The organism is Hymenobacter caeli (assembly GCF_013294115.1).
GTDB lineage: Bacteria > Bacteroidota > Bacteroidia > Cytophagales > Hymenobacteraceae > Hymenobacter > Hymenobacter caeli.
In genome coordinates this window covers 1-53,691 of the sequence record NZ_JABSNP010000005.1, presented here as the reverse complement: position 1 = coordinate 53,691, position 53,691 = coordinate 1, and the positions used below count along the sequence as shown (strand labels likewise).

General features: G+C 66.6%; 58 protein-coding genes and 1 tRNA gene (1 of these 59 only partly in view). 30 read left to right on the top strand and 29 right to left on the bottom strand.

Features of this window, described 5'->3' with window-relative positions; translation table 11 throughout:
- From ftsY to HNP98_RS06930, 9 genes are all read left to right on the top strand, one after another.
- Positions 1-55, top strand: partial view of a signal recognition particle-docking protein FtsY gene (gene ftsY / locus HNP98_RS06970; RefSeq protein ID WP_173809339.1) — the end only. The gene continues 923 nt to the left of window position 1, outside the view; 55 of the gene's 978 nt are visible here — the last part of the coding sequence; the start codon falls outside the window, past its left edge; its stop codon occupies positions 53-55.
- A 53-nt stretch (positions 56-108) separates the two neighbouring features.
- Positions 109-567 (top strand): Rieske (2Fe-2S) protein, encoded by a 459-nt coding sequence (locus HNP98_RS06965; protein WP_246275018.1) that lies wholly within the window; start codon positions 109-111, stop codon positions 565-567.
- Between the two features lie 101 nt (positions 568-668).
- A tRNA-Asn gene (locus HNP98_RS06960) sits at positions 669-745 on the top strand.
- A 300-nt stretch (positions 746-1,045) separates the two neighbouring features.
- Positions 1,046-1,696 carry a hypothetical protein gene (locus tag HNP98_RS06955; RefSeq protein ID WP_173809338.1) on the top strand — a complete coding sequence of 217 codons (651 nt, stop codon included), beginning with the start codon at positions 1,046-1,048 and terminating at the stop codon, positions 1,694-1,696.
- Positions 1,697-1,706: 10 nt separating this feature from the next.
- Positions 1,707-2,207 carry a hypothetical protein gene (locus tag HNP98_RS06950; RefSeq protein ID WP_173809337.1) on the top strand — a complete coding sequence of 167 codons (501 nt, stop codon included), beginning with the start codon at positions 1,707-1,709 and terminating at the stop codon, positions 2,205-2,207.
- Positions 2,207-3,466 (top strand): arsenic transporter, encoded by a 1,260-nt coding sequence (locus HNP98_RS06945; RefSeq protein WP_173809336.1) that lies wholly within the window; start codon positions 2,207-2,209, stop codon positions 3,464-3,466. Before HNP98_RS06950 ends, HNP98_RS06945 begins: the two co-directional genes overlap by 1 nt.
- A 320-nt stretch (positions 3,467-3,786) precedes the next feature.
- Positions 3,787-4,641, top strand: a complete 855-nt coding sequence (locus tag HNP98_RS06940; RefSeq protein WP_173809335.1) for an OB-fold nucleic acid binding domain-containing protein — start codon at positions 3,787-3,789, stop codon at positions 4,639-4,641.
- A gap of 130 nt (positions 4,642-4,771) precedes the next feature.
- Complete coding sequence (locus HNP98_RS06935) at positions 4,772-5,464, top strand: response regulator transcription factor (protein ID WP_173809334.1); 693 nt, start codon at positions 4,772-4,774, stop codon at positions 5,462-5,464.
- Positions 5,461-6,795 (top strand): sensor histidine kinase, encoded by a 1,335-nt coding sequence (locus HNP98_RS06930; protein ID WP_173809333.1) that lies wholly within the window; start codon positions 5,461-5,463, stop codon positions 6,793-6,795. Before HNP98_RS06935 ends, HNP98_RS06930 begins: the two co-directional genes overlap by 4 nt.
- A gap of 243 nt (positions 6,796-7,038) precedes the next feature.
- Here the strand turns inward: HNP98_RS06930 and HNP98_RS22200 are convergent, their stop codons facing one another.
- Together HNP98_RS22200 and HNP98_RS22195 are read right to left on the bottom strand one after the other, a co-directional pair.
- Positions 7,039-8,283 carry an alpha-amylase family glycosyl hydrolase gene (locus HNP98_RS22200; RefSeq protein WP_217425682.1) on the bottom strand — a complete coding sequence of 415 codons (1,245 nt, stop codon included), beginning with the start codon at positions 8,281-8,283 and terminating at the stop codon, positions 7,039-7,041.
- Complete coding sequence (locus HNP98_RS22195) at positions 8,280-8,798, bottom strand: alpha-amylase family glycosyl hydrolase (RefSeq protein WP_217425681.1); 519 nt, start codon at positions 8,796-8,798, stop codon at positions 8,280-8,282. Before HNP98_RS22195 ends, HNP98_RS22200 begins: the two co-directional genes overlap by 4 nt.
- A 575-nt stretch (positions 8,799-9,373) precedes the next feature.
- On the opposite strand from HNP98_RS22195, the gene HNP98_RS06920 reads away from it, so the two are divergent.
- Both HNP98_RS06920 and HNP98_RS06915 read left to right on the top strand, forming a co-directional pair.
- Complete coding sequence (locus HNP98_RS06920) at positions 9,374-9,721, top strand: hypothetical protein (RefSeq protein WP_173809332.1); 348 nt, start codon at positions 9,374-9,376, stop codon at positions 9,719-9,721.
- Between the two features lie 71 nt (positions 9,722-9,792).
- Positions 9,793-10,242: a GNAT family N-acetyltransferase gene (locus HNP98_RS06915; RefSeq protein ID WP_173809331.1), complete on the top strand. Its 450-nt coding sequence runs from the start codon at positions 9,793-9,795 to the stop codon at positions 10,240-10,242.
- Between the two features lie 73 nt (positions 10,243-10,315).
- On the opposite strand, the gene HNP98_RS06910 is transcribed toward HNP98_RS06915, so the two are convergent.
- The 3 genes from HNP98_RS06910 to HNP98_RS06900 form a co-directional block, all read right to left on the bottom strand.
- Positions 10,316-10,684: a hypothetical protein gene (locus HNP98_RS06910; RefSeq protein WP_173809330.1), complete on the bottom strand. Its 369-nt coding sequence runs from the start codon at positions 10,682-10,684 to the stop codon at positions 10,316-10,318.
- Positions 10,685-10,774: 90 nt separating this feature from the next.
- Positions 10,775-11,245 carry a hypothetical protein gene (locus HNP98_RS06905; RefSeq protein WP_173809329.1) on the bottom strand — a complete coding sequence of 157 codons (471 nt, stop codon included), beginning with the start codon at positions 11,243-11,245 and terminating at the stop codon, positions 10,775-10,777.
- Positions 11,246-11,409: 164 nt separating this feature from the next.
- Positions 11,410-13,215 (bottom strand): M61 family metallopeptidase, encoded by a 1,806-nt coding sequence (locus tag HNP98_RS06900; RefSeq protein WP_246275017.1) that lies wholly within the window; start codon positions 13,213-13,215, stop codon positions 11,410-11,412.
- Positions 13,216-13,510: 295 nt separating this feature from the next.
- Between HNP98_RS06900 and HNP98_RS06895 the strand changes: the two genes are divergently transcribed.
- Positions 13,511-14,491 carry a glycoside hydrolase family 43 protein gene (locus tag HNP98_RS06895; protein WP_173809328.1) on the top strand — a complete coding sequence of 327 codons (981 nt, stop codon included), beginning with the start codon at positions 13,511-13,513 and terminating at the stop codon, positions 14,489-14,491.
- 163 nt (positions 14,492-14,654) lie between these two features.
- On the top strand, positions 14,655-16,784 hold the full coding sequence (locus tag HNP98_RS06890) for a matrixin family metalloprotease (RefSeq protein ID WP_173809327.1): 2,130 nt from the start codon (positions 14,655-14,657) through the stop codon (positions 16,782-16,784).
- A gap of 274 nt (positions 16,785-17,058) precedes the next feature.
- Here HNP98_RS06890 and HNP98_RS06885 read toward each other — a convergent pair whose 3' ends face one another.
- The 5 genes from HNP98_RS06885 to HNP98_RS06865 all read right to left on the bottom strand — a co-directional run bounded on the left by HNP98_RS06885 (position 17,059) and on the right by HNP98_RS06865 (position 22,203).
- On the bottom strand, positions 17,059-17,613 hold the full coding sequence (locus HNP98_RS06885) for a GNAT family N-acetyltransferase (RefSeq protein WP_173809326.1): 555 nt from the start codon (positions 17,611-17,613) through the stop codon (positions 17,059-17,061).
- 120 nt (positions 17,614-17,733) lie between these two features.
- Positions 17,734-17,961, bottom strand: a complete 228-nt coding sequence (locus HNP98_RS06880; protein WP_173809325.1) for a hypothetical protein — start codon at positions 17,959-17,961, stop codon at positions 17,734-17,736.
- 178 nt (positions 17,962-18,139) lie between these two features.
- On the bottom strand, positions 18,140-18,766 hold the full coding sequence (locus tag HNP98_RS06875) for a hypothetical protein (protein ID WP_173809324.1): 627 nt from the start codon (positions 18,764-18,766) through the stop codon (positions 18,140-18,142).
- 22 nt (positions 18,767-18,788) lie between these two features.
- Complete coding sequence (locus tag HNP98_RS06870; RefSeq protein WP_246275016.1) at positions 18,789-21,032, bottom strand: prolyl oligopeptidase family serine peptidase; 2,244 nt, start codon at positions 21,030-21,032, stop codon at positions 18,789-18,791.
- 139 nt (positions 21,033-21,171) lie between these two features.
- Entirely contained in the window at positions 21,172-22,203 is a 1,032-nt protein-coding gene (locus tag HNP98_RS06865; RefSeq protein WP_173809323.1) for a flagellar biosynthesis protein FlhF, read from the bottom strand.
- A gap of 216 nt (positions 22,204-22,419) precedes the next feature.
- Between HNP98_RS06865 and HNP98_RS06860 the strand changes: the two genes are divergently transcribed.
- Positions 22,420-22,920, top strand: a complete 501-nt coding sequence (locus HNP98_RS06860; RefSeq protein ID WP_173809322.1) for a gluconokinase — start codon at positions 22,420-22,422, stop codon at positions 22,918-22,920.
- 204 nt (positions 22,921-23,124) lie between these two features.
- Here the strand turns inward: HNP98_RS06860 and HNP98_RS06855 are convergent, their stop codons facing one another.
- The gene (locus tag HNP98_RS06855; RefSeq protein WP_173809321.1) at positions 23,125-24,126 is read right to left on the bottom strand and encodes a sugar phosphate nucleotidyltransferase; all 1,002 of its coding nucleotides are present in this window, start codon (positions 24,124-24,126) and stop codon (positions 23,125-23,127) included.
- Positions 24,127-24,321: 195 nt separating this feature from the next.
- On the opposite strand from HNP98_RS06855, the gene HNP98_RS06850 reads away from it, so the two are divergent.
- From HNP98_RS06850 to HNP98_RS06835, 4 genes are all read left to right on the top strand, one after another.
- Complete coding sequence (locus HNP98_RS06850; RefSeq protein ID WP_173809320.1) at positions 24,322-24,927, top strand: LemA family protein; 606 nt, start codon at positions 24,322-24,324, stop codon at positions 24,925-24,927.
- 122 nt (positions 24,928-25,049) lie between these two features.
- Positions 25,050-25,508 carry a TPM domain-containing protein gene (locus HNP98_RS06845; RefSeq protein ID WP_173809319.1) on the top strand — a complete coding sequence of 153 codons (459 nt, stop codon included), beginning with the start codon at positions 25,050-25,052 and terminating at the stop codon, positions 25,506-25,508.
- Positions 25,505-26,311 carry a TPM domain-containing protein gene (locus HNP98_RS06840; protein WP_173809317.1) on the top strand — a complete coding sequence of 269 codons (807 nt, stop codon included), beginning with the start codon at positions 25,505-25,507 and terminating at the stop codon, positions 26,309-26,311. Before HNP98_RS06845 ends, HNP98_RS06840 begins: the two co-directional genes overlap by 4 nt.
- A gap of 88 nt (positions 26,312-26,399) precedes the next feature.
- On the top strand, positions 26,400-26,591 hold the full coding sequence (locus tag HNP98_RS06835) for a hypothetical protein (protein WP_173809316.1): 192 nt from the start codon (positions 26,400-26,402) through the stop codon (positions 26,589-26,591).
- Positions 26,592-26,717: 126 nt separating this feature from the next.
- Here HNP98_RS06835 and HNP98_RS06830 read toward each other — a convergent pair whose 3' ends face one another.
- From HNP98_RS06830 to HNP98_RS06810, 5 genes are read right to left on the bottom strand one after another with little or no spacing between them, the layout of a single operon-like run.
- Positions 26,718-27,365 carry a sterol desaturase family protein gene (locus HNP98_RS06830; RefSeq protein ID WP_173809314.1) on the bottom strand — a complete coding sequence of 216 codons (648 nt, stop codon included), beginning with the start codon at positions 27,363-27,365 and terminating at the stop codon, positions 26,718-26,720.
- A 53-nt stretch (positions 27,366-27,418) separates the two neighbouring features.
- Positions 27,419-27,949 carry a shikimate kinase gene (locus HNP98_RS06825; protein WP_173809312.1) on the bottom strand — a complete coding sequence of 177 codons (531 nt, stop codon included), beginning with the start codon at positions 27,947-27,949 and terminating at the stop codon, positions 27,419-27,421.
- A gap of 7 nt (positions 27,950-27,956) precedes the next feature.
- A complete protein-coding gene (locus tag HNP98_RS06820) occupies positions 27,957-29,015 on the bottom strand; it encodes an ABC transporter permease (RefSeq protein ID WP_173809310.1) in 1,059 nt (352 codons plus the stop codon).
- Between the two features lie 6 nt (positions 29,016-29,021).
- Positions 29,022-30,194, bottom strand: a complete 1,173-nt coding sequence (locus tag HNP98_RS06815; protein WP_246275015.1) for a BT_3928 family protein — start codon at positions 30,192-30,194, stop codon at positions 29,022-29,024.
- A 48-nt stretch (positions 30,195-30,242) separates the two neighbouring features.
- Positions 30,243-30,779 carry a DUF1599 domain-containing protein gene (locus HNP98_RS06810; protein ID WP_246275014.1) on the bottom strand — a complete coding sequence of 179 codons (537 nt, stop codon included), beginning with the start codon at positions 30,777-30,779 and terminating at the stop codon, positions 30,243-30,245.
- A gap of 129 nt (positions 30,780-30,908) precedes the next feature.
- Here HNP98_RS06810 and folP point away from each other — a divergent pair, with 129 nt between their 5' ends.
- Both folP and cdaA read left to right on the top strand, forming a co-directional pair.
- Positions 30,909-31,802, top strand: coding sequence for a dihydropteroate synthase (gene folP, locus HNP98_RS06805; RefSeq protein WP_173809309.1), 894 nt, complete (start codon positions 30,909-30,911; stop codon positions 31,800-31,802).
- A gap of 244 nt (positions 31,803-32,046) precedes the next feature.
- A complete protein-coding gene (gene cdaA / locus HNP98_RS06800) occupies positions 32,047-32,874 on the top strand; it encodes a diadenylate cyclase CdaA (RefSeq protein ID WP_173809308.1) in 828 nt (275 codons plus the stop codon).
- Between the two features lie 169 nt (positions 32,875-33,043).
- Here the strand turns inward: cdaA and HNP98_RS06795 are convergent, their stop codons facing one another.
- The 3 genes from HNP98_RS06795 to HNP98_RS06785 all read right to left on the bottom strand — a co-directional run bounded on the left by HNP98_RS06795 (position 33,044) and on the right by HNP98_RS06785 (position 34,672).
- The gene (locus tag HNP98_RS06795) at positions 33,044-33,385 is read right to left on the bottom strand and encodes an STAS domain-containing protein (protein ID WP_173809306.1); all 342 of its coding nucleotides are present in this window, start codon (positions 33,383-33,385) and stop codon (positions 33,044-33,046) included.
- A gap of 11 nt (positions 33,386-33,396) precedes the next feature.
- Complete coding sequence (locus HNP98_RS06790) at positions 33,397-33,792, bottom strand: STAS domain-containing protein (RefSeq protein WP_173809305.1); 396 nt, start codon at positions 33,790-33,792, stop codon at positions 33,397-33,399.
- A gap of 232 nt (positions 33,793-34,024) precedes the next feature.
- A complete protein-coding gene (locus HNP98_RS06785; RefSeq protein WP_173809304.1) occupies positions 34,025-34,672 on the bottom strand; it encodes a response regulator in 648 nt (215 codons plus the stop codon).
- Positions 34,673-34,975: 303 nt separating this feature from the next.
- Between HNP98_RS06785 and HNP98_RS06780 the strand changes: the two genes are divergently transcribed.
- Positions 34,976-35,335, top strand: a complete 360-nt coding sequence (locus tag HNP98_RS06780; protein ID WP_173809303.1) for a hypothetical protein — start codon at positions 34,976-34,978, stop codon at positions 35,333-35,335.
- A 408-nt stretch (positions 35,336-35,743) separates the two neighbouring features.
- Here HNP98_RS06780 and kbl read toward each other — a convergent pair whose 3' ends face one another.
- Positions 35,744-36,997: a glycine C-acetyltransferase gene (gene kbl, locus HNP98_RS06775; RefSeq protein WP_173809302.1), complete on the bottom strand. Its 1,254-nt coding sequence runs from the start codon at positions 36,995-36,997 to the stop codon at positions 35,744-35,746.
- Positions 36,998-37,079: 82 nt separating this feature from the next.
- The gene (locus HNP98_RS06770) at positions 37,080-38,168 is read right to left on the bottom strand and encodes a patatin-like phospholipase family protein (protein ID WP_173809300.1); all 1,089 of its coding nucleotides are present in this window, start codon (positions 38,166-38,168) and stop codon (positions 37,080-37,082) included.
- 85 nt (positions 38,169-38,253) lie between these two features.
- Here HNP98_RS06770 and HNP98_RS06765 point away from each other — a divergent pair, with 85 nt between their 5' ends.
- Both HNP98_RS06765 and HNP98_RS06760 read left to right on the top strand, forming a co-directional pair.
- Positions 38,254-39,858, top strand: coding sequence for a S53 family peptidase (locus HNP98_RS06765; protein ID WP_173809299.1), 1,605 nt, complete (start codon positions 38,254-38,256; stop codon positions 39,856-39,858).
- Between the two features lie 63 nt (positions 39,859-39,921).
- The gene (locus HNP98_RS06760) at positions 39,922-40,908 is read left to right on the top strand and encodes an NAD-dependent epimerase/dehydratase family protein (RefSeq protein ID WP_173809298.1); all 987 of its coding nucleotides are present in this window, start codon (positions 39,922-39,924) and stop codon (positions 40,906-40,908) included.
- Positions 40,909-41,079: 171 nt separating this feature from the next.
- On the opposite strand, the gene HNP98_RS06755 is transcribed toward HNP98_RS06760, so the two are convergent.
- Both HNP98_RS06755 and HNP98_RS06750 read right to left on the bottom strand, forming a co-directional pair.
- The gene (locus tag HNP98_RS06755) at positions 41,080-41,616 is read right to left on the bottom strand and encodes a YceI family protein (RefSeq protein ID WP_173809297.1); all 537 of its coding nucleotides are present in this window, start codon (positions 41,614-41,616) and stop codon (positions 41,080-41,082) included.
- Between the two features lie 119 nt (positions 41,617-41,735).
- On the bottom strand, positions 41,736-42,980 hold the full coding sequence (locus HNP98_RS06750) for an MFS transporter (protein ID WP_173809295.1): 1,245 nt from the start codon (positions 42,978-42,980) through the stop codon (positions 41,736-41,738).
- Positions 42,981-43,089: 109 nt separating this feature from the next.
- Here HNP98_RS06750 and HNP98_RS06745 point away from each other — a divergent pair, with 109 nt between their 5' ends.
- The 3 genes from HNP98_RS06745 (at position 43,090) to HNP98_RS06735 (ending at position 45,688) form a co-directional block, all read left to right on the top strand.
- The gene (locus HNP98_RS06745; protein ID WP_173809294.1) at positions 43,090-43,845 is read left to right on the top strand and encodes a DUF3891 family protein; all 756 of its coding nucleotides are present in this window, start codon (positions 43,090-43,092) and stop codon (positions 43,843-43,845) included.
- A 90-nt stretch (positions 43,846-43,935) separates the two neighbouring features.
- Complete coding sequence (locus HNP98_RS06740; protein WP_173809293.1) at positions 43,936-44,904, top strand: YihY/virulence factor BrkB family protein; 969 nt, start codon at positions 43,936-43,938, stop codon at positions 44,902-44,904.
- A 40-nt stretch (positions 44,905-44,944) separates the two neighbouring features.
- On the top strand, positions 44,945-45,688 hold the full coding sequence (locus HNP98_RS06735) for a hypothetical protein (protein ID WP_173809291.1): 744 nt from the start codon (positions 44,945-44,947) through the stop codon (positions 45,686-45,688).
- Positions 45,689-45,760: 72 nt separating this feature from the next.
- Here the strand turns inward: HNP98_RS06735 and rlmN are convergent, their stop codons facing one another.
- The 3 genes from rlmN to HNP98_RS06720 all read right to left on the bottom strand — a co-directional run bounded on the left by rlmN (position 45,761) and on the right by HNP98_RS06720 (position 48,265).
- Positions 45,761-46,840, bottom strand: a complete 1,080-nt coding sequence (rlmN, locus tag HNP98_RS06730) for a 23S rRNA (adenine(2503)-C(2))-methyltransferase RlmN (RefSeq protein WP_173809290.1) — start codon at positions 46,838-46,840, stop codon at positions 45,761-45,763.
- An 88-nt stretch (positions 46,841-46,928) separates the two neighbouring features.
- Positions 46,929-47,828, bottom strand: coding sequence for an energy transducer TonB (locus HNP98_RS06725; RefSeq protein WP_217425679.1), 900 nt, complete (start codon positions 47,826-47,828; stop codon positions 46,929-46,931).
- Positions 47,829-47,836: 8 nt separating this feature from the next.
- The gene (locus tag HNP98_RS06720; RefSeq protein WP_173809287.1) at positions 47,837-48,265 is read right to left on the bottom strand and encodes a thioesterase family protein; all 429 of its coding nucleotides are present in this window, start codon (positions 48,263-48,265) and stop codon (positions 47,837-47,839) included.
- Positions 48,266-48,301: 36 nt separating this feature from the next.
- Between HNP98_RS06720 and mnmD the strand changes: the two genes are divergently transcribed.
- From mnmD to HNP98_RS06700, 4 genes are all read left to right on the top strand, one after another.
- Complete coding sequence (mnmD, locus tag HNP98_RS06715; protein WP_173809286.1) at positions 48,302-49,021, top strand: tRNA (5-methylaminomethyl-2-thiouridine)(34)-methyltransferase MnmD; 720 nt, start codon at positions 48,302-48,304, stop codon at positions 49,019-49,021.
- Between the two features lie 71 nt (positions 49,022-49,092).
- Entirely contained in the window at positions 49,093-49,335 is a 243-nt protein-coding gene (locus HNP98_RS06710) for a hypothetical protein (RefSeq protein ID WP_173809284.1), read from the top strand.
- Positions 49,336-49,354: 19 nt separating this feature from the next.
- Positions 49,355-50,590: a DUF2157 domain-containing protein gene (locus tag HNP98_RS06705; protein ID WP_173809282.1), complete on the top strand. Its 1,236-nt coding sequence runs from the start codon at positions 49,355-49,357 to the stop codon at positions 50,588-50,590.
- A 48-nt stretch (positions 50,591-50,638) separates the two neighbouring features.
- The gene (locus HNP98_RS06700) at positions 50,639-51,196 is read left to right on the top strand and encodes a GDYXXLXY domain-containing protein (protein ID WP_173809281.1); all 558 of its coding nucleotides are present in this window, start codon (positions 50,639-50,641) and stop codon (positions 51,194-51,196) included.
- A 72-nt stretch (positions 51,197-51,268) separates the two neighbouring features.
- Here the strand turns inward: HNP98_RS06700 and HNP98_RS06695 are convergent, their stop codons facing one another.
- The 3 genes from HNP98_RS06695 to HNP98_RS06685 form a co-directional block, all read right to left on the bottom strand.
- On the bottom strand, positions 51,269-52,096 hold the full coding sequence (locus HNP98_RS06695) for an energy transducer TonB (protein WP_173809280.1): 828 nt from the start codon (positions 52,094-52,096) through the stop codon (positions 51,269-51,271).
- On the bottom strand, positions 52,093-52,620 hold the full coding sequence (locus HNP98_RS06690) for an ExbD/TolR family protein (protein WP_173809279.1): 528 nt from the start codon (positions 52,618-52,620) through the stop codon (positions 52,093-52,095). Before HNP98_RS06690 ends, HNP98_RS06695 begins: the two co-directional genes overlap by 4 nt.
- A 108-nt stretch (positions 52,621-52,728) precedes the next feature.
- The gene (locus tag HNP98_RS06685) at positions 52,729-53,316 is read right to left on the bottom strand and encodes a 5-formyltetrahydrofolate cyclo-ligase (RefSeq protein ID WP_173809278.1); all 588 of its coding nucleotides are present in this window, start codon (positions 53,314-53,316) and stop codon (positions 52,729-52,731) included.
- Between the last annotated feature and the right edge of the window lie 375 nt (positions 53,317-53,691).

Here is a 53,691-nt window from a genome sequence, read left to right as displayed (position 1 = left end):
CGATTTGCAGCTCTTCGACAAGCACACCTACGTCAATTCGCTGTTCAGCAAGTAGCCGCGGGCACTAAGCCGCCCCGGCCGGGCGTTACGGCCGAAATGCTTTTCCCGATGCGCCATTCCCTTGCTTCGCTCGTTGCCCCAGCCCTGTTTGTGGGGGGCCTGGCTTCGTGCAGCAGCTCGTCCACCGACGGCGAGCCGCAAATTCCTTACGCCCCGGTGAATCTGGCCCTCGACCTCACCAACCAGCAGTACCGGGCCCTGCGCTTGGACAACGGCGTGGTGACGCTGCCCGTGCAGGGCCCCGCCGGCACCGGCGGCGCGAAGGGCGTGCTTATCGTGCGCCAAAACGCTAGCACCTACCTGGCCTTCGAACGCAACTGCCCTTACCACCCCTACGACGCCTGCTCGCTGGTGAGCCTCGACCGCTCGTCGCGCTTATTCCTGCGCGACTCGTGCTGCGATTCGCGCTTCAGCTTTGCGGGCCAGGTCATTGGAGGGCCGGCGGTGCGGCCGCTGCGCCAGTACGCTACCAGCTTGCAAGGCACGCAGTTAACAGTCGTGAATTAGCCAAAGGACGTAGGTTTTTGATTTTTTTCAGCTTCCATCTTGCTCTAGTCGATGCAACGCCGTAAGTTTGCAGTCCGAAAACGCCGGTTTCGGAATAAATTGCTTCCTTAGCTCAGCCGGTTAGAGCATCTGACTGTTAATCAGAGGGTCCCTGGTTCGAGCCCAGGAGGGAGCGCCACTACCGAGAATGCCCGCCCTAACCGGCGGGCATTCTTCGTTTCCAGGCAGTTTTCAATTCAACACTTCAGGCTGGCCGAGCTATTGCGCAACCCCTGGGGCCGCTTGCACGGCCTGCGGTTGGTTACTGCTGCCCCGGTGCTGCGGTCCGCAGCTTTAGCTTACCGTTTACCTCATTGCGTCGAAACTGACTGTACCTGTCTCGGTCCAGCGCCCACGCCAGCCAGCCCGTATCAATGGGCACGTTGCAAACTACCCGTCCTGCCCTGGCAGGCTTGCGGGCAACCAACTTTACCTGAGTATGGCCGAAACACTAACCTTGAGTACCGGTAAACTTCTGGTTTACAAGCGCATCGACGACCTGTACATCGCCGATACCAAAGCCCGCTACTGCCTGAATTTTTTATCCATGCTGGTGCAGCTGGAAGTGGAACACGGCGGCCAACTCGATTTCATCTGCCTGCCGGGGAGCATGGCCGACAACGGAGGGGCGGAGCAGTACCGCGGTTGGGGGCCGCCGCGCTGCGCATCGCCCGCATCCCTGGCCGCGCGATTTCGGGCGACCACAACATGGAGCCGGGTAGCCCGGTCCACTTCTACGCGGGGCTGGGAGCGGGCCCGCTCCCGGTGGCCCTGGAGGCACGGGGGGCGGTGCCTTTTTCTCAGCGTATGCGGCCCCGGCCGGGGCGGGCCCGACTTCCGGCTGGGAGTTGCCCCGCTCACCTGGCTGCGCGAGCAGCTGGGCCAGGTGCCCGCCGGCACGGAGGTAGCGTTGTTTATGCACACTTACCCCGCCGACCTGCGGGCCGAAGCAGCGCGGCGGCAGGTAACCGCCCTGCTGGCGCAACACCGCGTGGCTTTGGTTGATAGGGGGCACACCTACCACAACGAACTGGCCAACGACGGCGCGACCATTTATGTTAGTCACTACCCGTTCCACCGGCTAAATTGAAGAAGGGTCGGTGGGCTACTCCCTCTTCAGCCTCGACCCGGGCACCGTAAGCTGGCGGTTCAAGGCGCTCGACAGCGGGTTCCCCTTCGTGTTGATTACCGCGCCCGCCGATTACCGCCCGCTCCGCCACGAGCGGCAAGCCGCGCAGCCCGGCTTTACCGTTCGCGCGTTGGTATTCGGGGCACAGGCCATCGAGGAGGTGCGCTACTGCCTGGGCGAAGGCCTGGGGCTCCCGATGCGGCTGGATGAGCAGGGCGTGTGGCAGGCCGAAGCTACCGGGGCCGCCGGGGTCGCCGCCTCCCTCACGTTAACCGTCGAGGCCCGCGACGCTACCGGCCGCCTCGGTCGGCACCGGCTCCTGCCGGCCCGGGCCCCCTACCAGCCACCGTGCCAGCCAGGCGCGGCCCGCATCGGCGCGTGGGAGGAAAACGGGGGTTTTGGGCACGCAGCCGGGCCCCAACCGCAACGCAAAACAAAACAATTCAACCAACGTTCCGTACCCACGTCGTAATGCCAACAAGCACGGTTCTGATCTGGATTATTTCGGCTATATCTATTGCACTGGTCATCAGCCGGCCGTTCAGGGTGCCCGAATTCGTGTGGGCGGCGGGCGGGGCGGTTGTGCTCCTCGTTTTTCGGCTGCTGACCCCGTCGGAGGGCCTCGCGGGGGTGGCGAAGGGCCTCGACGTCTACCTGTTTCTGACGGGGATGATGATGCTGGCCGAAACCGCCCGCGCGGAAAAGCTCTTCGACTGGCTGGCCGCCCACGCCACCCGGCTCTCGAAGGGCTCGGCCCAGCGGCTGTTCCTGCTCATCTACCTGGTGGGGGTGGGGGTGACCACCTTCCTTTCCAACGATGCGACGGCGGTCGTGCTCACGCCGGCCGTGGCCAGCGCCGTGCGGGCCGCCAAGGTAAAAAACCCCTTGCCCTACCTGTTCATCTGCGCCTTTATCGCCAACGCGGCCTCCTTCGTGCTGCCCATCTCCAATCCCGCCAACCTGGTAATTTACGGGGCCCACCTGCCGCCCCTGCTGGCCTGGCTGCCGCGCTACCTGCTCCCGTCGGCCGTGGCCATCGGGGCCACCTACTTCCTGCTGCGCTACACGCAGCAGGCCGAATTGGGCCGCGCCATCGCGGCTGACGTGGAACTGCCGGCCCTCGGGCGCGGGGGCCGGGTAGCCCTGGCGGGCATCGGGGCGACGGCGGTGGCGCTGCTGGTGGCCTCGGCCCGGGGCCTGGCGCTGGGGCTGCCCACCGCCCTCACGGGCACCCTCACGGCCGCCATCGTCCTGGCCAGCGCCCGCAAAGGTCCCCTTGGCCTTGCCAAGGGCATTTCCTGGTCGGTACTGCCACTGGTGGCCGGCTTGTTTGTGCTGGTGGAGGCGCTCACCAAAACGGGCGTTACCCGCTGGCTCGCCGCGGTGCTCACGGCCGAGGCCGAGCACGCGGCCGCCAAAACCACCTGGGCCAGTGGCGTGGGCGTCGCGCTGCTGTGCAACGGGATGAATAACCTGCCGGCGGGCCTGATTGCCGGCGATGTGCTGCAAACCGCCCGCGTGTCGGAAACGCTGAAAAGTGCGGTGCTGATTGGGGTAGACCTGGGCCCCAACCTGTCCGTGACGGGTTCGCTGGCCACGATTTTGTGGCTGGTGGCGCTCCGGCGCGAAAACATTGCGGTGAGCGCCTGGCAGTTCCTCAAGCTCGGGGCGCTGGTGATGACCGTGCCCCTGCTGCTGGCCATCGGCTCGCTGTTTGTGCTGCCCCGCTAGCCGGGGCCGCACTTGTACGTAGCCCTGGCTATAAAACTTTTCGCCTCACGCGCTCCGCCCTGGCCGGGTGGCTGGTCGCGCCCTGCTGGTTGTCGGCATCGTCCTTGTGTCTAAATTGTTAGCTATAATGCACAAATAATCAAACTATTACTTGGAAGGGCACGCGCGCAGCCAGGCGCGGCGCGGCGCAATTGACGGGCGCTTGGCCGGGGCTGAAGAAAAATTAATCCTGGCCTCAGCCGCCCCTCAGCCGGGGGTAGCAATTTTGAACCAGGCAAGCGGAACAAACCGCTGCTTTCACCCTCCTCCGTTTTTTACCCATGTCGCACTCGCCCTTGAAAACGGCCCTGCCCGCGCTGGCCGTCCTGCTGCTGGCCGGCCCCCTGGCCCAGGCCCAGCAAACCCCCCTGGCCCCGGCCGGCACGAGCCGCGCCGCCCGCCGCGCCGCCAAAACTGCTGCGCCCGCCGCCATCGCTACCGCCGCGCCGCAGCCCGCCCCGCCCGCCGACGGCCCGCGCCCCCCGCGCCCCCCGCGCCCCCCGCGCCCCGGCCGCCCCGGCGACGGCCCCGGGCCCCGCCACGGCCAAGGCCCCGGCCCGCACCACGCATCCGTGCAGGCCCTGGCCGACTTCAGCGGCACGCTCACCGGCTACCTGGCCAGCGGCGACGACCAGCTCTACGACAGCTTCGGCTTCAAAACCGCCACCGGCACCGAAACCGTGCGCTTCCCGCGCCACCTGGCCCAGGCGCTGATGGCCGCCGCCCAGGCCGGTAGCCCGGTCACCGTCACGGGCTTCCGCGACGCGGACAAGGACGGCCGCGCCGCCCTGCACCTGGTGAGCCTGGCGGCCGGCGGCCAGACCGTGCGCGACACGCCGCCCGCCCGCCCCGCCACCCCGCCCGCCGAGGAAGCCGCCGCCGTGCGCGGCACCGTGCAGCGCCTGGCCCAGGACCCCCGCGGCCGCACCAACGCCGTGGTTGTGAGCGACGGCACCGTGCTGCGCCTGCCGCCCGGGGCCGCCGAGCAGCTGGCCGATAAGCTCAAGGTGGGCGCGGCCGTGGCGGCCACCGGCAGCCTGCACGCCCTGCGCCCCGGCGAAGTAGCCGCCAAGCCCGTGCGGGTGGTCCGCGCCCAGACCATCACCCTCGACGGGGTGCAGTTTCTGGTGCAGTAGCCGTTTTTTTTAAGCTGTTAGCCGTTAGCTATTAGCTGTTAGCTATTAGCTGTTGGCTTTCCGTTCAATGGAGGGCTAACGGCTAATAGCTAACGGCTAACAGCTAATAGCTTAAAACACACCTTTGCTCATGCGCCTTTTAGTGATTGAAGACGAGCCGCGCCTGGCCGAGTTTGTGCGCCAGGGCCTGGCCCAGGCGGGGCACGTGGCCGACGGGGCCGACAACGGGGCCACCGGCCTGGAAATGGCCGCCGCCACGCCCTACGACGCCATCCTGCTCGACCTGATGCTGCCCGGCCAGAACGGGCTGGAGGTGCTGCGCAACCTGCGCGAGTTCGGGCTGGCCACGCCCGTCATCATCGTGAGCGCGCTCAGCGGCACCGAGCACGTCATCCGGGGCCTCGACGCGGGGGCCGTGGACTACCTGCGCAAGCCCTTTGCCTTCGACGAGCTGCTGGCCCGCCTGCGGGCCGTGCAGCGCAAGGCCACGGCCGCCGCCGACGCCCCCGTGCTGCGGCTGGCCGACCTGGAGCTGGACCTCGTGCACCGGCGCGTGGCCCGCGCCGGGCAGGTGCTGGCCCTCACCAACCGCGAGTTTGCCCTGCTGGAGCTGCTGCTGCGCTCTCCCAACCGGGTCGTTACTAAAACCCGCATCGCCGAAAAGGTGTGGGAGGTGGACTTCGACATGGGCTCGAACGTGATTGAGGTGCACCTCTCGCAGCTGCGCCGCAAGCTCGACCGCGCCTTTCCCAGCCTGCCGCCGCTGCTCGAAACCGTGGTGGGCCACGGCTACCGGCTGCACGACCCGGCCGCCGCCCGGTGAGGGCGCTGCGGGGCCTGCGGGCCAAGCTGGTGCTGGCCTTCGCCACGGTGTTTGGCGGCGTGGTGCTGCTGGCCGGCACCTACCAGTACCGGCAGGTGGGCCGGGTGCTGCACCGCGGCGACGACCAGCGCCTGCAGGCCCGCGCCCAAGCCCTGCTCGACCGGGTAGACCTGAGCGGGCCGCTGCCGGTGGTGCCGCTGCCCGGTCTCGGCGAGCGGGCGCGGGTGGTGATCGAAACCGCCGGCCAGCCCGCCCGCGAGCTGTTTCACTCGCCGGGCTTCGCCGCTGCTGCCGTCGATGGCCGCGGCTGGCGGGTGGTGGAAGTGGCGCAGCTGCGCCCCACCGAGGCCGGCGCGGCGCAGCGGGTGCGGCTGTGGCTGGCGCACTCGGGCGCGCCCCTGGCCCGCGACCTGCGCCAGGTGCAGGGCGGGCTGCTGCTGGCGCTGGGCGGCAGCGTGGGCCTGGCGGCCCTGCTGGCCACCTGGCTGGGGGGCTGGGCCCTGCGCCCGCTGCGGCGCATCAGCCGGCAGGCGCGGCGCATCGGGGCCGCGCCCGGCCCCGAGCGCCTGGCCGAGCCGGCCACCGGCGACGAGGTGCAGGAGCTGGCCCGCGCCCTGAACCAGATGCTGGACCGCCTGCAAGCCGGGGCCGAATTACAGGACAACTTCCTGGCCGCCGCCGCCCACGAGTTGCGCACGCCCCTGGCCGTGCTGCAAACCGGCTTGGCCGTGACGCGCCAGGCCCCCGAGCTGCCCGCCAGCCTCCGCGCCCCGCTCGACGCCCAGGCCCAGGAGCTGCACCGGCTGGGCCGGCTGGTCGAAGACTTTTTGCTGGTGAGCCGCCTGCGCTCCGACGCGCTGCCCCTCACGCGCCGCCCGGTGGCCCTGAACGAGCTGGTGCTCGCCGCGGCCGACCAGTTGCTGCCGCGCTTCCGGGCGGCGGGCCGGGCGCTGCACCTGGCGGTGGCCGAAGAAGTGGCCGACTACACCGTGGCCGCCGACGCCGACAAGCTCACCACGGTGCTGCTCAACCTGCTCGACAACGCCCTGCGCCACGCCCCGCCGGGGGCCGGGGTGCGCGTAGAAGTTGGCCGGGAAGCGGCTACCGGCTGCTTCTACGCCGAGGTCAGCAACCCCCTGGCGGCCCCGCTGGGCGACCTCGCCCGCCTCACCACCGCCCGCTACCAGGCCGACGTGCTCAGCGGCGGGGCCGGCCTGGGCCTGTGGCTGAGCAACCGCATCGCCGAGCTGCACGGGGCCCCGCTGCGGCTGCGCGAAGCCCACGGCGAGCTGCGCGTGCGCCTGGTGCTGCCACCCTTCGCCGCGGGCTGACGGGCCCGGCGCGGGCCGCTGGGCCGGTGCGCCGGGCCGGGTCAGCGCAGTTCAGGGGGGCCGTGGATAGTAGCGCGAACTTTGTAGTTCGCGGCGCTGAACGGTTAACACGCGACGGCCATCGCAAAAACGAAGCAAACAACGCGAACTACAGAGTTCGCGCTACTATCCACGGACCCCGAAACCGCGCTATTCAGCCGGTTGCGCGGCTTTGTGGTGGGCTGCGCCGGGGCCCGGGCCGGCTTACCGCAGGGGCACCACCACGGCCTGCCAGGGCTCCAGGGCCAGGGTGGGCCCGGGGGTGAAGGCGGCGTAGTTGTTGAGCCAGGGCGTGCCGCCGGGCTTCAGGCCCGCCGGCACGGCCCACGTCTGCTTGTCGGAGGTGAAGTTGAGCACGACCAGCACCCGCTCTTTGCCCTGGGTGCGGGTGTAGACGTAGATGTGGGGGTTGTCGGCGTCGAGCAGCTGGTACCGGCCGTACACCAGCACCGGGTGCTGGCGGCGCATGGCCGTGGCCCGGCGGAAGTAGTTGAGGATGGAGTTGGGGTCTTTTTCCTGGGCCGCCGCGTTCACCTGCGCGTAGTTGGGGTTGAGCTTCAGCCAGGGCGTGCCGGTGGTGAAGCCCGCGTGGGCCGAGGCGTCCCACTGAAACGGCGTGCGGCCGTTGTCGCGGCCCGAGATTTTCTGGGCTTCCACGAACTGCGCCAGGTCGCCGCCCTCCGCTTTCAGCTGCGCGTACATGTTGCGCACTTCGATGTTTTGGTAGTCTTCGATTTTATCGAACTTGATGTTGGTCATGCCCAGCTCGTCGCCGCCGAAGTAGTAGGGCGTGCCGCGCATGGTGAGCAAAAAGGTGGTCAGCAGCTTCGAGGAGGCCGCCCGGAACGCGGGCCGGTCGTCGCCCCAGCGCGTCACCATCCGGGGCTGGTCGTGGTTGCCCAGGTAGATGGTGCCCCAGCCTTTCTCCGCGAATATCTTGTCCCACTTCGTGTACACCTGCTTGAATTCCAGCAGGCTGTAGCCCTCGGGCTTGCGCATGCGGTACTTGAGGCCGGGCGCGTTGCCCACGCCCATGCCCTCGAAGTGGTAGAGCATATTCAGCTCCTGGCGGGCGGAGTCCACGAATTCCAGGGCCTGGTCGCTGGTCACGCCCGCGCCTTCGGCCACGCTCAGCACGTCGTACTTGCCCAGCACTTCGCGGCGCATCTCCTTCAGGTAGTCGTGCAGGTGCGGGCCGTTGGCGTAGTAGCGGCCGAAGTCGCCGTGGTACTCGGCTGGGATGGGCGGAAACGCGGTGTCCTTGGCGATGAAGGGAATCACGTCCATCCGGAAGCCGTCGATGCCCTTGTCGAACCAGAAGCGCATCATGCTGTAAATCTCCTGGCGCAGCTTGGGGTTTTCCCAGTTCAGGTCGGGCTGCTTGCGCGAGAAGTAGTGCAGGCAGTAGGCCTTGGTGGCCGCGTCGTAGGCCCAGGCGTCGCCCTTCACGTCGAAAAGCTCTGGCGTTTGTTGGGCACGCCCTTCTCGGCGGGCCACCAATGGTAATAGTCGCGGTAGGGGTTGTCGCGCGCGCTTCTCGACTGCTTGAACCACGCGTGCTCGTCGGAGCTGTGGTTCACCACCAGGTCCAGCACCACCTTCAGCCCGCGCTGGTGCATACCCTGGAGCAGCGCATCGAAGTCGGCCATCGTGCCAAAGTCCTTCATGATGGCGCGGTAGTCGCTGATATCGTAGCCGTTATCATCGTTGGGCGAGCCGTAAATCGGGTTCAGCCATATCACGTTCACCCCCAGGCTCTTGATGTAGTCGAGCTTGGAAATGAGGCCGCGCAGGTCGCCCACCCCGTCGCCGTTGCTGTCTTTGTAGCTGCGCGGGTACACCTGGTACACTACGGCTTCTTTCCACCACGTGCGGTTGGGGTCCGCAGCGGTTGGTTGGGGCGCGGTTGGCCGGCCGGCCGCGGCGCGTTGGGCCCAGCCGGCGCTGGGGCCGGCCAGGAGCAAGGCTGCGAATAAGGGGGGGCGAGGTATTTCATAAGAACGGAGAACGGGTGGGTGCCGCGCCAAGGTAAGCCGCCGGTGCCCCGCCGCGGGCCGGACCAATGCGTCCCGGGGGGGGCACCCCGGCCCCAAAGGAACGCGGGGCCGGGTGCGGGCGGCGGGTGGCCCCGCGGGGGCGGGCAAGCTGCACGGCGCGGTCCACCCGGAGGCAATCCCAAGAGCCCGAATCTGCGCGGATGAGCCTTTGGGGCTGGCCCCAGCGAAACGGGCTCCTTGCCCGCAAGCAGCCAAATGAATACGCCAGGTTCATGAATTGCATCTTTGCTGCTCGCAGTGCAATACTGCTCGTTCAAATACAATATTTAGCCGTTCAACCGGTAAAAACTGTCGATGGTCTTAAATCCGAAACCAATTCGCCGACGTAAATCGAGCGTTGACCGCCTATTTCACTGCGTCCGCCTAATTGGGCGTAGCGAAGGCGGCGGGTACCGTCAACTTTGTTGGGCCAACTTGCTGCTGATGGGTAGGGAGCGGGCCTTGCGGTTTAGTACTGAAAGACCTCTTCAATCCCTTGCTTTATGAAAACCCTTACGCTGCTCGCCTGCTTTCTGGCCACTACTTCGGGCGTTTTTGCTGCGGGCCCGGCGGGCCACCTGGGGTGCGTGCGGCTCGCCGGCCCCGCGCCCCGGCACGAGGCGGCCCGCCCGCTGCTGCGCTACCTCATCGCCACGCTGCACCTGCCCGACGGCCAGGCGCTGGAGGTGCAGCGGGTGCTCAAGGCCCACGTGCTGGTGCGGCCGTCGGCCGGCGAGCTGGCCAACCTGCTGTTTCCGGTGCTCACCGAGGCCCAGTTCGCCCGGTTCCAGGACCTGGCCGACAACGAGGTGCTGGGCCCCAACCTGAACTACCTGGCCTCGCTGCACTAAGGCCGGCGCGGCGGCCGGGTTGCCGGCGCGGGCGCGGCGGGGCATCTTTGCCTGCGCCTTCGCTCCGCCCCATGCCCCTCACCTGGACTACCCACGCCTACGCCGCCCTCACCGTGCCCGAGCTGTACGCGCTGCTCCAGCTGCGCAGCGCCGTGTTCGTGGTGGAGCAAACCTGCGCTTTCCAAGACCTTGACGGCCACGACGCCGCCGCCCACCACCTGCTGGGCCGCACGGCCACCGGCGAGCTGGCCGCCTACGCCCGGCTGTTTCCGGCGGGCCGCAGCTACCCCGAAGCCAGCATTGGGCGGGTGGCCGTGGCCCCCGCGTTTCGCCGCCACGGCCTGGGGCGGCAGTTGATGCAGCAGGCCCTGGCCGAATGCGCGGCCCTGTGGGGCCCCCAACCCATCCAAATCGGGGCCCAGCTGTACCTGCGCGAGTTCTACCGCGGCTTCGGGTTCGAGCAGGTGGGAGAAGGGTATTTGGAGGACGGGATTGCGCACATCCATATGCTGCGGCTGTAGCTGGCGGAGAGCAAGTTGCGTGAGCAGTACATCGGTGTCGGATTTATTTAGCGAAATAACCGAGTGTGAGTTGTCACCGGGTGGGGACGATTTTTAATACCTCGCCAGTAAATGGATTAACGCGCAACATTCGTTCGCACCAATTATACAATAGCAATTGGTCTGAGCGGCCGACTTGTGTGGATACTTTGGCGTCAACAAATTGGCATTCTGGCAGAGTATCAGAAATAAAATTTGCGGCTTCAATGCGCCACAAAAAATCACCCTGCTGGGTGAATGCAAACACGTTGTTGCCGTCTAGTTGTGGCGGCTGTCTCAGTGGGATGATAACAATTACCTGCTCCAGTTGCAGGATTTTTAAAATGCGGCTCTGAAAATCAATTGTATTCCCGCTGGAAAAAATAACCTGGGTGCCATCAACGAACGTGGAGGGAAGGTCCATACAACTTTCAAAAATGGCTGCCCCACGCGAAATGCCCCGGTCGTGCTCGGCATAAGGGACCGCCGTAAAGGCCCGAAATTTTAAACAGCCTCACTGGTCCTTAAGCGAGGGCCGGCGGAAATACACGATCCTTATTCCTGATAGCTCGTGGGCTACTGCCTGTAGCTCATCCCAGCCCCACGCATAGCAATCAAAATTGGCAAAGGGGACGCGGCTCGTGGTTGAATACCACAAGGGACGGGGACTGTTGTGCGTCAAAATGCACCATGAGTTGCCCGAAAGCAACACGGTGTGCCCCATCACTGTCGCCTGAATCGAAGTGAAGCATCCTTCGGGAATTTTATGAGGCGTGGTTTCCATCCACAACGCCGCAGGGTCCCGGGGCTGTGGGTGATAGCCACGTGCCTCAAGTATTCGCGCAGTCCGGGCCAAAGCCACGGTTCCGCTGTCGGCCAGCAGTACTGCCACCACGTCTGCGCCTTCTATGGGGTTCATACTCTTTTGCTGCTGCGCTTGCGCAGGTAAAGCAGCCAAAAGCAGACCGACGGCGAGTAGTTTCACCTGTGCAAGATACGGGCTGGGTACGGTCAGTGACACAGCGATTTAATTGGACACCATTTAGTATAAAAGGTTCGAATGAGTGCTGCCACTATGCCCCATCCCGAAACGCGAGAAGCCCCGGCCGCACCAGCAGCCGGGGCTTCTCGCGTTTCGGGGTAGGTTCCTTACAGGTTCTTCAGCCACGCGGCGCGGGCGGCCAGCTGGTCGGGGGTGGCGGCGGGGTCGGGGGCGAAGTGGTAGCGCTGAATTTCTTCGCTAGCGGTCAGTTTTACGCGCACTTCCTGGGCGGGGGCCCCGGCGTGGCGGATGCTGAGGGCGAGGTCGGCACCGGCGGGGCGGGCGGCGATTTTGTCGAGGGCGGCGGCGTAGTTGCGGCGGTCCACGAAGGTGCCGTCCACGGCGGTGAGCTGGTCGCCCACGGCCACGCCGGCGGCTTGCAGGGCCGGGCTCACCTGCTTGAAGTACACCTCGTCGCCGCGCACCTGGTAGGCCACGGGGCCCAGGGTGGCCACCTGGCGGCCGGTGTGCAGCGTGGCGTCGTAGCGGATGCCGATGCGCCCGAAGTACGCGTGCAGCGGCAGCGGCTCGGCCCCCTGCACGTAGCGCCGGAAGAAGTCGCCGATTTCGGGGTAGGTGAGGGCGGTGAAGTCCTGGAAGAAGTTCTTCTCGCTGATGGGGCGATCGGGGCCGTACTTCTTGGCCAGCTCCAGCAGCACGTCGCGCAGGCCGCGGGTGCCGTGGCTCAGCTCGAGCAGGCGCAGGTCGAGGGCGCTGGCGGTGAGGGCCCCGCGCTGGTAGATGTTGCCGTACTGGCGCTGCCCTTCATCGGAGAACGAGTTGAGGCCCAGCTTGCCGAGGGCGTAGGTGGTGTCGGAGCGGGTGCGGTCGTACTGCTCCTCGTTGTGCAGCGTGGCCAGGTACTCGTCGAGGGGCACGAGGCCGCCGCGCAGCTGCATCATGTGCGAGGCCCACTCCGTCACGCCCTCGTAGAGCCACAGGTGCTCGGAGCCGGTGGGGTGCACGAAGTTGAAGTGCTCGATGATTTCGGAGTGGATGTTGAGCGGCGTCACGATGTGGAAAAACTCGTGCGCGGCGATGTCCACCACGCCCTGGGCGAAGGCCGGCGTGAGGGGCGCTTCCCGCAGGATGTACTCCGAGCTGTAGGAATGCTCCCAGGCCCCGGCCGACTTGTCGCCGAACAGGTACAAAAAGGCGTAGCGCTTCACCGGCAGGTCGCCGCCCAGAAAGGCCTGCGCGGCCCCCAGCATCTTCTGCATGTCGGCCAGCAGGGGCGAGGCCTCGATTTGGCCGGTGGCCGAGTAGCAGTACAGGGCCACGTCGGCGTTGCCCACCTTGGTAGCGGCGTTGGTGAGGCGGCCGAGCAGGATGGGCGAGTCCACGGCCTGGTCGTAGCTTTTAGCGTGGAAGTAGCCGTCGCCGTCGGGCACGAGCACGGTGCCCACGGTCCAGGTGGTGGGGTATTTCAGCTTGAGGCGCAGGGGCTTGGCCTGCCAGCCCTGCGGGTAGCCGAGCACCGTCTGGCCGTTGAGCAGGGCGTGGTCGGCCTCCAGCGACGAGCCGCACATGCGGTACACGTTGTGCTCGGCCACGGGCGTGGCCCAGGTTTCGGCGATGGTGTAGCGGATTTCGCGGGTTTTGGTGGGCTGGGCCAACTCCCACTGGTTGGGGCCGATTTGCTTGCTGGCCAGCGGCCGGCCCTGGGCGTCGAAGGCCGCGAACTGGCGCACGTATCGGCCCATGTCCATCACCTGGTAGGTGCCGGGCGCGGTGGCGGCAAACTGGTACACGGCCTGCTCCTTGCCCAGTTTGGGCAGTTCGAGCCGCACCTGGAACTGGTGGGCGGCGGCCGTGGGGTCCATGCTCACGGTGTAGGTCAGCTCGGGCGGGGCGGGGGCGGCGTGGGCGGCGGCGGCGGCCAGCAGCGCGGCCAGGCTCAGGAGGGTTTTCAAAGAAAAAACGGGAATGAATGGGAAAATGCAGGCGCAAAGAACGGCAGCGGTGGCGCAGCCCCGCGCGGCGTGCGTAAGGCAGGGCGGAGCTCCCGGCCCCGGGCTGCCGGCTTTTCGCCGGCTGCCCGGTAATCGTTGCTGCTCTCCTGCGTAATTGCCGGGCGATGCACGCCACGGCTTGGCTACGGTTTAACGATTCAACGATTACCGGGCAGCCGGCGAAAAGCCGGCAGCCCGGCCCCGCTCCTCATTTCCCACCCCTCGCCCCCCACCCCTCACTTCCCGCTTCCCAACAATGTACACCAATCCCATCCTCGACGACAACTTTCCCGACCCCACCATCATCCGGGCCGCCGACGGCTGGTACTACGCCTACGGCACCCAAACCCGGCTGGCCGACGGGCGCATCGTGAACATCCAGGTAGCCCGCTCGCGCGACCTGACGGCCTGGGAATACCTCGGCGACGCCCTGCCCCACAAGCCCGCCTGGGCCGCCGCCACCCAGAAGCTGTGGGCCCCCCACGTGAGCGAAGCCGCTGGCCGCTACTACCTGTATTACTCGGCCCGGCCCGACGACGCGCCCGACGGGGCCCTGGCGCTGGCCGTGGCCGTGGCCGACGGCCCCGCCGGCCCGTTCGTGGACAGCGGCCGGCCGCTGCTGCGGGGCCCCGGCTTCACCTGCATCGACCCGATGGCCTACGACGACCCCGCCACCGGCCAGCGGCTGCTGTACTGGGGCTCGGGCTTCGGGCCGCTGTGGGTGCAGGCGCTGGCCGAGGACCGGGTGAGCTTCGCGCCCAGCAGCGCGGCCCGGGCCGTGGTGCAGCCCAGCGGCCCGGCCGACGATGCCGCCAACTACCACCGCCTCATCGAGGCCAGCTGGCTGCACCGGCGCGACGGCTGGTACTACCTGTTTTTTTCGGGCGATAACTGCTGCGGGCCCCGGGCCCACTACGCCGTGCTGGTGGCCCGCAGCCGCGCCGCCACGGGGCCGTTCGAGGTGCAGCCCGCGCCCGTGGTGGCGGCCAACGCCCACTGGCTCGCGCCGGGCCACAACTGCGTCGTGACCGATGCCGCCGGGCAGGACTGGCTGGCCTACCACGCCATCGACGTGCGCCGCCCCACCTTCGCGGCCATCGACGACGCGGAGGGCTACACCCGCCGCGCCCTGCTGCTCGACCGCCTCGACTACGACCCCGACGGCTGGCCGCGCGTGGCCGGGGGCACGCCCTCGTGGCAGCCGCAACCCGGACCGGCCGGTGCGCTCGTACCTTAGGGCAGGTCTCGGGTGAGTGCAAAGCCCAAGGTAGAATTAAAAATTAAAAATGATGAATTAAAAGTCTGAATGTCAGTTTTTTAATTCATCATTTTTAATTTTTAATTCCTGCCATAATAACTCGTAAACTGCTCTGATTTCGTTTTTAGCGCTGCCGTTGGATATGTCGATTATTACTATTGTTGCGCGGGGCCGTGGGGCCCTGCTGGGGTTGGCTGCCGCGCTGGCCGCCGTGCCCGCCGGGGCCCAAAGCCTGCCCGCCGCCGAAGCCGCGCCTTGCCTGCTGGTGCCCATCGCGCCGGCCCAGCGGGCGGCCGCGGCTACGCTCATCGCCGAAGCCCAGGTGCTCGACGCCCGCAGCTTCTGGGACGCCGGCCACCGGCACCTGTTCACCCGGCACCGCCTGCGGGTGTTCGGCCTGCTGAAGGGCAGCGCCGCCGACACCGCCGGCCTGGTGGTGGTGACCGAAGGCGGCCGGCTGGGGCCCGACCAGCAGGTGCTGACCAACACGCTGCGCCTGACCCCCGGCCAGCAGGGGGTATTGTTTCTGGGCCCCGCGCCCTGGCCCGGTCTGGGCCTCGCGGGCCCCGCATACGCCGCCTACGGCAGCACGCAGGGCTTCGTGGCCTACGACCTGGCCCGCGCCACGGCCGCCGACCCGTTCCGCGCCTACCCGGCCATCGACGCGGCCTTTTACCGGGCCCTGGACCCGGCGGGCACCCGGCCGCGCCTGGCCCTGCGCCCCAACCCGGCCCTCGCCGCTGCGCAGGCCCGGCCGTTGGTTGCGGCCAAAGGCGCGGCGGTGGCCGTCGTCACGGGCTTGCAGCCGGCGCAGCTGCCGGCCGGCACCGGGGCCGTGCTCACCGTGCAGGGCAGCGGGTTCGGGGCGACGCGGGGCGGGGGCTTCGTGGAGTTTGCCAACGCCGACGACGGGGGGCGCACCACCGTGCAGCCGCTGGCGGCCGACTACCTGGCCTGGGCCGACAACGCCATTCAGGTGCGGGTGCCGTCGGCGGGCGCGGGCGGCCACCCGGCGGGCACGGGGGTAGTGCGCGTCACGCCCGACGGCGGCAGCGCGGCGGCCAGCCCGGGGGCCCTCACCGTGGTGTACGCCCTCACCAACGTGGCCAGCACCGACGTGCCGCCCAACGTGCAGCGCCCCAACCACGTGGCCAACAATGCCCACGGGGGCCTCACTTTCCGCTACGCGCCCAACTTCGGGGCCAACGCGGCGGCCGGCGCGGCCTGGCAGCGGGCCCTGGCCACCTGGCGCTGCCAAACGGGCATGAACTGGGAGCTGGGGCCCCCGGCCACGGCCAACGACATCGCCAGCGACGGCCTGAGCGTGGTGGCTTTCGACCAGGCCAGCGCCGCGCTGCCGGCGGGCATTTTGGGGCGCACCACCAGCTACTACCAGGGCTGCTACGCCCCCGACCGCTCGGTGGTGTTCTACGTCAACGAGATTGACACGCAGTATAGCAGCGCCATTGCGTTCCAGTTCGGGCCGGCCATCGCCGTGGGCCAGCAGGTCGATTTTGAGTCGGTGGCCGTGCACGAGCTGGGCCACGCCCAGCAGCTCAGCCACCTCATCCGGCCGGGGGCCATCATGCACTACGCCATTGCCCGGGGCCAGAACTCGCGCCAGCTCGCCCCCGAAAGCGACGTGGCCGGGGGCCGCCAGGTGCTGCGCACCCGCAGCTTCCGCAACCGCGGCTGCGGCGGGCCGGCCCTGCTGCCGGCCCCGCTCACGGCCCTCACCGCAGCCACCGAAACCGGTGGCCCCGTGCTGCGCTGGGCCACCCAGGACGACTGCTTCCTGAGCAGCTTCGTGGTGGAGCGCAGCGCGGGCCTCGACACGGCCGCCGCCACCGCCGGCTGGCAGCGCGTGGCCGCCGTGGCGCTGGGCCCCCCCGGCACGGCCTACCAGGTGGCCGATGCCCAGGCCCCCGCCCGCCTCGCGTACTACCGCCTGGGCCTGGTGCGCCCCGACGGCACCCGCGACTACGCCGCGCCTCTGCTGCTGGCCCCCGCCGGGGCCCCCGCGGCGGCGCTGTTTCCCAACCCGGTCACGGGCACGCAGCTCAATTTCCAGTACACCGCCGCCACCGACGCGCCGCTGGTGTACAGCCTCTACGACGAGCTGGGCCGCCGCTACCGCTTGGCCGCCGCCGCCGTGCTGCCCGGCCTCAACGTGCTCACGTTCGACGTGGCCGCGCTGCGGCCGGGCTTCTACATCTTCCGCTGGCAGGATGGGCAGGGTGGTTACCAGAGCCGGAAGTTTTTGCGGCTGTAGGGCCGCTGGCCTGCGCCGGGGCCCTGCGGCCCGTGCGACAAATCCAGGTCCTGGAAGCCGTAGCTGAAATCGGTGGCCGGCGAAACCGCCTTCGTTTCGATGCTGGCCGCCCAGCCCTGCCCGGCGAGGGGAAAGCGGCGCAGAGGCCGGCGCTGAAGCGGCGGTCTTTCCCGCGCACGGCCGCGGCCGCGCACCGCCGCGGCAGGGAAGCAATTGGCCCAGCCGGCGGGGGCTCGTTTGGCGGCCAGCCCGGTGCGCCAAAAGCAAGGCGGCGCTAAAAGCTATGCAAGGTGCTGGCGGCCACCACGGCTTGCGCGGCGGGCCCCACGGCGTAGGCGGCCAGCTGGGCCGCGTCGAGGTTGCCGTTCAGCCACTCGGTTTCGATCTGGGCCCCCAGCTTCTGGTAGAAGCCGATGGCGGGCGCGTTCCAGTCCAGCACCTGCCACTTCAGGCGGTGGGCCCCGGTGGCGCGGGCCTCGGCCACCACGGCGTCGAAGAGTACGCGGCCCAGGCCCCCGCGGCGGGCGGCCCCGGTGATGACCAGGTCTTCGAGGTAGAGCATCCGGCCCTTCCAGGTGGAGTAGGCGGTGTAGAACAAAGCCAGGCCGACGAGCTGCTGCGCGGCGTTTTCGAGCACGAAAAACCCGAAGATGGGCCGGGGCCCGAACCCGTCGCGCCGCATCTCGGCCAGGGTGTTGGTCACGGCATCGGGCGCTTTTTCGTACACGGCCAGCTCCTGAATCAGGGCCAGCACCTGGGGCAGGTCGGCCTCGCGGCCGCGGCGCAGCACGGGAAATCCATCGGGAGCAGAAGCGGGGTCGGCGGCCATAGCAGGTAGAAGGAGGGAAGGGGACGGGCCCGTAAAAGTAATTGGGCTGCCGCCGCACCCGCGGCAACAGCCCAATCGAAGGCAGGAAAACAGAAGGGCCCCCAGCGCAGCGGCCGGGTGCTACATCTGCGGCTGCATGTTTTTGATGTCTTTGGTGGCGTTCACCGAGTTCAGCTCGCGCATGGCCGCGGGCTGCTGGGCCCCTTTGGTGGTGTCGGGGGCGGCGGGCAGCGGCGGCAGGGCCGTCACGCGGGCGTTGTCGTCGGCATCGGACGACGAGCCGCAGGACGTGAGGGAAAGCGAACACAGGGTGGCGGCCAGCAGGCCGGGGAACAGCAGCTTTTTCATGAAGTGAAGACGGGTTTGGGGCCGCAAGTTACGCACGGTTGCCGGGCGGCGGTGAGCCTCAGTACGTAATCCGCGCGGGAAACGGGCGGCCTGCTTCGCATTGGGCGTCCAGTTCGGGTTGGCAAAGCAGAAGCCTCGCACGTTGCGGGCCCCAGCCGGGTCTGCCGCGGCCGTGCGGCTACGCTGGGCACTCAGCGGATGGCAAAGTCGCCCCGGCGGCATCAATTACGGCCTGGAGGATGCCCAACAGCCGGGGCAATTCGGCCAGCGTCAGCCGGGCTTCGTCGATGATGATTTCCTGCCCTACCAACTTCAAAAAACGCCATTCGATGCCGGTGGTGGAGCAGCCGTAGATGACCGGAATGGCGTTTTGCTCGGCTTCGTTCAGCCGCCGGGCCCCCAGCAGCTGGGCGGCGCACTGCACTGTGCCGTGCTCCAGGTCTTGCTTTTTGGCCTCCGTGATGCAGAAGATGGGGGCCGTCACAAAATCCTGAATCCGGCTGAAGGAAAAAATGAAATCACACTCCCCTTTCAAGCCGTTTAGCTCGTCCACGTCGAGGTTCATGCCCGAATAAATAGCAAACCGGTGCTGGTTCAAGTTGCTCAGCTCCAGTAGTAACGGCGTAACCAAGCGCTCCGAGCGCGACTTTTCACTGTTAAACCCCAGCTCCTGCCCCAGGCGCAGGGTTTCTTGGAGCCAGGCACTCGGCTGGATTTCCCGCGGCTCCGAAAACAGGGATTCTGCCCGGAAGCGAATGCCAAACCGGCGCTTTAACTCAAGAGAAGAAAAATCGCTGTAGGCCATGGTTTAAAGATAAGCCGCCCAGCTACTTCACGTTGGGCGTCACGTTCATGTTGGCGAAGCAGAAGCTCCACACGTCGGCCCACTCCTGAATCTGGAGCTTGGTGCTTTTGCCCGCGCCGTGGCCGGCGTTCACGTCCACCCGAATCAGGGTGGGGTTGGGGCCCGTGTTGGCCGCTTGCAGGGCGGCGGCAAACTTGAAGGAGTGGGCCGGTACCACGCGGTCGTCGTGGTCGGCGGTGGTCACCATCGTGGCGGGGTAGGCGGCGGGCTTCAGGTTGTGCAGCGGCGAGAACTTGTAGAGGTTGGCGAACTGCTTGGGGTCCTTGCTGGTGCCGTACTCCGGGGCCCAGTTCCAGCCGATGGTGAAGTCCTGGTAGCGCAGCATGTCCATCACGCCCACCGCGGGCAGGGCCACCTTGCATAGGTCGGGGCGCTGCGTCATGGTGGCCCCCACCAGCAGGCCGCCGTTCGAGCCGCCGGCGATGGCCAGGTGGTCGTAGTCGGTGTACTGGCTGACTTTCAAATACTCAGCGGCGGCGATAAAGTCGTCGAACACGTTTTGCTTGCGGGGCGTCATGCCGGCCTGGTGCCAGGCCTCGCCGTATTCGCCGCCGCCGCGCAGGTTGGGGATGGCCAGCACGCCGCCGTTTTCCAGCCACAGCATGCGCGCCACCGAGAAGCCCGGCGTGAGCGAGATGTTGAAGCCGCCGTAGGCGTACAAGTAGGTCGGGTTGTGGCCGTCCAGCTTCACGCCCTTTTTGTGAATGATGAACATCGGAATCTTCGTGCCGTCCTTGCTGGCGTAGAAGATTTGGGTGGTCAGGTAGTCGTCCGGGTTCACGTCCACGGTGGGGGCCCTGAACACGGTGCTGGCGTTGGTGGCCAGGTCGTACTTGTAAATCGTGGTCGGGTAGGCAAACGACGTGAAGGCGTAGTACACGGTCTTATCCGTGCGCCGGCCGCCGAAGCCGCTGGCCGTGCCGATGGCCGGCAGCGCCACGTCGTGCTGGAACTTGCCGGCCTCGTCGTACACCTTCACCTGCGAGCTGGCGTCGTGCAAGTACGTGGCCACCAGGTGCCCGCCCACTTGGCTCACGTCCTCCAGCTTGTCTTTGGCCTCGGGCAGCACGTCGTGCCAGTTGGCTTCCTGGGGCTTCTTCGGGTCGATGCGCACCACCCGGAAGCGCGGCGCCTTGTAGTCGGTGTACACCAGTACTTCGCCACCCACGTTGCCCAGCACGTGGTTGTGCGACTCGTAGGAGGGGATGAGCGTGGCCCAGGTGGCGGCCTGTTTGGGGTCGTGCAGGTCACGCACCAGCAGGCGGCTGCCGTCGGCCTTGCCATCCGTCAAGGACAGCACCAGGAACCGCTCGTCCTCCGTGGCGTCGGCCGTGCGGAAGCCCAGCACCATCTTTTTGTCTTCGTACACCAGCTTGTCGGCGCTCTGCGGCGTGTTCAGCTGGTGGTAATACACTTTGTGGAACTCGTTCTTGCCGGCCAGGCCGTTTTCGCCGGCCTTGGGCGCGTCGTAGCGGCTGTAGTAAAAGCCGTTTTTCACCCACGACGTGCCCGATACCTTCACCCAGTCCAGGGTTTCGGGCAGGGTCTTGTTCGTCGTCAGGTCCATGATTTTCACCTGGTGCCAGTCCGAGCCGCCGCCGCTGGTGGCGTAGGCCAGGTAGCGGTGGTCGTTGCTAAAGGCCGTGCCGGCGAGGGCCGTGGTGCCGTCGGCCGAAAACTTGTTGGGGTCGAGCAGCACCTGGGGCTCGCCCGCGCCGGTTTGCACGTACACCACGGCCTGGTTTTGCAGGCCGTCGTTTTTGCTGAACACCAGCCGCTCGCCCACCTGCTCGGGCACGCCGTAGCGCTCGTAGTTCCAGAGCTTGGTGAGCCGGTCGCGGATCTTGTCGCGGAACGGAATCTGGCCCAGGTAGCCAAACGTCACCTCGTTTTCGGCCGTCACCCAGGCCTTGGTTTCGGGCGAGTCGAGGCTTTCGAGCCAGCGGTAGGGGTCGGGCACTTTGGTGCCGAAGTAGTCGTCAACCTGGTCGGTTTTGCGGGCAACGGGGTATTTCACGGGCGGGTTGGGGGCAAGGGGGGGCACGTACTCGGGGCGGGCGGCGTGGGTGGGGTCGCCGGGCTCGGGCACGGTCATTTCGGTCAGGGCGTGGTAATTGGGCAGCGTGTTGCGGGGCGGGGAGGTGGCGTGGCAGGCCACGGGGGCCGCCAGCAGCCCCAGCAGGGCTAGTTTGTGGGTCGTGTTCATACGAAAGCAAGGGGGCTGGAGTGCGGTAGTATTTTTCAAATATAGAATAGCCAGCTGCCTTGAGCGGAACCCCGCCCCCGGCCCACGCCGCGCATCAAGCGGCGTGGGCCGGGGGCAGGGTTCCGCTCAAGGCAGCTGGCTACTCCACCGTATCCGGCGCGGTCGGGGCCCCGGTGGCCCCGGCCAGCAGCTCGGGCAGCTGGGCCCGCAGCCAGGCCATTTCCTCGTCCACGCGCTGGCTCACGAGGCGCTCCACTTCCAGGCGCTGGGCGGGGGTGAGGCGGTCGGCGGGGGCCGCCGGGGCGGGGCTTTCGTCGGGGGCGGCGGCCAGCACCAGGGCTTCGGCGCGCTTCACGCGGGCGGCGGCGTCGGCTACGGCGGCGGCGGCTTGCTCGGCGGCGGTTTTGGCCCCGGCGGCGGCGTGGGTGGCGCTCAGGGTTTCGCGGCGCTGCTGCCGCCGCCACTGCCCCAGGCTGATGCGCAGCATCACGTACAGCACCAGGCTGAGGAGGCCCAAAATGAGGGCCAGGGGCGCGGCAAAGCGGTCGAGCAGGCTGGTCGTGGCCGACGGTGCGGCCGTGCCGGGCGGCAGCAGGGCGCCGGGGTTGGCGTCGCGCACGGCTTGGTCTTCCGCGGTTTCCGCCGGGCCGGCGGCCCCGTTGTCGGCGGTGGCGGCGGTGTCGGGGGCGGCGGGTACCATGGCGGCGGGCACGTCGCCGGGGGGCGTGCCGTGGGCCACGTAGTTGGTGAGGGCCGTTTCGAGGGCTTGCAGGCGGGCCCGGCGGGCGGGGTCGCGGCGGCGGGCGGGGGAGGCATTTAGCTTCCGCACAATGGCCTTCACCAGGGCCCCGAGCTGGGCCGGGGTGCTTTTCTTGCCTTTGTAGATGCTGCCCTGGCCCTCGATGGGCTGGTAAAGCAGCTGGTAGATGCGCAGGCTGTCGGGCCGCAGGCTGGCGGCCAGCGCGGGCAGGTCGGCCCCGGCGCAGCGCACGGTGCGTTTGAGGCCGGGCCGGCCGGCGTCGTCGTACACGAAGCGGGCCGTGGCGCACCAGATTTGCACCTTGGCCTCGTCGAGCGAGGGCTGGCCCAGGGGCGTCTGGGCCGGGGCGGGGCGGCCCAGGAGCAGGCCCAGGGGCAACGCAACAAGCAGCGGAAAACGGCGAAGCATCATGCGAAAAAGCGGCGGTGGAAGAACCGCAAAGTACGGCCCGGGCTGCCGGCTTTTCGCCGCCGGCCCGGTAATGGCCGAACCGCCCGGTGGGGCCCCGGGGCCGGAGCTGCCGCCAACCCGGCCCCGGCGGCCGCCCCAAAGCTGGGCCGCGGGGTTTCGGCCGCCGCCCGGTCCCGGCCACCAACCCAAGCTCGCCGAACCGCGTTACTTGCGCCCATGAACCAACCCCTTTTTCTTGTGATGGGCGTGTCGGGCAGCGGCAAAACCACCGTGGGCCAGTTGCTGGCCGCCCGCCTGGGCCGGCCGTTCTACGACGGCGACGACTTCCACCCGGCCGCCAACGTGGCCAAAATGGCCAGCGGACACCCCCTCACCGACGAAGACCGGGCCGGCTGGCTGGCTACCCTCGCCGCCGACCTCGGCCGCTGGGAGCAGGCCGGCGGGGCCGTGCTCGCCTGCTCGGCCCTGAAAGAAGCCTACCGCCAGACGCTGCAAGCCGGGGCCCGGGGCCCCCTCCAGTGGGTATTCCTCGACACCGACCCCGCCGTGCTGCGGGTCCGCCTCGAAGGCCGCACCGGCCACTACATGAAGGCCGACATGCTCGATTCGCAGCTGGCCACCCTCGAAAAGCCCGCCTACGGCCTGCGCCTCACCGACGACGTGCCCCCGGCGCAGCTGGTGGACGAAATCGTGGCGCGGCTGGGGCTGAAAAGTTGATGGTGGACGGTTGGGTAATTTGAAGCTGTTTAGTAATTCGCCAGGGCGTCATGCTGAGCGCAGTGAAGCATCTCTACCGCTGCGTTGAACAGCCGCAGCGAAGCGGTAGAGATGCTTCACTGCGCTCAGCATGACGTTCTACTTGCTTTTACCGATTCCTGAATAACTTCCTTATTAAAAATTAACCCTCATATAGTTAATTCCTCAGCTGTAGTCAATCTCCGTGTTGTCGCCGATGTTGAGGCTGTGGTTCATGCCCCGGAACGAGGCGTCGGAGCCCACGATGCAGTCGTGCATCACGGCGAAGCGCAGCTCGGAGTACGAGCCGATGATGGAGTTGCTGAGGATGGTGCTCTGCACGATGGTTTTGTCGCCGATGGCCACGTTGGGGCCGATGATGGAGTTTTCGATGCGGCAGCCGTGTCCGATGCTGACCGGCGGGATGATGACCGAGCCCGTGAACTCGGAGTAGTCGCGGGCCTCCAGGAACTCGGGCCGGTTGAGCAGGCGGGCGTTGGCTTCGAGCAGCGTGTCCTTGCGGCCGCAGTCGAACCAGTTGTCCACCGGGGCAGTGGTCATCTCCTCGCCCTGCTCGATGAGGTGCATCAGGGCGTCGGTGAGCTGGTACTCGCCGTGGGTGCGCACGTTGCTGGCCATCAGCCACTCCAGGGCCAGGGCCAGCCGCTCGGCATCGGCCAGCTTGTAGAGGCCCACCAGGGCGAAGTTCGACTTCGGGATGGTGGGCTTCTCCACCACTTTGCGCACGCGGCCCCCGGGGCCGATTTCCACGAGGCCGAAGAGGGAGGGCGTTTTCACTTCCTTCACGGCCAGCACCGTGCCGGGCGTGGCCAGCAGGGCGGGCAGGTCCACGTCCACGATGGTGTCGCCGAGCAGGATGAGCACGCCGTCGGGGTCGTGGCGGAACGTGTCGCGGGCCAGCCACAGGGCGTGGCCCAGGCCCTCGCGGGGCTCTTGCAGCACGAACGTGGCTTGCAGCTGGGGGTAGTGGCGCTTCACGTAGCGCACCACTTTGTCGCCGAGGTAGCCCACCACGAACACGAACTCGGTGAGGCCCGCCGCCGTCAGCCGGTCGATGATGTGGCCCAGGATGGTGTTGCCGGCCACCGGCACCAGGCTTTTGGGCTGGGTGTGGGTGTGGGGGCGCAGGCGCGAGCCAATGCCGGCAACGGGGATGATGGCTTTCACTACGGGAAGAAAAAATGTAAAGGATAGCGCCGTACTTGCGGCCCGCCCCGGCCCGCAAGTAAAGCCCCGGCCGGCAAACAACCGCCGGGCTTCCGCTGCGTATTGGGGCCCGGCTGCTGCCCACAACCGGCCAGGGCCCCGCCGGGTTGGCCGCCGCGCCGCTTTCTTTACCCTTTCACCTCACCCTTTCCGCTCATGAAACGCCTTCTTCTCTATTTCGCCGGGTTTGTTATTCTGCTCTCGCAGTCGTCGTGCGGCTACAACGGCATGGTCACGCGCGACCAAGAAGTGAAAAACAAATGGGCCAACGTGCAAAGCGCCTACCAGCGCCGCTCCGACCTCATCCCCAACCTGGTGAACACCGTGAAGGGGGCCGCCAACTTCGAGAAATCGACCCTGGAGGGCGTGATTGAGGCCCGCGCCAAGGCCACCAGCGTGCAGCTCAACGCCGACCAGCTCACGCCCGAAAACCTCCAGAAATTCCAGGCCGCCCAAAGCCAGCTGTCCTCCGGCCTGGGCCGGCTGCTGGCCGTGTCCGAAAATTACCCCGAGCTGAAGGCCAACGCCAACTTCCAGGAGCTGCAAGCCCAGATTGAAGGCACCGAAAACCGCATCAACGTGGCCCGCAACGACTTCAATGCGTCCACCACCGACTACAACACCTTCACCCGCTCGTTCCCCAATAATCTGTTTGCCAACATGTTCGGCTTCAAGGAAAAGCCCTACTTCGAAGCCGACGCGGCCGCCAAGGAAGCCCCCAAAGTCGACTTCGGCGACATGGGCGGGAAGACCACGAAATAATCTGGTTGTGAGTTATGGGTTATGGGTTATGAGTTTGGGGCCAGACAACAAGCTGCTTGACGGCTCAATACGGGGCCCAAGCACCAACTCATAATCCATAACTCATAATTCATAACTCGCCAATGAAATCCCCCCTCACCCCCGCGCAGGACGCGGCCCTGGTGGCGGCCATCCGGCAGGCGGAGGTCACCACGTCGGGCGAAATCCGGGTGCACCTGGAAGACACCTGCCCCACGCCCGAGCCCCTCGACCGAGCGGCCCAGGTGTTTGCCGAGCTGGGCATGCACAAAACCGCCCAGCGCAACGGCGTGCTGTTCTACCTGGCCTGGACCAGCCGACAGTTTGCCCTGGCCGGCGACGTGGGCATCAACGCGGCCGTGCCCGACGACTTTTGGGAAACCACCAAGGAAGCCGTGCTCAGCGAGTTCCGGCGGGAAAACTACGTGGCCGGCCTCGAGCACGGCATCCGCCAGGTGGGCGAGCAGCTGCAGCGCTACTTCCCCTACGACGCGGCCACCGACGTGAACGAGCTGGACGACAGCATCTCGATTGGCGGCGACGAGCCGGCCCCCCGCCCATGAAAACCGCTGCTATCCGCGGGGCCCTGGCCCGGTACCTGCTGGTGCTGCTGCTGGCCGCGGGCGGGGCCCTGGGGGCCCGGGCCCAAAGCCTGAAGGTGCCCGCCCGCCCCGACCCGCCGCGCCTCGTGAACGACCTGGCCCACCTGATGCAGCCGCAGGAGGCCGACGCGCTGGAGCAGAAGCTGGTGGCCTACAACGACAGCACCTCCTCGCAGATTGCCGTCGTGACCGTGCCCACCCTCGACGGCAACGACATCGCCGACTACGCCGAGGCGCTGTACCGCGCCTGGGGCATCGGCCAGAAGAAAACCAACAACGGCGTGCTGGTGCTGGTGGCCCAGCAGGAGCACACCGCCCGCATCCAGACCGGCTACGGCCTGGAGGGGGCCGTGCCCGACGCCCTGGCCAAGCGCATCATCAGCAACACGCTGGTGCCGGCCTTCAAGCAGGGCCAGTACTACGCCGGCCTCGACCGCGGCACCGACCAGCTCATTGCCCTGGCCAAGGGCGAGTACAAGGCCGACCCGGCCGACGCCGGAGGCGCGGGCCAGAAGGGCCCCGGGTTCGGGCTGGTGGTGGCCATTCTAATCGCCATTTTCATCTTCATCCAAATCAGCCGCCGGGGCGGCGGGGGGGGCGGGCGCAGCGGCGGCTTCGGCGGGCTGGGCGGGCCCCTCATCTTCGGCGGCTTGGGCGGCGGGTTCGGCGGCGGCGGCGGCGGCTTTGGGGGCGGTGGGGGCGGCGGCTTCGGCGGTTTCGGGGGGGGCAGCAGCGGCGGCGGCGGGGCCAGCGGCAGCTGGTAGGGCCGGGCGCTCAACCTTTTGCCGGCCGCGGCAGTATTACCCCGCACCAGACACCCTGGAGCCCTTTTCATCCCCTTTTTACTCCGCCATGCGTTCCCTCCGACTCTCCGTATTTCTGCTGGTTGGCGTACTTGCCTTCTCGCTCAGCAGCTGCGCCGCCATCGGCGAAATTTTCAAAGCCGGGGCCTACACGGGCATCATCGGCGTGGTGATCGTCGTGGCGATTATCATCTTCGTCGTCAGCAAAATCAGCGGGGGCGGGGGCGGCAGCCAGTCGTAGGTTTCGGGCAACCAGGCCCCGGCACCACGCCCACCCATTGCAAAAAAGAAGCGCGGCCGCCCCCACATTCGGGAGCGGCCGCGCTTCTTTTTGTTTAGTTACCGGCCGCTAAAACCGGCTTAACGCCTACTCGCGGGCCTTGGGCATGGTGCCGATGAGGTGGTCCCAGAGGGTGCTGCTTACGCCGAAGGCTACCTCATCTTGCCGGTAGTGGTGCTGGCTGTGGTGCGTCCACCACACTTTCAGGAAGTTTTTGGGCGGCGAATACGCATGGATGGCGTAATGCACGAACAGGTACGAAGCGTAGCCAAATGTGAAGCCCGCCAGCACCCCGAAGGCCCACGACCCAAATACCAGCCGAAAAATGAAGAACAGCAGCGACGCCACGAACACCGTGACGATGGGCGGCATGGCCAGCCGGGTTTTGTCCTTCGGGAACTCGTGGTGCACGCCGTGCATCGTGTACTGGAACTTGGCCTTGCGGGGCGTGGTGGCCGGTAGGTGGTAGAGGTAGCGGTGCACCGCGTACTCCACGAACGTGAACAGGAACAGCCCCCCCAGAAACAGCCCCAGCGCCGACGCGCCCGACAGGAAGCCGTGCGTGAAGCCGTAGTAGAGGCTCAGCAGCGTGGTGGCGATGAAAATGCCCACCGGCCAGGCAATGTGGGTGTGGGAAAGCCGCTCAAGCAAGGGGTTTTCGAAAAGCTGGGCCGAGCCTTTGTGCTTGGGCCGCACGGGGGCCGCCGGGGCAGGCGCTGCGGAAACTGGTTGCATGGATTAGAGAGAATTATGCGAACAATGCGGCCCGCAAATTTACGGCCCCGGGCTTAAACGAGGGCGGAGGCCGGGAAGCCGGCCCGGGCCAGTGCAGGCAACAACGCTTCCAGCGGCAACCGGGTTTCCGCAAAGCGTAGCCGCGCCTGGGCATAAAACTGCCGGCGGGCCGCCAGGGTTTCGGCCAGCGACGCGGCGAGGCCGGGGCCCGTGGCGGCCAGCAAGGGCCGCTTGGCGGCCCCGCCCTTGCCCAGGCGGTGGGCCAGCACGGCCACCGGCACGTCCAGCCAAAGGGTAAAACTGCTGTTGTTCAATACCTTAATGTTGTCGTGGAAGCAGGGCGTACCGCCGCCGGTGGCCAGTACCAGGGGCCCCGGGCGGGCCACCACGGCCCGCAGCGCTTCGGCCTCCAGCTGCCGAAAATAGGCTTCGCCGTGCTGCGCAAAAACGGCTGGGATGGACTGCCCCGCCCGCGCCGCTACCTCGGCGTCCAGGTCTAAAAACGGCCGGTTGAAGTGCTGGGCCAGGGCCCGGCCCAGCGTGGTTTTGCCCGAGCCGGGCATGCCGAGTAAGGAAAGGTGCATGGCGCAGTTAGTTGATTTTCACCCGCGGGTCGAGCACGGCGTAGAGCACGTCCACGGCGATGTTGATGAGCACGAACAGCGCCGCCACGAAGAGCGTGGCCCCCATCACGACCGGGAAATCGAGGTTTTCGACGGCCCGCAGGGTGACGGTGCCCAGGCCTTTCCAGTTGAAGATGTACTCGATGAAAAACGCGCCCGCCATGAGCGAGGCCAGCCAGCCCGATACTGCCGTCACCACCGGGTTCAGGGCGTTGCGCAGGGCGTGGCGGAGCACGGTGGCCCGGTAGCTCAGGCCCTTGGCCCGTGCCGTGCGGATGTAGTCCTGCCCCAGCACGTCGAGCATGCTCGAGCGCGTGAGCTGGGTGATGACCGCCAGCGGCCGCACGCCCAGGGCCACCGCCGGCAGTAGCAGGTTGCGCAGCGCCAGGTGCCGCTGGCCGGTAAAAGGGTCGGTTTCAAACAGCTGCCCGGTCAGGCTCAGGCCCGTCCAGTGGCTCCAGTAGAAGCCAAACGTGACGGCGATGAGGATGGCGGCCACGAACGAGGGCACCGATATGCCCAGCACCGAAGTCGTGACCAGGGCCCGGTCCAGGGCCGACTGCGGCCGCAGGGCCGCCGCCACGCCCAGGGCCACGCCGCCCACGCTGGCCAGCAGCATGGCCGCCAGCGCCAGCCACAGCGTGCCGGGGAAATAATCGAGCAAAATGCGGAGCACGTCCTTGTTGCTCTGGAACGAGCGCCGCAGGTAGGGCACCTTCAGCACCAGGGCCCGGGGCCCCAGCGGCAGCAGCGCCAGCCCCCCGTAGCGGGCCCGCCCGGCCGAGTCGCGCGGGTGCAGGCCCAGCGGCGACACGTCGTTGAGGTAGCCCACCAGGCGCCGGGGCAGGGGCTGGTCGAGGCCCAGGTCGGCGTTGATGGCGGCCTTGGTGGCCAGGTCGGTGCGCTGCCCGGCCAGCAGGGCGGCGGGGTCGCCGGGCAGCACGTTGAACAGAAAAAACACCGTGCAGGCCACGCCCACCAGCACGAGCAGGCCCTGGCCCAGGCGGCGAAGGAAGAAGGTGAGCATGGGGCCCTAAAACAGCTTTTCTACGTCGTACAGGTTGGGCACGTCGTGGTAGTGGTACTTGGCCAGCACGGTGCCGTCGCGCAGCACCAGCAGGCCGGGGTTCGAGCGCACCATCTCTTTGAGCACGGTGGCGTCGGCGGTGTAGTAGGGCACGGCTAGGTTCACGTCGTGGCGGAAGGCGTCGAACTTAGCCGGGCTGGTGCTAGTGATGGCCAGCACGCCGATGTGCTTGCGCGACTGCTCGGCCGCTCCCAGCAGGGCGTTGATGGGCTCGAACCGCTCCCGGTTGGCCTTGTTGCTGTTCTGGATGATGAGCACGAGCTTGTTGCCGGTCAGAATCTGCTGGGTCACGTCGTTGCCCTCCAGGTCGTACACGGCAAAGTCGGTGATGGCGGGGCGCGACTGCGCGGGGTTCAGCAGGGTCATGGACTGGTACTTCCAGGTCGAGTCGGTCGGGAACTGCTCGAATGCCTTCGTTTCGCCGTTGCGCGCGAACGTGTAGCGGTAGCGGGCCGCCTCGGGGGCCTTCATCAGCCGCGGAATGCTGTTGCCCACCTTGTAGGGCAGGAAATCGAAGTATGGGTGGTGGCCCAGCGCCCGCATGCCGATGCCCACGGCAAGGGCCGTGGCCACGGTCATCGTCATCAGGCCCGTGGTGCCCGGGGCGAAGGTGCGCCGCAAAAACCGTTGGTTCCAGAACACCACGCCCCACAGGCCCAGCAAAAACAAGTCTTTGGTGAACGAGGCCCAAGGCGTGAGCTTGAGGAAGTCGCCGAAGCAGCCGCAGTCCGTTACCTTGTTGAACGCGGCCGAGTAGAAGGTGAGGAACCCAAAAAACACCAGCAGCGCCAGCAGCACCCACAGCGTTTGGCGCAGATGCCAGCGCAGCAGCACGGCCACGCCCAGCACCACTTCCATCGAGCTGAGGAAGATGGACAGGAACGGGGCCGCTTCCTTGAAGTTCAGGAAAAATGGGCTGAAGTCCTTGGCAAATACCTCGAAGTATTCTTCCAGCTTGTAAGCCGTGCCTACCGGATCGTTGAGCTTTATCAGCCCCGAAAACACGAACACGGCCCCCAGCAGTGCCCAGCACGCGCGGGTGAAGTAGCGCAGCGGCCGGGGCGGCGCGAGCGACGGCGGCGAGGCCGCGGCCGAAGCAGAAGACGTGGAAATGGGCATGGCGAAGAAACGATGGAACAAGGGCCGCAGTTGTGGGCCCCGGCGGCGCTAGGCCCCGCGTAAAATCAAGGCAAACACGGCGTAGTTGAGCATGTCGCGGTAGCTGCCCTCCACGCCTTCCGAAACCTGGGCCGCGCCGCCAAGGTTCTCCAGCTGCTTCACGCGGTGCAATTTCATCAAAATCAGGTCCGTGATGCTGCTCACGCGCATCTGCCGCCAAGCCTCGCCGTAGTCGTGGTTTTTGGCCAGCAGCAGGCGGCGGTTTTCGGCCGCTTCGCGGTCGTAGGCGGCGGCCACGGCGTCGGGGGCCAGGTCGAGGGGCGCGTCGGCGGGCAGGTGCAGCTGCATCAGGGCGATGAGGCAGTAGTTGACGATGGCCACGAACTCCTCGTCCACGCCGTCGGCAATTTGCTGAGTGCCCACCTCCTGGATGGTGCGGATGCGGTTGGCCTTGATGAAAATCTGGTCCGTAACCGAGGGCAGGCGCAGGATGCGCCAGGCCGTGCCGTAGTCGTGGGTTTTGGCCAGGAACAGCTGGCGGCAGCGGGCCAGCAGCAGGTCGTAGTGCGCGGGGGTGGCGGTCAAGGGGTGAACGAGCGAATGAGCGAATGAGTGAAGGCGGCCGCGGGGGCGTTGCCCTTCACCGCCGCAAGTTCGCCCCGCCCGGCGGATATTGAGCCGCCGTGCCCCGCCCGGCTCATCCCAACCCGCCCCATGCTGCCCCGCCCGCCCGCCCCCGCCCATCCACTCGCGCCCGGCTTCACCCATTCACTCCTGAGCCCCCACGGCCGGCTGCTCGACCTGCGGCGGCCCCGGGTAATGGGCATCCTCAACGCCACGCCCGACTCGTTTTTTGCCGGCAGCCGGGTGGCCTCCGAGGCCGACCTGCTGGCCCGCGCCGGGGCCCTGCTGGCCGGCGGGGCCGCCGTGCTCGACGTAGGGGCCTACAGCACCCGCCCCGGCGCGGCCGATGTGTCGGTGGCCGAGGAAACCGCCCGCCTGCTGCCCGCCGTGCGGGCCCTGCGCCGCGAATTTCCGGACGCGTTTCTCTCCGTCGATACTTTCCGGGCCAGCGTAGCCGAAGCCGCCGTGGCCGCCGGGGCCGACCTGGTGAACGACGTGGGCGGCGGCACCCTCGACCCGGACATGTTTGCCACCGTGGGCCGCCTGCGCGTGCCCTACGTGCTGATGCACCTGCGCGGCACACCCGCCACCATGAGCCAACTGACGAACTACGAAGACGACCTGGTGCTGACGCTGCTGCGCTACTTCCGCGACGGCCTGGCCGCCCTGCGCCAGGCCGGGGCCGTGGACGTGGTGCTGGACCCCGGCTTCGGCTTTGCCAAAACCGCCGCCCAAAGCCACGCGCTGCTGCGCCGCCTACCCGAGCTGGGGGTCCTGGGCCGGCCCCTGCTGGCCGGCCTCTCGCGCAAAAAAATGGTGTACGGTCCCCTCGGCCTCGCCCCCGAAACGGCCCTCAACGGCACCACGGCCCTGCACATGCTGGCCCTGCAAGGTGGCGCGAAGCTGCTGCGGGCCCACGACGCGGCCGAGGCCATGCAGGTAATTCAGCTTTTTTTGAATATCTTTCCCGAAGCAGCGGCCTAGGCCACCGAACGGCCAAACGCTCCTTCCGGCGCGTGGGAGCGGTTCAGCAGGCGGCCCCACCCGGGCGCGGGTCCGCCCGCTACCTAAATGCGAACGAAACAGCGCGGCCCTGGCAACGGTAGGCCCGCTTTTGGCGTCTTTACGCCGGGGCAATGGCCTAGCGTCTTTGCCGCGTGGCCCCCGCGCGGCGGCCTGCCGCTGCCCACCTCGCACTTCCCTTTTCCTTTTCTTCCAGTCCCACCCCGTGTCCGGTCCGTTCCCCATCGATTTTTTGCGCTTCGGCTGGACGGACGCGGCCGACGTGTTGCTGGTGGCCGTGCTGCTCTACCAGCTCTACAAGCTGCTGCGCGGCTCCGTGGCCCTGAACGTGGCCGTGGGCTGGGCCTCGCTCTACCTGCTCTACCTCGTGGTGAAGGCCCTGGGCCTGGAGCTGCTCACCACCATCCTCGGCGAGTTCATGAGCGTGGGGGTGCTGGCCACCATCATCCTGTTCCAGCAGGAAATCCGGCGCTTTTTGCTGACGGTGGGGCAGGCCACGGCCTTCGAGCGGGTGCGGCGCTGGCGCTGGGGCCGCCCCGCCGCCGAGCCCCTCACGGTGGCCCCCTTCGTGGAGGCCGCCAAAAGCCTGAGCAGCAAGTACACCGGGGCCCTCATCTGCTTCAGCCAGGCCTCCGACCTGAGCAGCTACGCTGAATCGGGCGACTGCCTCGACGCCGAAGTGAGCAAGCGCTTGCTGCTGAGCATCTTTAACAAAACCAGCCCCCTGCACGACGGGGCCGTGATTGTGACCGGCGGCCGCCTGCAAGCCGCCCGCTGCATCCTGCCCGTGAGCGACAACCCCGACGTGCCCGCCGCCCTGGGCCTGCGCCACCGCGCCGCCATCGGCCTCACCGAAATCACCGACGCCGTGGTGCTAGTGGTGAGCGAAGAAACCGGCCAGATGAGCCTCGTGCGCCGCGGCGTGGTGGAGCGCGGCCTCGACGCGGCCGCGCTGGCCGCCCGCCTCGGCGAGTGGCTGGGGACCGACAGCCGCGCCGCCGGCCAGCCCGTGGCCGTGGCAACCGCCACCTAGGCGCAGCTTGTCCCGGCTGGGTAGCCAGCGGCCCCGTGGGGCGGCGGATTGGTAATAAAAGCTAGAGCCCCAGCGGGTCGGTCCCGCTGAGGCTTGGTTGCCCAGTGCCCGTCACTGCCGGCAGGGCAGCCTGCCGGCAGTGACGGGCACTGGGCCGGGAGCGTAAGCTCTATTCAAACTGCATGTTCACGTTTTCGGCGTCGAGCAGCGACGCCGCCACCACCAGGCTGGCGGGCACGCGCTCGTCGTTGGGGTCGCCGAACGAGCGGGGGGGGTGGCACAGCACGAGGCAGCCGCCGCGCTGGCGCAGGCGCTCGGCTCCTTGCTGGAGCAGGGCCAGCACGGTGGCGCTTAGGTGGGCCACGCTGGTGCAGTCCACCCACACGCGGCGGTGGTGGTGGCGCAGAGCCCAGCGCAGGGCCTTAGCCAGGGGGGCCGAGCCGGCCCATCCGTCGTTGTCGGTCAGGATGAGCAGGCAGCTGTGGGGCAGAAGTTCCTGGTAGACACGCATGACGACGGCGGCTAAGGAATGGAACGGGCGGGGGTGGCTCCGGGCGGCACTTCGTACAACACGAAGCGGGGCCCCCGAAACGCGGCAATGGGGGCCAGCTGCAGCGCGGCGGCCTGGCCCGCGGCTGCCAGCTGCCCCAGCACCGGGGCCGTCAGGCCGCACCAGTACAGGCAGGTGCCCGCGGCGCGGGCGTGGCCATCGGCCCGGAGCAGTACCTGCAGGCCGGCGTCGGTGAGTGTGTCCAGGCCCTGGCAATCGACCCAGGCTTCGGGGTCTTGGCTGGCGAGTAGGTGCCGCACGGCCCGTTGCAGGCGGTCAGCGTCGGCGGGGGTGGCGCAGGGGCCGCGCAGGCTCAGGCCCATGCGGCCGCGGTGGCCCCCTAGGTGGGCCGTTAGAATTGGTTTCATAGCGAAGCGGTAGGTGATGGGAACAGCAACCGGGCTTCTTTTTAGAAGGACGTTGCAAATCTACACGCCTTCTACATGTGCATATACTGGTAAAACGCTGATTTTGAGCTGCGGAATATACTGAATCGTATTACCCGTATATCCCGTAGCATTTTTCAGTATTTCCCGAATTTCTAGGGATAGGTACATTTTTTCATTTTCAGGCCATATTTCAGGCCGTCCGGGGCCCCGGCTAGCTCAGCAAGCCCTCGATGACGGCCAGGCGGATGAGGGCGGCCGTGTTCTTGGTTTGGGTTTTTTCCAGAATGTTCTGGCGGTGGGTTTCCACGGTGCGCGTGCTGGTGAACAGCCGGGCCGCTATCTGGTTGGTGGTGAGGCCGTCGGCCAGCAGCTGGAGCACTTCCTTCTCGCGGGCCGTGAGGTGGCCGGCTCGCTGGTCCGGGTCTTTGGGGGCGTGGCCCAGCGTGCGCACCCGCTGGAGCATGGCCAAGCCCAGCTCGGAGCACAGGAACTGGCGGCCGGCCGCCACGGCCCGGACGGCCGCCACCATCTCGCTCTGCTCGGCGCTCTTGAGCACGTAGCCCCGGGCCCCGGCGTCGAACATCTGCCCGATGTGCTGCACCTGGGCCAGCATGGTGAGCACCAGTACCCGCACGTCGGGAAACTCGGCGTGCAGGCGCAGGGTGGTGGCCAGCCCGTCGAGCACCGGCATGTGCACGTCGAGCAGCACCACGTCGGCGGGGGTGGTGGCCAGCTGCTCCAGCAATTCCTGGCCGTGGATGGCTTCGCCCACCACCACGAGGTCGGGCTCACCGGCCAGCATGGCCCGGATGCCGTTGCGCACGATGGTGTGGTCGTCGGCGAGGAAGAGGCGGATCATGGCCGGCGGTAGAAACCGCGCCGGCGCGGGGCCGCACGCCGGGCCCGTGAAACGGCCAGAAAGAGAGTAGTTCTCATAGCGCTGGAGGATAGAGGTTGGTCCCACAAGGTAGCGCAATTAATCGCATCTTCACTATGTGTTTTATCGTATTATTTTTTGATTTTTTTTAATTTGGCGAATGATTATATAATTAGTCGGTTATTCTTATTCCGGTTAGCTAGTTGGCTGTTTTAGCACCAAAAGCCAACCCTAAGCCGCTAAATACGTTAGTACAAAAAAATCAATCTTTCCAGAAAATTCACTATGAAAATCGCAGTAGAGAACGAAGACAAGGGCTTCCTGCCCGACGGCCGCCACTTGGTCGAAATCACCGGCATTGAGGAAGGCACCAGCGAGCACCAGAACGTGCCGTTTTTTGCCGCCCGCATGGAAAGCGCCGACGGCTTCGTGAGCCAGCGCTTCTACAACTCGCCCGCCGGCCACCCCATCATCCTGTCGCTGTACGCGGCCGTGGGCATTCAGCCCCACGACGGCAAAGACCTTGACACCAAGGAGTTGGTGGGCAAGCATTTGTCGGTGGAAGTGAGCGACCACAGCTACACCGATCCGGCCACCGGCAACGAGCGCAGCATCCGCCAGGCCACCGGCTTCCGCGCCGCATAGCCGGGGCCCCGGCCCGCAAAAAAGGCGTCGCCCCGAGTGGGGCGACGCCTTTTTTGCGCGCGTTGCGAAAGCCCGGGTTTGCTTCGCTTCGGGGCAGGGCAGGTTCATGAAGTTGCCCGTCAGGTTCGAGCCGGCGGTCGCCAGGTGGTAACGCGGCGGAAGTAAACTTTCGCTTCTTGGTTAGCGCACGGCACTTGGCTTAGACGTCGGTGGCCGACGGCTCGATGCACTCGCGGGCTTCAACAGCACTTACGTGCCCATGCCGGGGGTGCCGCTGCTGCCCTGCACCCCCTGGCACAACCGGCCCAACGGAAAACGGCGGCGCAGTACCTGCCGGGGGCCAAAGCGGCATTGCCTGGCCGCAGGCCGCGCGGCACGGGCGGCCTGCGGCAAACGAGCTTCGCGGCCTCACGGCGTGTTTGTCACCGCCTGGGGCCCGGCGGGGGCCTCTTTGGCCGCGGCGGGCTCCTTCACGGTCCCCAATTCGCGGCCCACGGCGATGAAGGCCGCGATGGCCTTGTCCAGGTGCTCGCGCGTGTGGGCCGCGCTCAGCTGCACCCGGATGCGCGCCTGGCCCTGCGGTACCACCGGGTAATAAAACCCGACCACGTAGATGCCCTTGGTGAGCATCCGCGCCGCGAATTCCTGGGCCAGCTTGGCGTCGTAGAGCATCACCGGCACGATGGGGTGCTGGCCGGGGCGGATGTCGAAGCCAGCGGCCGTCATCTGCGCGCGGAAGTACTGGGTATTCTCTTCCAGCTGGTCGCGTAGCTGAGTGCTTTCGGTCAGCAGCTCCAGCACGCGCAGCGACGCGCCCACGATGGCGGGCGCCAGCGTGTTGCTGAACAAGTACGGCCGGCTGCGCTGGCGCAGCAGGTCGATGATTTCCTTGCGGCCCGAGGTGAAGCCGCCCATGGCCCCGCCCAAGGCCTTGCCCAGCGTGCCGGTGATGATGTCGACGCGGCCCATCACGCCGCGCAGCTCGTGGGTGCCGCGGCCGGTTTTGCCCAGGAAACCGCTGCTGTGGCACTCGTCCACCATCACCAGGGCCCGGTACTTATCGGCGAGGTCGCAGATTTTGTCGAGCTGGGCGATGGTGCCGTCCATGGAAAACGAGCCGTCGGTGACGATGATGCGGTGGCGTGTGCCCTTGGCCTGGGCGTCCTGGAGTTGCTGCTCCAGGTCGGCCATGTCGTTGTGCTGGTAGCGGTAGCGCTGGGCCTTGCACAGGCGCACGCCGTCGATGATGGAGGCGTGGTTGAGGGCGTCGGAAATGATGGCGTCCTGCTCGTTAAACAGCGGCTCGAACACCCCGCCGTTGGCATCGAAAGCCGCGGCGTACAAAATCGTGTCCTCCGTGCCCAGGAACTCGGCCAGCTTGGCTTCGAGCTGCTTGTGAATGTCCTGGGTGCCACAAATAAAGCGCACCGAACTCATGCCGTAGCCGTGGGTATCGATGGCCGCCTTGGCCGCCTTGATAACCTCGGGGTGCGAGCTGAGGCCCAGGTAGTTGTTGGCGCAGAAGTTCAGCACCTCGCCGGCTTCCTGGGTGTCAATTTCCGCGCCCTGGGGCGAGGTGATGACGCGCTCTTTTTTGTAAAGGCCGTGGTCTTTTATTTCTTGGAGCGTCTGCTGAAGGTCGGGCTGGAGGGTACCGTACATGGGGTTGGGAATGGAATTGCAATAAAAAACCCGGGGCCGCCACGCGCTGCGGCCCGCAGCGGCGGTGCTACGAACTACAAAATTACGGCCCCAATCGTTTGAAAAACGCCTGCACGCCCTGTCGGCCGCTGTCTATGAGCTGCTGCTTCTGGGCGCTGGAGATGCGCTTGATTTTGGGGCTGAACCCCAGGAAGTTGATGCTGATGGTGCGCGGCCGGTCGGCGGGCTGCACGGGGTTGAGGTTTTCGAGGGCCACGGTGTAGAGGGCCCCCACGTAGGTGCTGAAATCGGTGACGGCGTAGGGGGCCAGCTGCTGGCGGCCGGTGGCGGCGGTGTCGAACGGAATCTGCTCGGCGCGTTCGAGGCGCAGGCCCAGGGTTTCGGGGTTGAAAACGCGGCCGCGGGCGTCGGGGGTGGCCGCGGGGGCCCCGGCGGGCAGGTAGCGCGGCTGGTCGAACAAATCGATGGGGTAGTTGGCCAACAGGCCGCCGTCCACGAGCACCTGCACGGGCTGGCCGGGAGCGGGCGGGCCGGTCACGACCCGGTTCTGGGCGTCGAGCAGCACGGCCCGGAAGTAGAGCGGAATGCTCATGCTGATGCGCACGGCGTCGGCCACGCGCAGGTCGGGCGTGGTTTCGTGGCTGAACACCTGGGTGCGCTGGGTGGTGAGGTTGGTGCCGGTGGTGTAGAGGTCGCGGAAGCGGCCGGGCTGCTGCTGGGCCAGCGCGTGCAGCTCGCCCAGGGTGAGGCCGGGCCGCTGGGTTTTGCGGGCCACCAGCGCGCCGAGGTAGGCGCTGAAGGCGTCGCCGCGGTACCAGCCGTACTGCTTCACGAGCCGGTGGGTGCCGCCGAAAAAGATGAACCGGCCGTCGTTGAGCCGCTGCACGGGCGTGGCGTTCACCACGGCCACAAGCTCATCGGCCGAGTAGCCCACCGCCAGCAGCGCCGCCTGGATGGCCCCCGCCGAGGTGCCGCCCACCCGCTCGATGCCGGCCAGCACGCCCCGCGCTTCCAGCGCTTGCAGGGCCCCGCCGTAGGCAATGCCGCGGATGCCGCCGCCCGCCATCACCAGGTTGCGGTAGCGAGGGGCGGCGGGCGGCGCGGAGGCTCCAAGGCTGCCGGCCAGCAGAACGATGATTCCGATAACAAACCGGGGGGTGGTCCTCAACATGAGGCCAAATATACCGTAGAGCAAAACCTCTGTCCGAGCCTCAGTAGCCCTTGATTTTTAGTCGCGCCGTACCTAATCAACCGTTATGCCAACGCCCCAACCCCGAACCGTTGTGCGCGGCAGCGAGCGTACCTGCCCGCCCAAGGCCCATGCCGTGCGCCCCACCCCGCCCGACGAGCCCCTGGAGGTGACCGTGCGCCTGCGCCCCCGGGCCGCGGCGGCCGGCCTGGCCCCCACCGCCTTCGCCGACCAGCCCCCGCACACCCGCGCCTACCTGAGCCGCGACGAGCTGGACGCGCAGTTTGGAGCTACCCCGCAGGACGTGGCCGCCGTGACGGACTTTGCCCGGGCCCACGGCCTGGCCGTGGTCAGCGCCGACGCGGCGCAGCGGCGCGTGGTGCTGGGCGGCACGGTGGCCGCCCTGGAAACGGCCTTCGGCACGGCGTTGCACCAGTACGAGTCGCCGGCCGGGCGCTACCGGGGCCGCACGGGGCCCCTGACGGTGCCGGGCCCGCTGGGCGACATCGTGCAGGGCGTGTTTGGACTCGACAACCGGCCCCAGGCCGAGCCGCACTTCCAGGTGCGGGGGCCGGGCGCGGGGGCCGTGGCGGCGCGGGCCGCCGGGGCGTCGTTCACGCCGCCGGCGCTGGCCCGGCTGTACAATTTCCCGGCCGGGGCCGACGGCAGCGGGCAGTGCATCGCCATCATCGAGCTGGGCGGCGGGTTTCGGCCCGAAGATTTGACGGCCTACTTCACCCGCCTGAAGCTGCCGGTGCCGGCCATCACGGCGGTGAACATCGACGGCGGCAGCAACCAGCCCACCACCGCCCAGGGGGCCGACGGCGAGGTGATGCTCGACATCGAGGTGGCCGCCGCCGTGGCCCCCGGGGCCCGCATCGCGGTGTACTTCGCCCCGAATACGTCGCGGGGCTTCCTGGACGCCATCACGGCCGCCGTGCACGACAAAACGAACCAGCCAACGGTCATCTCCATCAGCTGGGGCGGGCCCGAAAATACCTGGACCGCGGGGGCCCTCGACCAGTTCGACCAGGCCTTCCAGGCCGCGGCCCTGCTCGGGGTGACGGTGTGCTGCGCGGCCGGCGACAACGGCTCGGGCGACGGCGTGGCCGACGGCCAGCCGCACGCCGATTTTCCGGCCTCCAGCCCCTACGCCCTGGCTTGCGGCGGCACCCGGCTGACGGCCATGGGGCCCAAAATCAGCAGCGAGGTGGTGTGGAACGAGGGGCCCAACAGCGCCACCGGCGGCGGCATCAGCACCCATTTCCCCGTGCCAACCTACCAAAACGCCCTGAAACTGCCCAAAGCCGCCAAAGCCAAGGCCGCCAAGCCCGGCCGGGGCCTGCCCGACGTGGCCGGTAACGCCGACCCGGCCTCGGGCTACGAGGTGCGCGTGGACGGCCAGGACCTGGTGATTGGCGGCACCAGCGCCGTGGCCCCGCTCTGGGCCGGGCTGGTGGCGCTGCTCAACCAAAAGCTGGGCAAGCCGGTGGGCTTCCTGCAACCGCTCTTATATGGGTCGCTGGCCGGCAAGGGCGGGTTCCACGACATTGCCACCGGCACCAACGGGGCCTTCGCGGCCCGCGCCGGTTGGGACGCCTGCACCGGCTGGGGCACCCCCAACGGCACGGCCCTGCTGGCGGCCCTGGCGGCGCCCCCGAGAGCCACCTGACGGGCGCGGGGGCGGCGGTATCTTTGCGGCCGATTTATACCCCACCTATTTTTATTCTAGCGCATGGCCCCCCCTTCCGGCGACCCTGATACCTTACCCGGCACCGTGCTTGTCATTGGGGCGAGCGGCCAGCTCGGCCTCGAACTAACGGCCGCCCTGCGCCAGCGCTACCAGCCCCAAAACGTCGTTGCCGCCGACGTGCGCCCGCCCAAAAACCCGGAGCTGCTGGCCGGGGGCTCCTTCGAGCTGCTCGACGTGCTGGACAAGGACCGCCTCGAAGAACTCATCCGGCAGTACCGGCCGGTGCAGGTGTACCACCTCGCCGCCCTGCTCTCGGCCACGGCCGAGAAAGACCCGATGTTTGCCTGGAAATTGAACATGGACGGCCTGCTGAACGTGCTGAACCTGGCCGTGCAGTACCGCGTGCCGCAGGTGTACTGGCCCAGCTCCATCGCCGTGTTCGGGCCCGACACGCCCCGCGAGCACACCCCGCAAACCACCGTCATGAACCCCAACACGGTGTACGGCATCAGCAAGCTGGCCGGCGAGCAGTGGTGCGAGTGGTACCACCGCCACCACGGCCTCGACGTGCGCAGCCTGCGCTACCCGGGCCTCATCGGCTACAAGAGCCTGCCCGGCGGCGGCACCACCGACTACGCCGTGGACATCTACCACAAGGCCGTGGCCGGCGAGGATTTCACTTGCTTCCTCAAAGAGGACACCTACCTGCCGATGATGTACATGCCCGACGCGCTGAAGGCCACCCTGGACCTGATGCATGCCCCGGCCGACCGCATCAAAGTGCGCACCAGCTACAACCTGGGCGCCATGAGCTTCGCGCCGGCCGAAATCACGGCCGCCATCCAGCAGGAAATCCCTAATTTCCACGTCAGCTACGCGCCCGACGCCCGCCAGGCCATCGCCGATTCCTGGCCCGCCAGCATCGACGACTCCGCCGCCCGGGCGGACTGGGGCTGGGCCCCCGATTTTGACTTGGCTAAGATGACCCAGGACATGCTGGCGCACTTGAAGGAGTTGCAGCCGGCGTAAGCACAGGCCCGCTTGAGTTGCTAAGAGGCCATCCGAATAGGCGAAAAAAAGAACGGTCATGCCGAGCGCAGCCGAGGCATCTCGCGTGCTGAACTAATCCAATCGATTGGATTAGTTCAGCACGCGAGATGCCTCGGCTGCGCTCGGCATGACGGCCTATTCGGATGGGCGCTAAGCCTTTCTGACCGGGATGACCAAATCCAGCTCTACCACTTCGCCCACGCCCCACTTCTTGAGGTGGTAGTCCTCGCGGTTCACGCTAAAGTGCCCCTTGAAAGTGCCCGCGCCCGCGCCGGCCGGGTCGAAGGTGAAGGGAATGACGACCGGCTTGCTCACGTCCTTTATCGTGAGCAGGCCCGTGGAAGTGAAGCCGGTGGCCGTTTTCTCCACCTTGCCGGAGGCGAACTTGATGAGCGGGTAGTGGGCCACGTCGAAGAAATCGTCGGCCTTGGCGTGGTGGTTTTTGAGGCTGTTGCCCGTGTCGAGCGTGTTCACGTCCACGCTCACCGCGAAGGTGGACGCGGGCAGCTCGGCCGCGTCGAAGGCCACGGTGCCCTTCAGGCCCTTGATGGTGCCGCTGGCCCCCCGCGTGTCGAATTTAATGGCGTAGCTCTCGTCTTTCACCTGCCACTGGGTAGCGGCCGCAAAGGCAAAGGCCGAGCTGGCAAACGCGGTGGCCACGGCCACGAGCAAGGTTTTTCTGGTCATAGTGCTGCGGTTGAAATTATCGGGGGGCGAAATTTTGCTCCCGCGTTAAAAGCGCATTGGCCCCAAAGTGTTTGGGGCCCCGGGCTGCCGCCCGCGCTTCGGGCCGGGGCACCGCGCCGCTAGGGGTGGGCCGCCGGCACGGCGGGGCGCGGGGCGGGGGCCGCCGTGGCCGGGCGGCCCGTCCACCAAAAGGCTAAGCCCACGGCCAGGCCGGCTGCGCCTTGCAGCAGCACCGTGTGCGGGGCCCCCAGGTGGCGCGCCAGCCAGCCCACCAGCAAGCTGCCCAGCGGCTGCACGCCCTGGAAGGCCATCACGTAGTAGCTCAGCACGCGGCCGCGCATGTGGTCGGCCACGTTGGTTTGGATGGCCGTGTTGGTGCCGGCGATGAAGAGCATCATGCCCGTGCCGCCCAAGGTAATGAATAGCAGCGCGGGCCCCAGCTGCGGGCTGAGCGCGAAGCCCACCAGGCTGGCGCAAAACCCCAGTGCCGCGTAGGTTATCAGCTGCGGCCGGCGCGCCTCCGCCGGCTGCGAGGCCAGGTAAAACGCCCCCGTGAGGGCCCCCAGGCCCGACAGGCTGTTGAGCCAGCCGTAGGTGCCGGCCTGGCCGTGAAACACATCCTTGGCAAACACCGGTAGCAGCGTGCCAAACGGCATGGCGCAGAAGCTGATGCCCGCCATCAGCAGAATCTGGCGGCGCAGGGCGGGGGCCTGGCGCAGGTAGGCCCAGCCTTCGCGCAGGCCTTCCAGGGCCCCCGGGCGGTGGGTGCGCACGGGGCGCGGCGCAATGCGCATCAGCAGCAGCGAGGCCACCACGGCCACGAAGCTCACGGCGTTCACCACGAAGCAAGGGCCCTCGCCGTAGCGCGCCAGCAGCAGCCCCGCCAGGGCGGGGCCCACCAGCCGGGCCAGGTTCACCATCGTCGAGTTCAGGGCAATGGCGTTGGGCAGGTGGGCGCGGTCGTCCACCAGCTCCACGATGAGCGACTGCCGGGCCGGGATGTCGAAGGCGTTGATGGTGCCCAGCAGCAGGCTCAGGCCGGCCACGGCCCAGGTGGCGTAGTGGCCGCTCAGCACCAGCCAGGCCAGCACGCTGGCTTGCACCAGCGAGGCCACTTGGGTGATGAGCAGCACGCGGTAGCGGCTGTAGCGGTCGGCCACGGTGCCGCCGTAGGGGGCGAGCAGCAGCGTCGGAATCTGGCCCGCGAACGACACCAGGCCCAGCAGCAGAGCCGAGTGCGTCTGGCTGTACACGAGCCAGCCCACGGCCAGCCGCTGCATCCAGGTGCCGATGAGGGATACCGACTGCCCGGCGTAATACAGGCGGAAGTTGCGGTGGGCGAGCGAGCGGAAGGCGGAAATCACGCGGGTGAAACGGGAAAGCGGCGGCAAAGGTGCGGCCCGGGGCCCTGTGGGCCCCAACCCCGGGGCCCACGGGGCGTATCGGAAAGCTAGTTCTCACCCCGTTTTTGCCATGATCGTCAACCCCACGCCCACCGGCTGGCAAATTATTTACCAGCAGGCCCACGCCCTGCTCGCCGCCCAGCTGGCCTGGGCCTGGCCGTCCTTCCTGCCCCCCGACCGCTGGGTGGGCCTGCTGGCGGCCGTGGCGCAGCACGACGACGAGCAGGCGGCCTGGCACGGCCGCGGCGGCCACCACGGCCTCACGCCCGCCGGGGCCCCGGCCAACTTCACGCAACAGGATTTTTCCTTGGCGCAGGCGCAGGACCTGTTGCACGCCGCCCGCTTCCAGGGGCAGTGGCGCAGCCTGCTCACCAGCCTGCACCTGAGCTGCTTGTACGAGCCGCTGCGCGGCAGCGCGCCCGCCACCACGGCCTTCCTCGACGAGCTGAAGGCCGGCCAGCGGCGCTGGTGCCGGGCCCTGAAAATGAAGCCCGCCGAGGCCCGCCGGGCCTACGACCTGCTGCACTGGTGCGACCGGCTCTCGCTTATTCTCTGCCGGCAGGAGCTGCCCGAGATGGGCCGCGAGGTCGAAATTTACCGCGCCCCCCAGCGCCCGGCGGCGGCCCCGCACTACGTGCGCCAGCCCGGGGGAACCGGCACGCCGGTGGTGGTGCGGCCCTGGCCGTTCGCGGCCGACGCGCTGGCCGTGAGTGTGGAAGCCGTGGAATTGCACCAACTGCGCTTCCGCGACGACGCGGCGCTGGCCGGGGCCCTGCGCACGGCCCCCGTGCACACCCTGGCCTGGGAGCTGCGCCGCGGCGCATGAAAAAACAATGCTTTAGTAATCAGAACCGTACCGTTTTTGCAAACGAAAGGCCGGGCTGCCCGTACTAGGAGCTTACTCTTTTGCTGCTGGATGGCGACGTATAAATTTTCTGATATTTTGCAGGTGTTGAAGTCGTCGGCCGGCGAGTTCGTAGAGAACAACTCGTTCCGGCACGCGGCGGCACTGTCGTACTACACCATTTTCTCGCTGCCCCCGCTGCTGCTCATCGTCATCACGGTGGCCAGCAAGTTCCTGGGCCACGACGCCGTGACGGGCCAGGTGTACGGCCAGCTGAAAGGGTTGGTAGGCGCCGATTCGGCTAAGTTCCTGCAAGACAGCATCGCCACTTTCACCATGCAGGACAAAAGCGGCCTGGCCACGGCCATTGGCATCGGTACGCTGATTTTTGCGGCCACCACGTTTTTCGTCACGCTCCAGGAAAGCATCAACGACATTTGGAACCTAAAGGTGAAGACCACCGGCATCGGCATCGGCGACTACATCCGCCAGCGCCTGCTCTCGTTTGGCCTCATCCTGAGCGTGGCGTTGCTGCTGCTCGTATCGTTCGTGATAAGCGCTGTGCTCAGCGCCTTCACCGGCTGGCTCCAGCAATTAATTCCAATCGCTGGGGTGGTGGCCATCAAGGTGGTTGATTTTGCCTTGTCGCTGGGCGTCACTACGTTGCTGTTCGCGCTTATTTACCGCTTCCTGCCCGATGCCATCATTCGGTGGCGCGACGTGGGCATCGGGGCCTTCATCACGGCGCTGCTCTTCGTGCTGGGCAAGCTGCTCATCGCCGTGTATATCGGCTTTGCCAACCCCGGCTCGGCGTTCGGGGCGGCGGGCTCGGCCATCGTGCTGCTGCTCTGGATCAACTACTCCTCGCTCATCATCTTCTTTGGGGCCGAATTCACCCAGGAATTCGCCGATGCTTTCGGCCAAAAAGTGCAGCCCAAGGCCCACGCTGTGCGCGTGAAGCTGGAAGAAGTGCAGCCCGGCGAATCGGAAGAAGAAAAAGCTACCGGCCGGCCCCAGGCCACGGGCCGCTGGCGCGATTAGGGCCCTGGGGCAACTAATGCGCTTCAGCACTTGACAGCCAATGCGTTTGCTTTTCAGCGTCCTCTACTTTCCTCGCTACCTGTTCCCCGGGTTGCTCTGTTTGTCATTGGTGAGCAGCTTGGCAGTGGCGCGCCAGCAGCGGGTGGTAGTCCCCGATTCGGTGCGGGGCCAGGGCCGCTTGGTGAAGCAGTTGGTAGCTGACGCTTGCCAGCGCTTAAGCAATCGGACTGGCCGCGCGGCGCCCGATTCGCTCAGCCCAGCGCAAGCATACGAAGAACTTCAGGGCACCTTATCAGCCGTTGCCGAAAGCCACGGGGCGGAGGTTCGCCAATTGGCCGGCCGTACCAAAGCCGCCGGAGCCTACAACCAGTTGCGGGCCGACTTGCCCGACGCCACCGCGCAACGCCTCGTGAAAACGTGCTCCGTGGCGGCGGCTTTGTACGGCCGCTTCAGCCGTCTCATAGGCGATAACCCAATGCCTACTAAAGCCGAAAAGCAGTTCGTGCAAGCCTGGAGCAACGAGCTCTGCCAACGCTTCGCAGTGCTAAACCAAGAAGGCCGTTTGCAAGGAAAAACGGGGGCTGAACTTATGGCGCTTTTCGAGCAAGAATACAGCGCCGCATCGGCTGCCCAAGAACCCAAAATGGCGCGGCTCTACGGCGGTGCGCTTGATGAAAAGCAAGGCGTTACACAAAAGTTTGAGCTGATGATCGGCAATGAATTGGGGGCCCAAATGAAGGAAGCGTGCCCACAAATATTGCGGCTGCTCAATAGCGCCAAGTAGCCGTCAGCCAAGCGCCAGGGGCCCCGCCGTTTCCAAAACGACGGGGCCCCTGGCGCTTGCTTGGCAATGCTTTTAAGCTGCGGTAGCTTTCTCCTTCACCGCGAGCTGGCCGCAGGCGGCGTCGATGTCCTTGCCGCGCGAGCGGCGCAGGTTGGTTTGCACGCCGCGGTCGGCCAGGTACTGGTGGAACGACATGAGGTTTTCCTCGCCGGTGTTGCGGTAGTCCGCGTTTTCGATGGGGTTGTACTCGATGAGGTTGATTTTGCAGGGCAGCCACTTGCTGATTTTCAGCAGGTTTTCGGCGTCCTCCAGCGTGTCGTTGAAGTTCTCGAACACGATGTACTCGTAGGTGACCTTGCGGCCGGTTTTGGCGTGGTAGTACTGCAAGGCTTCCTTCAGCGCGGCCAGCGAGTTGGCCTCGTTGATGGGCATGATTTCGTTGCGCTTGGCGTCGGTGGGCGCGTGCAGGCTCAGGGCCAGGTTGGCTTTCACGTCGTCGTCGGCCAGCTTCTTGATCATCTTGGCGATGCCGGCCGTGCTGATGGTGATGCGGCGCGGGGCCATGTTCAGGCCGTCGGGGGCCGTGATGCGGCGCACGCTTTCCACCACGTTGGCGTAGTTGAGCAGCGGCTCGCCCATGCCCATGTACACGATGTTGGTGAGCGGCGTGCCGTACTGGCCCTCGCACTGCTCGCGGATGCGCACCACCTGGTCGTAAATCTCGGCCGCGTCGAGGTTGCGCTTGCGGTCCATGTAGCCCGTGGCGCAAAACTTACACGTCAGCGAGCAGCCCACCTGCGAGCTGATGCAGGCCGTCATCCGCGTGTCGTGCGGGATGAGCACGCCCTCCACGATGTTGCCGTCGTGCAGCCGAAAGGCCGATTTGATGGTGCCGTCGTTGCTGCGCTGCTGGTTTTGCACCGTCACGCCATTTATCACAAAGTGGGCCCCCAGCAGCTCGCGGGTGGCCAGCGAGAGGTTGTTCATCTCCTCAAACGAGCCGGCCGCGTTCTTCCACAGCCACTCCTGTACCTGCTTGGCACGGAAGGGCTTCTCGCCGTGCTCGACCATGAACGCTTTCAAGTCGTCGGCCGAAAGTTTGCGGATGTCGCGCTTGGCGGGCGTGGGGGCGAGGGGCAGTTCGAATAACATAGGGCAAAGATACAAGCAGGCAAGGCGTTGGGTTCCCGCACCGGGGCCCTATTGTCCCGGCGCTGGGGCAGGAGGGTGACGAACTACACTACGGGCGCGGCATTCGTATTGACAGCAGCAGGCGCATGGCTACCGGCTGACCATCGACGTAAGCGGGCGTAAGGCGGGGCAGGTGCCGGGCTGCTTCGGCTACCTGCGCCACGCAGGCCTCTGGAAGTTCTTTCTCTTCCTCACTAGGCTCTTGCTTAGCTATTTGGTCGCCAAACTGTGCTTCAAGAGCCGCCATTTCTGTTTTGTCGTCTTTCAATAATCGCACGTCGTATAGGGTGCCGCTTGGCCCCACCGTCATCACCACGCTCGTGCCATACCGCGGCACAAAGCAACCGGTGCCTTGGCTCAAGCGCAGGTACTCGACCATAAGATCGGCGGACAGCTGCTGAAAACCCGGCTGCCCCTGATAAACAGGCATGTAGGTGACGGTGGTGTATACGTGAACCGAATCAATGCCTGGCAACGGATGCCGGGGCAGGCGAGGGGGATTTGAAATGACAAAAGTAACAGGGGCGCTCATCAGACAGGCAACCGGCCGGCCATGCTGCATGGCTGGTTGCAGGTGGGGTAGCTGGCGCACCGCCTGCACCACAGCCGTGTCCAAGTCAGCCCGTACGCTATACTTCATCTTAATCTGACAAACTTGCCCACTGGGAGCCACGGCGAAAGTGACCAGGCATTGCCCCTGTGCAGCGTCACGCAGAGCCTGCTTGGGGTAACGCACGCCCAACTGGATGGCGCGCACAATGGCGGCATCACCCCCGCCTTCTACTAATTGGGGCAGCCGGATAGAGGTAGCGGGTGGGCCAACTGTGGCCAGTTCGGTTTGTGCATTTACCCGTCCCACGCCAGCCAAGCCCAGCATCACCACGCCAATTTTAATCTTTTTCTTCGTAAAATTCTTTAGCATAATCACTTCTGAATAGGTCGAGTTCAAAGCTACGTTTAGGAGCCTATTTGCGCCGCTAACTCCACCGGTAGCAGGCGCAATTTGTGGACGTTGTAGTCGAAGCAGAGCATGCCGGTTTTGGCACGGGCTATTTCCTTGCCGTGCTGGTTGTGCACGTGGTACACCACGTCGAAACCGTATTTATTCTGGTCTACGCCGGCCATGGCGATGCGCAGCACGTCGCCGTGAAAGGCCTCGCCTTTATACTCCACGGCCACGTCGACCATGATGAGGCCGAGCTTGGTGGCGGCGTCGAAGTCGTTGGGTACGCCCACCGAGCGCAGGAAATGCACCCGCGCCTCGTGCAGGATGCCCAGCAGCGCGTCGTTGCCCACGTGGCCGCCGTAGTTGAGGTCGGTGATGCGCACGGGGATTTCGGTGGTGCAGGAGAAGGCAGCGGGCAGGTCTACTTTTACGCGGGCCATTTCAATGGGTGAATTGGTGAAGGAGTGAATTGGTGAATGGACGACCAGCGAACAATTTCTGATGGGCCAAAGGTAGAAGTGCGGGCCACGGCCGACGGCTCGCCCACGCTCTACGTGCCGGCCCTGCACGAGCACTACCACTCCACGCACGGGGCCCGGCAAGAATCGGCGCACGTGTTCATCGCCGCCGGGCTGCGGCCGTTGCTCGAAGCGGGGCTGGGCCAACCAGGCGACGGCCCGATGCACATCCTCGAAGTAGGCTTGGGCACCGGCCTCAACGCCCTGCTGACGCTGGAAGCGGCCCAGGCTACCGGGGCCCGGCTTACATACGACGGCTACGAAACCTACCCATTGCCACCTGCGGCCATATCGGCCCTGCGGCCCCAGTGGGCCGATAAGCCAGCACTCAGCGCAGCCTTTGCCGCCCTGCATGCGTCGCCGTGGAATACCGCCGGGGAACTGACACCCGCGTTTTTGTTGACTAAAATCCAGCTGCCGGTGGAAGACGACAACCTGCCGGCCGGTTACTACGACCTCATTTACTTCGATGCCTTTGCGCCCGAAAAACAGCCCGAGCTGTGGACGGAAGCAATATTTCAGCAGCTTTACGCCGCCGCCGCGCCCGGGGCCGTGCTGGTGAGCTACTGCGCCCAGGGCCAGTTCCGGCGCAATTTGCGGGCCGCCGGCTGGCGGACGGAGAAGCTGCCCGGCCCGCCCGGCAAGCGCGAAATGACGCGGGCCCGCAAACCCGCCTGAGCCGGCCAACCCGGACGCGGCGGCAATTGCGTATGCTTGCGGTTCATTCCCAGCCGTATCTTGCCCGCCGCATGGCCCGCCGCTCGTCCGTCGATGTATTTTGCCCCAGCTGCCGCTGGGAACCCACCAACGTGGCGTTTTGGGGCTGCACCTGCGGCTGCCGCTGGAACACGTTTGCCACGGCCGGCGTGTGCCCCCGGTGCCGGCGGCGCTGGCCCGACACCCAGTGCCCGGTGTGCCACGTGCTGTCGCCCCACGAAGAATGGTACCACCGCCTCGCGGGCCTGGTGGCCGACCTGCTGAACGGGCACTGACCCCCGCCGTGCGCTGCTTATGAGCCGTAAATTTTTCGATACCGAAAGCCCGGCCTGGGTCGCCGAGGGCCTCATCACGGAGGCCCAGCGGCAGCGCCTGCTGGCCCGCTACCCGCCCGATGCCGTGCCCGCCGTGGGCCTGCTGCCGGTGCTGGGCAGCCTGCTGGTGGCCCTGAGTGCCCTGAGCGTGGTAGCGGCCAACTGGGCGGCCCTGCCGCCTTGGGCGCGGCTGGCCCTGCTGCTGGGCAGCTTGCTGGGGGCCTACGCGGGGGGGCATTACTTTTTGCAGCGCGGCAACCGCGGCCTGGGCCGGGGCCTGGTGGGCCTGGGGCTGGTGCTGTTCGGCGTCAGCATCATCCTCGTCAGCCAAACCTACCAGTTGGTGGGCTACGACATCAGCGGGCTGCTGGCCTGGGTGGTGGCGGGCATGGCCCTGGCCTACGCCCACCGCAGCCGCCTGCTGGCGGCCCTCACGGTGCTCATCGGGGCGGCGGTGCAAACGTACTGCACCCAGGGGCTGGGCAGCTACAGCTACGCCACGGCCGCCCTGCTGGCCGGAGGCGTGGGCTATTTGTGGTGGCGGCGGCCCGACGGCCTGCTGAGCACCGTGCTGGCCATTGGCCTGCTGTGGCAGGCGGCGCTGTGGGTGGCGCTGGCCCACGCCAAAATCACCTGGTTTTTCATCCCGGCCATGCTCGTGTACGCGGCCGGCGACTTGCAACCCGGCCGCGCCGCCGGCCGCGCCGCCCAGGGCCCCCCGCTGGTGGCGGCCTACCTGTTTGCCCTCGGCCTGGCGCTGTTCGGCGAGACCGATGCCTACGCGGGCCTGCTGCGCCCGCCGGTGCTGGCCTACCTGGGGGCCCTGGGCGCGGTGCTGGCGCTGTCGGTGCTGGGCAAGAAGCAGCGCGGCCGCCTCGACACGCTGCCCGACTGGCTGCTGCTGTTGCCGGGCTTTTACCTGCCGGGCGGGCTGCCGCTGGCCGTGGCCACGCTGGTGGTGCTGTACGCCCACGCCGGCTCGGTGCTGGTCCGGGCCCACCGCAGCCAGAACGCCGAGCAGCTCACCCTGGGCACGGTGCTGTTCGTGGGGGCCACCATGGTGGCGTTCTTCAAGCTGACGTGGGGCGCGTTTATCAACAAATCCTTGTTTTTCTTGATTGGCGGGGTGCTGCTGCTGGGCCTGAGCTGGTACCTGCGCCGCCGCAACGCCCGGGTGCTGGCCGCCGCCGTGCCCCCCAACGCCCCGGCTCCGTAAGAACACCTCGTTGCGCTCGCGCTCCCCTCCGCTTCTCTGGTAATTAAAATGGCCCCCACGCAAGCCCCTGCTCCCCCTGCTCCCCCGCGACGCACCGCGCTGCTGCTCCGGCTGCTGGTGGGGGCCCAGGTGCTGTACGTGCTGGGGGTGGCCGGCGCGGGCTATGCCACCACGGCCCTGGGCAAAGCCGTGGCGCTGGCCGCCATGCCCGCCGACCTCACTACCCTCAAAACCACCGATTTCGTGCGCCTGCGCTACGCCGCGGCCACCGTGCCGCTGGCCCAGTGGCGGGGCCCCGCCGCGCCCCGCGCCCGCCAAAGCGTGTACGTGCTGCTGGCCCCCACCGGCGGCCCCGCCGAAGCCGCCGTGGTCGGGGTATTTGCCGAGGAGCCCGCCACCGCGCCCGGCCAGGCCGTGCTGCGCGGCTGGGTCACCGACGTGTTTCCGCGCACGCTGGGCCTGCGCTACGGGCTGGAGCGCTACTACGTGCCCGCCGCCAGCCCCCTGCGCCAAGACCGGGCCCCCCGGCCGCTGCGGGTGCTGGTGCGCATCGCGCCTTGGGGCCAGGCCCGCATCGTGGCCGTTGAGGAAATAGTGGGTAAGTAACGTCCGTTTGCAACGCAAAAAAGCACCTGGCGCGCGGGCCAGGTGCTTTTTTATGGATAGGGCGACTGATTGTTAGTTGTCGATTTTGAAGGAAATCGGCACGGTGTATATTACGCTGACGGCCCGGCCGTTTTGTTTGCCAGGAATAAAGCGCGGCAGCTTAGCGATGGCTCGCAACGTTTCCTCGTCGAGGCCTGAGCCAACGCCTTTCACTATTTTAAGGTCTGTCACTTCGCCTTGGGCATTCACTACGAAGCTGGCGTATACTTTGCCTTCCACACCGTTGGCCTGGGCCTGCATCGGGTAATGAACGGCTCGCTGAATAGCCGCCACAATGGCCGCCTGGCCGCCGCCGCCGGGCAGCTCTGGCATCTGCTCCACGTAAACGTAAGGCTTGCTTCCAACGGTTTCGGTAGTAGCGGCATCGTTGACGGTTGGCTTGAGGTCATCCACATTCGGTGCATCGATTCCGTCCGTAACGGTCACACTGGCTATGTGTTTGCCGATTAGGGCGTCCTGTTCGGGTACATCATCTGCTGCCGCATCCTTCGGGACAATTTTGAAGTTATTCAGTTTGATGGAGTTTATGGCCGGTGTCTTGGGTTGCGTAGGCATCGGTTTTACGGGCGGTTCCACTATCGGGTCAATTATTTCCGGTGGTAAAACAGGATTGATAGGCCCCGTGGGCACGTAGTGCACCGCCACCACCGGCCCCGCCAGGTACCGCGCCAGGGCCTGCCCGCTCACAACCAGGGCCAGCAGCGACAGGGCAATAATCAAGGCCCGCAGCAGGTGGCGCTGGTAGAGCTGGCGGAGCAGGTAGGCCCCGTAGGTTTGGTTGCGACCATCGAACACGATGTCGTCGAGGCTGGCCGTGGCCAGCTGGGCATTGGTCATCATAACGCGGCGGTTTTTAAGAGGGTGAGGTCGGCGGTGGAAAGCTTGGTGAGGGCGTATTGGCGTTGGTTGGTGATGCTCATCTCATCGAGGATGTCCACCATGTCCTTGTACTGCGAGTCGGCGCCGGGCTTGATGAGCACCACCACGGGGCCCCGTTGCTGGCGGGCCAGCAGCACCTGCCGGATGCCCTGGGGCCCAAAATCCGTGGTTTCCAGCCGGGCCGCGGCCACCGTTTTGTCGGCCGGCTGGTTCAGGCCGAAGTAGTAGTGCACGCGGTGGTTTTTGCCCAGGATGACGGTCAGGCTCTTTGAAGCAGGCACAGCCATGGGATGCTCGTCGTCGGGCACGGGCATGGTCAGCTGCATCACGTAGGGCTTGGCGAACGTGGTGGTGAGCATGAAAAACGTGAGCAGCAGAAACGCGAGGTCCACCATCGGCGTCATGTCGATGCGGGTCGACATCTTTTTACTTCGTCGGCGGCCGTTGGGAGCGGGGGCGGAGGCTTTCGGTTCGATGGCGGCCATAGGCGACGGGGCGAATGAGTGGAAGATGAACCACCAACGCACCGCTATATTCCCTTATTGCAGGCTTTTGGGGCCCCAACTGTTATTTATTTTCAACGCGTTAGCGTCCTAAAACCGCCACACGCCCGCGGGCGTCACCAGGGCCGTCAGGGCCACGTCGGTGGGCAGCACGTCGGCCAGCGGGGCCCCCGGCGGCTCGTCTAAAATGTTGAGCCCAACGAACGCCGTGCCCGGCCGGCACTGCGCCAAAAATCGGTCGTAAAACCCGCCGCCGTAGCCCACGCGCTGTCCGTGCGCGTCGCAGGCCAGCAGCGGCACCAGCACCGCGTCAAACACGGCGGGCGCGACCGCCGCTGCCGGGGCCCCCACCGGCTCCGGGATGCCCCAGCGGTTGGCCACCAGCGGCGTAGCGGCCGTTAATTCATAGTGCTTCAGCGAAACCCCGTCGGGCTGTACCACCGGCGCGGCCAGTCGCACCGGCAGCTTTTCAGCCCAAATGCGCCGGATAATCGCCCAGGTATCCGGCTCGTTTTTATTAATTAACGGCAGAAATACGTGCAGCCACCGCCACGCCGCCACTTGAAAATGCTGAAATAATTGCACGCTAATTAATTCGCTCCGCTCAGCCACTTCGGCGGCCGTTAGGGCCCCGCGGCGGGCCAGGGCGGTGCGGCGTAGGGCGGGTTTGGTGGGCAATTAGCTTATGCTTTTGATAATAATATGTGCCCTTTTACTTTAAATTTGATAGATTAATTATTCCACAAAGAGAAGCGGTATTTCACTTGCCAGTTATTACCAATTCTTTCAAGAACTAGCAAAGAACCGTTGCCATTCAGTCCGTTGCGGCTTATAACACGATAAGTAACAGCTCGGTCTCCAGAATTAGAATAAGTGATTCTGGAGAATTTAAAAACCCCTTCAGAACCCGGGAAAGCCTTGTAAAAACGCTTCCAACCTTTGCTTATATCCTTCTTATGTAGTGGATTAATTCAGGGTGGCGGTTGTAGATTGGTTTATGGTTTACACCCAGCATTATTGCGCCAAGTGCGCCAGTGACCAAATCCGCCGCAA

Bases quoted from the DNA above. Each gene is read 5' to 3' on its own strand.
- HNP98_RS06965 (WP_246275018.1), top strand. From the start codon at position 109: ATGCGCCATTCCCTTGCTTCGCTCGTTGCCCCAGCCCTGTTTGTGGGG.
- HNP98_RS06955 (WP_173809338.1), top strand. From the start codon at position 1,046: ATGGCCGAAACACTAACCTTGAGTACCGGTAAACTTCTGGTTTACAAG.
- HNP98_RS06945 (WP_173809336.1), top strand. From the start codon at position 2,207: ATGCCAACAAGCACGGTTCTGATCTGGATTATTTCGGCTATATCTATT.
- HNP98_RS06940 (WP_173809335.1), top strand. From the start codon at position 3,787: ATGTCGCACTCGCCCTTGAAAACGGCCCTGCCCGCGCTGGCCGTCCTG.
- HNP98_RS06935 (WP_173809334.1), top strand. From the start codon at position 4,772: ATGCGCCTTTTAGTGATTGAAGACGAGCCGCGCCTGGCCGAGTTTGTG.
- HNP98_RS06920 (WP_173809332.1), top strand. From the start codon at position 9,374: ATGAAAACCCTTACGCTGCTCGCCTGCTTTCTGGCCACTACTTCGGGC.
- HNP98_RS06915 (WP_173809331.1), top strand. From the start codon at position 9,793: ATGCCCCTCACCTGGACTACCCACGCCTACGCCGCCCTCACCGTGCCC.
- HNP98_RS06910 (WP_173809330.1), bottom strand. From the start codon at position 10,684: ATGGACCTTCCCTCCACGTTCGTTGATGGCACCCAGGTTATTTTTTCC.
- HNP98_RS06895 (WP_173809328.1), top strand. From the start codon at position 13,511: ATGTACACCAATCCCATCCTCGACGACAACTTTCCCGACCCCACCATC.
- HNP98_RS06890 (WP_173809327.1), top strand. From the start codon at position 14,655: ATGTCGATTATTACTATTGTTGCGCGGGGCCGTGGGGCCCTGCTGGGG.
- HNP98_RS06885 (WP_173809326.1), bottom strand. From the start codon at position 17,613: ATGGCCGCCGACCCCGCTTCTGCTCCCGATGGATTTCCCGTGCTGCGC.
- HNP98_RS06880 (WP_173809325.1), bottom strand. From the start codon at position 17,961: ATGAAAAAGCTGCTGTTCCCCGGCCTGCTGGCCGCCACCCTGTGTTCG.
- HNP98_RS06875 (WP_173809324.1), bottom strand. From the start codon at position 18,766: ATGGCCTACAGCGATTTTTCTTCTCTTGAGTTAAAGCGCCGGTTTGGC.
- HNP98_RS06870 (WP_246275016.1), bottom strand. From the start codon at position 21,032: ATGAACACGACCCACAAACTAGCCCTGCTGGGGCTGCTGGCGGCCCCC.
- HNP98_RS06865 (WP_173809323.1), bottom strand. From the start codon at position 22,203: ATGATGCTTCGCCGTTTTCCGCTGCTTGTTGCGTTGCCCCTGGGCCTG.
- HNP98_RS06860 (WP_173809322.1), top strand. From the start codon at position 22,420: ATGAACCAACCCCTTTTTCTTGTGATGGGCGTGTCGGGCAGCGGCAAA.
- HNP98_RS06850 (WP_173809320.1), top strand. From the start codon at position 24,322: ATGAAACGCCTTCTTCTCTATTTCGCCGGGTTTGTTATTCTGCTCTCG.
- HNP98_RS06845 (WP_173809319.1), top strand. From the start codon at position 25,050: ATGAAATCCCCCCTCACCCCCGCGCAGGACGCGGCCCTGGTGGCGGCC.
- HNP98_RS06840 (WP_173809317.1), top strand. From the start codon at position 25,505: ATGAAAACCGCTGCTATCCGCGGGGCCCTGGCCCGGTACCTGCTGGTG.
- HNP98_RS06835 (WP_173809316.1), top strand. From the start codon at position 26,400: ATGCGTTCCCTCCGACTCTCCGTATTTCTGCTGGTTGGCGTACTTGCC.
- HNP98_RS06830 (WP_173809314.1), bottom strand. From the start codon at position 27,365: ATGCAACCAGTTTCCGCAGCGCCTGCCCCGGCGGCCCCCGTGCGGCCC.
- HNP98_RS06825 (WP_173809312.1), bottom strand. From the start codon at position 27,949: ATGCACCTTTCCTTACTCGGCATGCCCGGCTCGGGCAAAACCACGCTG.
- HNP98_RS06820 (WP_173809310.1), bottom strand. From the start codon at position 29,015: ATGCTCACCTTCTTCCTTCGCCGCCTGGGCCAGGGCCTGCTCGTGCTG.
- HNP98_RS06815 (WP_246275015.1), bottom strand. From the start codon at position 30,194: ATGCCCATTTCCACGTCTTCTGCTTCGGCCGCGGCCTCGCCGCCGTCG.
- folP (WP_173809309.1), top strand. From the start codon at position 30,909: ATGCTGCCCCGCCCGCCCGCCCCCGCCCATCCACTCGCGCCCGGCTTC.
- HNP98_RS06795 (WP_173809306.1), bottom strand. From the start codon at position 33,385: ATGCGTGTCTACCAGGAACTTCTGCCCCACAGCTGCCTGCTCATCCTG.
- HNP98_RS06790 (WP_173809305.1), bottom strand. From the start codon at position 33,792: ATGAAACCAATTCTAACGGCCCACCTAGGGGGCCACCGCGGCCGCATG.
- HNP98_RS06785 (WP_173809304.1), bottom strand. From the start codon at position 34,672: ATGATCCGCCTCTTCCTCGCCGACGACCACACCATCGTGCGCAACGGC.
- HNP98_RS06780 (WP_173809303.1), top strand. From the start codon at position 34,976: ATGAAAATCGCAGTAGAGAACGAAGACAAGGGCTTCCTGCCCGACGGC.
- kbl (WP_173809302.1), bottom strand. From the start codon at position 36,997: ATGTACGGTACCCTCCAGCCCGACCTTCAGCAGACGCTCCAAGAAATA.
- HNP98_RS06770 (WP_173809300.1), bottom strand. From the start codon at position 38,168: ATGTTGAGGACCACCCCCCGGTTTGTTATCGGAATCATCGTTCTGCTG.
- HNP98_RS06765 (WP_173809299.1), top strand. From the start codon at position 38,254: ATGCCAACGCCCCAACCCCGAACCGTTGTGCGCGGCAGCGAGCGTACC.
- HNP98_RS06760 (WP_173809298.1), top strand. From the start codon at position 39,922: ATGGCCCCCCCTTCCGGCGACCCTGATACCTTACCCGGCACCGTGCTT.
- HNP98_RS06755 (WP_173809297.1), bottom strand. From the start codon at position 41,616: ATGACCAGAAAAACCTTGCTCGTGGCCGTGGCCACCGCGTTTGCCAGC.
- HNP98_RS06745 (WP_173809294.1), top strand. From the start codon at position 43,090: ATGATCGTCAACCCCACGCCCACCGGCTGGCAAATTATTTACCAGCAG.
- HNP98_RS06740 (WP_173809293.1), top strand. From the start codon at position 43,936: ATGGCGACGTATAAATTTTCTGATATTTTGCAGGTGTTGAAGTCGTCG.
- HNP98_RS06735 (WP_173809291.1), top strand. From the start codon at position 44,945: ATGCGTTTGCTTTTCAGCGTCCTCTACTTTCCTCGCTACCTGTTCCCC.
- rlmN (WP_173809290.1), bottom strand. From the start codon at position 46,840: ATGTTATTCGAACTGCCCCTCGCCCCCACGCCCGCCAAGCGCGACATC.
- HNP98_RS06720 (WP_173809287.1), bottom strand. From the start codon at position 48,265: ATGGCCCGCGTAAAAGTAGACCTGCCCGCTGCCTTCTCCTGCACCACC.
- mnmD (WP_173809286.1), top strand. From the start codon at position 48,302: ATGGACGACCAGCGAACAATTTCTGATGGGCCAAAGGTAGAAGTGCGG.
- HNP98_RS06710 (WP_173809284.1), top strand. From the start codon at position 49,093: ATGGCCCGCCGCTCGTCCGTCGATGTATTTTGCCCCAGCTGCCGCTGG.
- HNP98_RS06705 (WP_173809282.1), top strand. From the start codon at position 49,355: ATGAGCCGTAAATTTTTCGATACCGAAAGCCCGGCCTGGGTCGCCGAG.
- HNP98_RS06700 (WP_173809281.1), top strand. From the start codon at position 50,639: ATGGCCCCCACGCAAGCCCCTGCTCCCCCTGCTCCCCCGCGACGCACC.
- HNP98_RS06695 (WP_173809280.1), bottom strand. From the start codon at position 52,096: ATGATGACCAATGCCCAGCTGGCCACGGCCAGCCTCGACGACATCGTG.
- HNP98_RS06690 (WP_173809279.1), bottom strand. From the start codon at position 52,620: ATGGCCGCCATCGAACCGAAAGCCTCCGCCCCCGCTCCCAACGGCCGC.